Source organism: Sorangium sp. So ce836 (genome assembly GCF_028553905.1).
GTDB classification, from domain to species: Bacteria; Myxococcota_A; Polyangia; order Polyangiales; family Polyangiaceae; genus Sorangium; species Sorangium cellulosum_D.
The window spans coordinates 11,381,037-11,438,545 of the sequence record NZ_CP102233.1 but is presented as its reverse complement, the minus strand read 5'-3'; the positions used below and the strand labels follow the sequence as shown (position 1 = coordinate 11,438,545).

Here is a 57,509-nt window from a genome sequence, read left to right as displayed (position 1 = left end):
CGGAGCTTCGCCGCGCTCAGCCCCGTGATCGTCGACGCGTTGCTCACGGAAGCCTCCGCTTGGCGAGGTAACCCCGCGGCGGAGCGGTCCGGACCTCTCCGACATACCGCGCCTCGCGAGGGTCGGCGGCGTCCGGCAGCACGAGTAGCTCCGGCTCGGACGGCGCATCGGTGCGGAGGTGCCGCGTCAGGCCCCAGGGGGCGTTGTGTCCAGCGTCCGGGCGCCGCCACGCGGGGTACCAGCCGGCGTCGAGGGCGGTCGGGATGTAGAGCGGTCGGCTCGGGGCGGCGCTCACGGCCATACGGATCCGATAGAGATGATTGCCGCTCTTCATCGTGCAGAGGCCGAGGCGGTCGCGGAGGTCGTCCGCATCTGCTCCCGTGTCTCTCGTGATCCACACGGAGACGCCGGCGCCGCTCGCGCTCTGGCCGATGGGTCGAGCCAGCGGGATGCGCGGCGGTGGCCGCGAGCGCTTCACGGCTCGGGACAGGTACTTGTATGCCTGGAGCGCCTTGAGCGTCACGTGGTGCCACCAGTCGCCCTGGATGGTGGGAGGACGAGGCGACGGAACGGCGAGCACCCTCGGCGCCACACGGGCAGCCTCCGCGAGCCGAGCGCGCGCGAGCCGGCTGGTCGAGCTGGTCAGCCTGGCGTGGAATGCGGCTCGCCCACTGCTCGGCACCCGGTCCTCCTCCATCAGGTTCAGGAGTACCGCACGCGCCTCCGTGTTGCCCGCCCGGAGCCTGGTCCTGAGCCGCTTGACGGCGGGTGCGTGGGCGGGTCGGGAGAGTCCAGCAGCGACATCGGGAGGAGCCTAACACAAGGCCCGAGGAGGCCGAGCTTCGTCGCGTAGACCTACCTCGCCGCGTGAGCGGCGCCGGACGGCCGATCCTCGCGTTCGGTCGGATGTCGAGGACACGACCAGCCGCCGCCCCCGCCGCCCTCTCACCCCGGCTCGTACCGCTCCGATCCCCTCGGCGCGAGGCGCACCAGCCAGATGTTCCTGTACCGCACCGGATCTCCGTGATCCTGGAGCCGCAGCGGCCCCGGCGCGCCCTCGTCCTCGTCGCCCGCGCCCTGCGTGGGGCCCCGGAGCGCCACGTTGTTGTGGATGACCACCCCGTTGTGGAGCAGCGTGAGCCGCGCCGGCTCGACGACCTCCCCGCCGCCTGCCACCCGGGCGGCGCGAAAGACGATATCGTACGACTGCCACTTGAGCGGGCCGGCACGCGTTCGACAGCGGCGCGAGCTGGCAATACACCGCGCCGCAGTCTCCCGTGCCAGGGACGGCGATCCCGTGCGAATCCAGCGCCTGGAGCTCGTAGCGACCTTGCACGAACACGGCGTGGCAGCCTCGCCTCGCGACGGTTGCTCCGCAGGCAGAGGCTGTGGAGCAGTCGACGCGCGGGCGCGCGTCGACCCGATATGCTATACGGCGTCACTGAAGATGAGCCGTGCCGTGTCAGGTCTTCCACCATCGCTAGCCATCCTCCTCTCGGCGTTCGCGCTCGCCGCGTGCACCGCGACCCCCGAGATCATCGGGAAAACCATCGACCTCTCCGGGACGGGCGGCGGCTCCTCCGGGACCGGCCTGGGCGGCGACTTTTCGCCGGCCGGCGGCGGCTCCTTCCCGGGCGCGTCCTCCTCGAGCGGCGGGCAAGCCGGCTGCGCGCCGCGGCTCGAAGGGGTGGTGCGCGACTTCAAGGCCCACGACACGCCCGGCGGGCACCCGGACTTCGAGCATTTCGAGGGCACGGGTTTACCGGGAATCGTCGAGCCCGTGCTCGGCCCTGACCAGAAGCCGGTGTACGCCCACGAGGGGGCCACGGAGTACACGACCGGGCCCGAGTACTTCGATCAATGGTTCCGGGACGTCCCGGAGGTCAACCGCTCGATCCGGTTCATCGTCCCCCTCGACGTGAGCGATGGCGAGTTTCGTCTCTTCTCCAGCAGGGAGTTCTTCCCCATCGACGGCGAAGGCTGGGGCAACCAGGACAGGGACCACAATTACGGGTTCACGTTCGAGCTCCACATGAATTTCAGGTACAGGGGCGGGGACGACTTCATCTTCGGCGGCGATGACGACATCTGGGTGTTCATCAACAACCAGCTGGTGATGGATCTGGGCGGGGTCCACGGCGCCATGTTCGACACCCTCGATCTCGACGCGATGGCCGAGGATCTCGGCCTCGAGCTCGGGGAGGACTACCCGCTCGACATCTTCTTCGCGGAGCGCCGCAGCGGCGGATCGACGTTCATGATCTCGACGCTCAAGTACACGAACTGCGAGCCGATCATCCTGTAGCGGCGGAGCCGCCCTCGATCGCACGGGTGGGGTCGGATGAGGGCGCGCGTCCGTGCTCCGGAGCGAGCGCCGCGCGTCAGTGCGCCGCCGTTCGTCTTTGCGGCCTCGCGTTCCACACGCGCGTCGCCAGCGCGAAGCCGACGAGGGCGACCGGGAGCATGGCGAGGGGCCATGGCATCCAGTTCCCTGGGTCCTTCGCCGCGTCGCCCGAGGGCAGGATGCTCCCGTAGAGGAACGATTGCGCCGCCGTGCCCAGGTAGACGAAGCCGTCGATGATGCCTGTCGCGACGCCGGCGTTCTTCTTTCCGCCGAAATCCATGCTCGCGGTCCCGGAGAGCATGCCGTGGACGCCGATCACGCACAGGGACATGAACACGACGGTCCACCCCGCGACGGGCAGGCTCAGCGTGAAGAGGACGACCGCCGCGCCGATCACGAGCCCTGCGTACAGCACCGACGCCACGGGGCCGCGGCGCGACTCGAACACATGGTCCGAGATGAAGCCGGCGAAGACGCCGCCCAGGATGCCGGCGATGCAGAGGAGCACGCCCCAGTGCGTCGACACGAAGCCCTTGAGGCCGGTCTTGTCGGCGAAGATGAGGTACCACTTCATGACGGCGTTGCGGAGGAAGCCGCTGCAGAACTCGATGGCGACGATGATCCAGATGACCCTTTGCGAGAACATGCGCCGCGCGACCTCGATCGCGCCCATGCGCTCGCCGGTGTCGCCCGAGGACGCGTCGGCCGTGTCGAAGTCCTGGAAGCCCGCCTGGCCCGGCGTGTCGCGGATGAGGAAGAAGTCGAGCACGAGGAAGCCGAGCAGCAGCAGGGCGGGGACGTAGAAGACCCACGGCATCGGCAGGTATCTGGCGATGAACCGGCTCCAGTCGTAGGCGAAGTAGAGCCCCAGCGAGATGAGGATGCCGAAGACGCCGCCGAGCATCCCGCGCTCGCGGACGTGGAACCAGGGCGCGTTCACCTTGACGATGGATACGGCGCCGAAGCTCTGGAAGTACATGTTGCCGGCGAAGAGCGCGGTCATCGCGGTGATGGCCGCGTCGTGGCCGAGCTGTCCATCCTGGGCGAGGCGGACGGCGCCCCCCATGAGCAGGTTCATGAGCGCGGAGCCGCCTGCGGCGAGGAGGATGGTGGCGCGCCCGCCCCACCGATCGGTGAGCGGCCCGTTCAGCAGGAAGGCGACCCCGTAGACGGCCGAGCCCCAGCCGTCGATGTTCCCGAACTCCTGCTTGCTGACGAGCTGCATCGCGTCGAGCGCCGACGCGTTGGCGGAGAAGTTGTACCGCCCCATGTAGAGGAAGGCGTAGGTGAGCCCGAGCGGAAACCAGTTGAGGAGCCGCCGGCGCTTGAACTCCTCCGAGTGTCCGAGGTCGATCTTCGGCAGCCGCCGCATGACGACCGCGATGGCCGCGAGCAGCAGAAGGATCGGCAGCAGCTGATTGAGCCAAGCAGGCATGGATCGCCCTCCGGCCGCCGACGATAACGGCCCCCCGCACCAGCGGCTACGCCTTCGCGCCCGCCCGCTCGCTTCACCGAGAGCCGCCGCACGAACAGCCGTCGCTATCCAGCAAGCCGCCACTCTCCAGCAAGCCGCGGCGCAGCGCCTCCTTCGCGGCCTTGAGCCGCCGGAGGGGGCAGGGAGCGCGTGCGGCGCGCGTGGGGACGGGCCGATGTCTGAGCACGCGCCCTGGGCCTTACCCGCAGGGTAAGGCCCAGGGCGCGTGCGAGTCCGGCGGGGCCCCGCGCGCGCCGCACGCGCTCCCTGCCCCCTCCGGCGGCCCCTGCTGCTCGGATCCCGCTGCCGCCCGGATCACCCCCCGCGCCCGCGGAAAATCGCGTGCCGGAAGTAGTTGATCTGGCTCTTGGCGAACTCCTTGGCCGCGTCCAGCCGGTCCCCGTCGCGCGACGAGCTCCGGATCAGGAGCTCCCCGTTCTCGTAGAGCTCCCGCGTCTTGCTCCGCTGGAGCTTCCCGCTCGACGTCTTCGGCAGCACGCCTGCCCCGACCGCCACAACGTCGTCGACCGTGAGCCCTATCGCCTGCTGCACCACGCGGCGCACCTCGCCCTTGAGCGATTGCTTCTCCTGCTCGTCCGACGCCGTCGTCTCGAACACGATGACCACCCGCTCGCGGTCGTTGTGCGGCTTCATCGTCCCGAACGCGATCACGTTCCCCTTCCGGACCCCGGCGACGCGGCTCGCCTCCCACTCGAGATCCTGCGGGTAGTAGTTGCGCCCGTTGACGATGATGACCTCCTTCGAGCGCCCACAGATATAGACCTTGCCCTCCGCGAGGTACCCGAGATCGCCCGTCCGCAGCCAGCCGCCCGCGAACGCCTCCTTCGTCAGGTCCGGGTCGTTGAAGTACCCGGGCATCACGCTCGGCCCCCGCAGCCGCAGCTCGCCGACCTCGCGGTCGCCGAGCGGGCGCGCGCTCTCCGCGTCGTCCGACGCAAACACCGCGATCTCGTGCCCCTCGAACGCCGAGCCGCACTGCACGAGCGACGACGCCCCGTCGCTGTCGGCCGGCACGGGCACCGCCTTGCCCTCCTTCCACAGCGTCTCGCCGTCCACCGCGTCGGTCTGCAGCCCGGTCCCGAGCGCGCTGAACGACACCGCCAGCGTGCTCTCGGCCATGCCATACGAGCAGACGAACGCCTTCTCGTCGAACCCGACCGGCGCGAACTTCTCGGCGAACGCGCGCAGGTTGTCCGCCCGGATCGGCTCGGCGCCGCAGCCGGCGACCCGCCACGTCGACAGGTCGAGCCCCGCCATCTCCTGCTCCCGGATCCGCTTCACGCAGAGCGCGTAGGCGAAATTCGGCCCGAACGACACGTTGCCCCGGTGGCGCGTGATCGTCTCCAGCCAGCGCACCGGCCGCTTCAGGAACAGGAGCGGGGGCAGGAACGTCACCGTGTTCACGTGGTAGAGCGGCGCGATCACGAAGCCGATGAGCCCCATGTCGTGGTAGAGCGGCAGCCACGACACGCCGGTGTCCACCGACTCGCGCACCGCCAGGCCGAGCTCCACGATCGCCCGCACGTTCGCGGCCAGGTTCGCGTGCGTGAGCACCACGCCCTTCGGCCGCGACGTCGAGCCGCTCGTGAACTGCAGGAAGCACACGTCGTCGAGCTCGACCTTCACCGGCTTGAGCTCCTCGCGCGAGCCCCGGATGCCCTCCACCGCCACGATCTGCTGGAGCTCCGGCGCCTGCGCCTGGATCGTGCCGAGCATGCGCTTGATCTCGCCGCTCGTGAGCAGGACCTTGGCCCCGCTCTTCGCGACGATGTGCAGCGTGTTCTCGAGGTAGCCGGTGAGCTTGCCGAGGCCCGTCGGCGGGTAGATGGGCACCGGGACGACGCCCGCGCGGATCGCGCCCAGGAAGGCGAAAATGAAGTCGGCGTTGTCCGGCAGGATCAACGCGACACGATCGCCCTTCTGGAGCCCGAGCGCCTGGAGCGCGCCGCCGAGGCGCGCGCTCGCCCGCTCGATGCCGCCATGCGTGAAGAACGGCTCGTTTTCGCTCGACTCCTCGATGAAGCGATAGCCCGTCTTCGTGCTCGCCGCTGCGTCCTCGATCGCCTGTGCGACCGTCCGCGCTTTCCAAACAGCCGTCATCCCGAGAGCCTTCCTTCGTTCTTGAGCCTGAGCTCGATGGCCTTGACGACGTCGGCGACCGTGTCGACCTCGCGCAACATGTCGTCGGGGATCGAGAGGTCGAACTTATCCTCCATGTCCGCGACGATCTCCATCACCCCGAGCGAGTCGAGGCTGAGATCGGCGACGAGATGGCTCGACTCCTCGATCTTCACCTCGCCGGCCGTGTGTCCCTCCAGGAGCTGGATGATCTCTGCCCGCAACGTCTCCCGTGTCCACGTCATCATACGGTCCTACCCCAACTGCGGCGTGGCGAGGAGGGGCTTGCTCGGCCGCGGGCGCCCGCGCCCCCTGAACGGACGATCGCTCCGTGCATCAGGGACGGGCGGCGTCGATGATCTCTCGCAGCCGATTGAGCCCCTCGAGCGCCCGCGCGCCATACCACATGAGGTCCTTGCCATCGCATCGGATCACGCGGCCGCGGCGCGCGGCGGGGATGTCGAGGGAGCGAAATATTTCCGCGTCGGCGTCGGTGAAGGCGTGCGGCTCGTCGGGCAGCAGCACGAGCTCCGGGGCGCGGGCGACGACCTCGTCGAGGGTGACGCGGGGGTAGCGGTCGTCGCGGCCCTGGACGCGCTCGGGCGGGAGCGGCGGCGCCTTGCCCAGGTCGGCCGCGAGCGGGTAGCGCCGGGGCCGATCCGCGAAGACGTTCTGCGCGCCGGCGAGGCTGAGCATGTCGGAGATGAAGGTGTCGCCGTGCACGGTCATCAGCGGGTCCATCCAGATCGGGACGAAGGCGCGGAGCGGCGGGCGCTCGCCGCGCAGCGCCTCGGCCGCGGCGTGGGCGCGGTAGGCGGCCGCGACCTGCTCGCGCGCGGCGGGCGGCGGCTCCAGCGGGGCCGGGGCGCCGCCCTCCGGGGGCGCGGCCGGCGCGGCCTTCGCGCCGTGCCCGAGCAGGCGCGCCAGCCGGGCGAGGTGCGCCACGCCGTCGGCGACCCGCCTCGGGAACGAGACGAGCACGCGCAGGCCCGCCGCGTCGAGGCGCTCGATGTCGCGCCTGCTGTTCTCCTCCTGGTTCGCGACGACGACGTCGGGCTCGAGCGCGACGATGCGATCGACGTCGGCGTCCTTCGTGCCGCCGACGAGCTCGATGCCCTCGACGTCCCCCGCGGGCGCGACGCAGTAGCGGGTGCGGCCGACGAGGCGGCCCTGGGCGCCGAGCCGGACGAGCGAGTAGGTGTCGCTCGGCACGAGCGAGACGATGCGGCGCGGAGGGGTGCGCCACTCGTGCCGGCGCCCCCGGTCGTCGACGATGCGGATGAACGATCCGGCAAATGGCTGTCCCCAGCCTGCGCTGAACGTCATGCGCCGGATGTAGCCCGCCGCCGCGCGCGCTGCACGCGATCGGCGCCGCGCGCCGCGCGCTGCGCCGGGGGCGCGGGCGGGGGCGTCAGGGCGGCGGTGCTGGACGAAAAATCCACAGAGATCCGATAGTTACCGCCTCGCGCCGGCCCTCTGGGCCCGCGGGGCGGCGCCCGGGCATCCGGGCGGCGCGCGCTTAGTTGGCCCGTCCGCGCGAAGTCTGCGAGGAGGGGTCGTGCAGATCGATCGCCTCGATGTGCGTCGCGGAGGCACGCTCCCGTACCCGCCTTCCGGCCTGCCGCCGCTCGCCGGCGGCGCCGGCCGCGAGGAGCGCCCGCTGCGCCGGGCGGCGTCCCGCGGCGGGCGGCCGTTGCCGTGCCGGATCGGCCGCTACACCCTGTTCGACCACATCGGCCAGGGAGGGATGGCCGATCTCTACCTGGCGCGGGTGCGCACCGATCTCGGCGCCGCGCGCCTCGTCGCCATCAAGGAGGTCGCGCCGAAGTTCGCGCACGATCCGCGCTTCGTGGAGATGCTCGCGAGCGAGGCCAGGCTCGCCGCGGGGCTGCGCCACGCGTCCATCGTGCAGGTCGAGGACCTCGGCCGCGAGGACGGCGCGCTGTACATCGCGATGGAGTACGTCGAGGGGTTCGACCTGCGCGAGCTGCTCCGCCGCTGCGCGCGCCAGAAGGTGAAGCTCCCGGTCGCGTTCTCGCTCCTGATCATCGCCGAGGCGCTGCAGGCGCTCGCCTACGCGCACCGGAAGGGCGTCGTGCACCGCGACGTCTCGCCGTCGAACGTGCTCCTGAGCTTCGAGGGCGAGATCAAGCTCTGCGACTTCGGCATCGCCCGCGCGCACGAGCGCTGCGGCGGGACGCTGGACGAGGCGCTGCAGGGCAAGGCCGGCTACATGAGCCCGGAGCAGGCCCGCGGCGAGGCGCTCGACGCGCGCTCCGACCTCTTCGCGGCGGGCATCCTGCTGTGGGAGCTGCTCGCCGGCCGGCGGATGTACAGCGCGGGCCCCGGGGCGGCGCTCTCCAAGGACGAGGCGCGCGTCGAGCTGCTCGAGCTCGCGCGGCGCGCGGAGATCCCGCCGCTCGCGGAGCGCGGGCTCCCCGACGAGGCGGCGCTCCACGCGATCGTGGCGCGGGCGCTCGCCGAGTCGCCCGAGGATCGCTACCCGAGCGCGGCGGCGATGCTGCGGGACGTCGCCGCCTACGCGGCGGCGGCCGAGCTGACGGCGAGCCCGCTGCGCTTCGGGGCGTGGCTGCGCGACAACTTCGGCATGGAGATGGTCGCGGCCCGCCGGGCGCGCGAGCGCGCGGTGCGCGCGCTGGAGCTCGGTCCGCCCGCGGTGATCGAGCCGGTCGCGACGGCGGCCGCCACGCCGCGCGCGATGGATGCCGGCGCGGCGCTCGCGCGGGATGTGGCGACGCCCGCGGCGAGGCACGAGGCGGCGGCGGGGGAGGCGGTGGTGCCCGAGGCGAGCGAGGCGGCGCCCGCGGCGAGGGAGGCCGCCATGCAGCTCGCCTGGGCGGCCGGCGCGCAGGGCGGGGCGCTCGCCGTGCGGGCCGCGGTCGAGCCGCCGTCGCCCTGGGGCAAGCCGCAGCGTCCGCTCGCTCCCCCGGAGCGGCAGGGGCTCGCGCCGCTGCTCCTGCACTGCGCGCTGCTGTTCGCCCTCGCCGCGCTCTGCATCGCGGCCTGCTACCTCGCGGCGCGATAGCTCCGCGGCCCGCCAGCCCGCTGGAGCGGCGCACCGGCGGCGCCCGTCGCCGCTCCGTCAACCGACCTCGGCGATCGGCGCCTCGGGCACGGGCACCTGCGTCTCCGGCCTCCGCTCGCACGCGTCCTGGCTGACGCCGACGCCGTAGCGGTAGATGAGCTCTCCCCCCAGCCAGCCGCTCGCGCCCGCGAGGCCGAACCCCGCGGTCGACAGCGCGATCCCGAGGGGCCGCAGCCCGCTCGCGCGCGAGGCGAGCGAGGCGCCGTACACGCCAGCGATCGCCAGGTTCATGGCGCCGTGGACGAACCCGATCCGCTTCGCCGGGCCGAGCGTGGTGCTCCAGTCGGCGAGCCCCGCGAAGGCGGCCACGAGCGCCCCGCCGAGGCCGATGGCCGTGCTCGCGTCCGCTCCCCGATGGAGCCGCCGCCCGCGGCGACCGATGCTCGCAAGGTCGAGCACGAGCCCGCAGGACCACGCGCCGATGGGGATGGTCACCAGCACCGGATGCAGCGGGTGCCCGAGGAACTTGCCGTGGAGCACCTTCGCGACCACGGGCGCTCGCCTCAGGACGGACTGGATGCCGCGCTGAAGCGGGTCGGCGATCCGGTCGATCCAGTCCTGCCCCTCGATTCCTTCCAAGACCGCGGTTCCGATCATGTTCCCCCCTCGCAGGCGCCTCATCGCGCACATTTCCAGCGCATGGCGCCCGCCCCGCCGACCGTCCAGCGGTGAACCCCCTGACCCGGACGCCGAGCAATCGGCGGACCCCACCGGAGCGGCTCGGGCGTTCCCACCCCCTCGCGCGGTGCCTGCCGGCGCGATGCGCGGGCACGCCGGCGCAATTCGCTTCTGCAACGGTGCATCGCTGAAATTTCAGATTCGAAATCCAGGAGTGCCTCATCTGGAACGAAATCCGTTCAGATCGCGAACAGCAGAGATGGCACGGACGGTGCTCTATGTCCGGGCAGCGCTGCCGGCGCGGCCTTCCCCCCCCCCGAGGCCCCGGCGGCGCTTTTTTTTGCCCGCTTTGCGGGACTGCACGGGCGCACCGTGCGCGCCCGTGCCGTGCATTCCTCGTCCTGAGCGGCGTTCTCTGGTATCTCGCCCGTGCCGCGCCGCGCGCGGCCTCCCGGAGCGATGCCCCTCCTCGCCGACGTCGCGGTGCCCGTCCCGCTCTCGCAGGCCTTCACCTACGAGGTGCCGGCCGCGCTCGCCGGCGAGGTGCGGCCGGGGGCGCGCGTGCTCTGCGAGTTCCACCGGCGCAAGCTGCTCGGCGTCGTGCTCGCCGTCAGCGAGCGCAGCGCGGCCATCGACCCGTCCAAGATCAAGCCGCTCGCGGCGCTCGTCGACGCGCGCCCGGCGCTGCCGGCGGAGCTGCTCTCGTTCCTGCAGGAGCTCGCCGCGTACTACTTCGCGCCGATCGGGGAGGTGCTCCGCCTCGCGCTGCCGGCGATCGAGCGCGAGCAGGTGCGGGCGCTCAAGGCGCAGGGCGAGCTCGGCGGGGTCCTCGATCTCGGCCGGGCCAAGCAGGTGGGCGGCCGCAAGGTGGCGTACGCCAGCGCGACGGACGCGGTCGAGGAGCCGGGCACGCTCCGCGGGCAGGCCGCCGCGGTGCTCGCGCTGCTCCGGGCGAACGGCGAGCAGCCGGTCGCGCGGCTCGAGGAGCGCTACGGCAACGCGCGCAGCGCCCTGAAGAAGCTCGCCGAGCGCGGCCTCGTCGCCCTCGACGAGCGCGAGCCGCCGCGCGACCCGTTCTTCCGCCTCCCCGAGGAGCGCGACGTGCCCCCCGAGCTCAACCCGGCGCAGGCCGAGGCCGCGGCGCGGATCGACGCGGCGCTCGCGGCGCTGTCCGCGCCCGGAAGAGCGGCGCCGTCCGCGCCCGGAGGAGCGGAGGCGCGCGGGGCCGCCCCGCGTGAGCCGCGGCCCGCCGGGCCGAGCGCGTTCCTCCTCTTCGGCGTGACCGGCTCGGGCAAGACCGAGGTGTACCTGCGCGCCATCAAGAGCTGCCTCGATCGCGGCCGCGGCGCGCTCGTGATGGTGCCGGAGATCGCCCTCACCCCGCAGCTCGTCGCGCGCTTCCGCGCCCGCTTCGGCGACGAGCTCGCCGTGCTGCACAGCGGGCTGAGCGACGCCGACCGCCACGCGATGTGGGCGAGCCTCCACGGCGGCAAGGTGCGCGTCGCCATCGGGGCGCGCTCCGCCCTGTTCGCGCCGGTGCCGGATCTCGGCCTCATCCTCGTCGACGAGGAGCACGACGGCTCGTTCAAGCAGGAGGAGGGCGTGCGCTACCACGCGCGCGACATGGCGCTGCTCCGCGCCCACCGCGCCGGGGCGGTGTGCGTGCTCGGCTCCGCGACGCCCTCCATCGAGTCGGTCGCGCTGGTGCGCCGCGGCAAGCTCGTCGAGCTGCGCCTGCCGGAGCGCGCGCACCGCGAGGCCAGCCTCCCGGAGGTCACCCTGGTCGATCTCCGCCGCTTCGGCGCCGGCCCCTCGGGCGACCCGCTGATCTCGCTGCCGCTGCACCGCGCGCTCGAGCGGACGCTCGCGGCGAAGGAGCAGGCGATCCTGTTCCTGAACCGCCGCGGCTTCGCGCCGAGCGTCGTCTGCGGCTCGTGCGGGAACCTGACGACGTGCTCGGCGTGCTCGGTCGCGCTGACCTACCACCGCGGGCGGCGCCGCGACGCGCGCCCGCAGGCGCCGGCGGGCGCGCCGGCGCCGGGGCCGGCGGCGCCGCTCGACGAGCGGCCGCAGGGCGGGCTGCTGCGCTGCCATTACTGCGACTACGCGGGGCCGCTGCCGGAGCGCTGCGGGTCGTGCGGCTCGCGGACCCTGCTGCTCGAGGGCCTCGGCACCGAGCGGCTCGAGGCCACGATCGCCGCCTCGTTCCCGGAGGCGCGCGTGGCGCGCCTCGACCGCGACGTCGCGGGCAAGGACCGCTCGCAGGCGATCCTCGCGAGGATGCGCGAGGGCAAGATCGACATCCTGGTCGGCACGCAGATGGTCACGAAGGGCCACGATCTGCCCAACGTGACCCTGGTCGGCGTGGTGAACGCCGACGCCGCGCTGGGGCTGCCGGATTTCCGGGCGGCCGAGCGCGGCTTCCAGCTGCTCGTGCAGGTGGCCGGGCGCGCGGGGCGGCGCGACCGCCCGGGCCGGGTGCTCATCCAGACGCGCAACCCCGAGCACCCGGCGATCGCGTTCGCCGCAGCGCACGACGTGCCGGGCTTCCTCGATCGGGAGATCCGCGACCGCGAGGAGGTGGGCTACCCGCCGGCCACGCGCCTCGCGCTGATCCGGATCGACGCGGTCGACGAGGGCGTGGGCCGCGGCGCCGCGGCGAGGCTCGCGGCCCACGCGCGCACGTGTCCGGACGGGCTCGCGCGGCGCGTCGAGGTGCTCGGGCCGTCGGCGGCGCCGATCGCGCGCCTGCGCGGGCGGTACCGGTTCCGGGTGCTCCTCCGGGCGCGCGAGCGCGGGCCGCTCCGGGGAACGCTCGCGGCGCTCACCGGGCTGATGCGGGACGGGATCGACCGGAACGCGCGGGTGATCATCGACGTGGATCCGGTCGCGATGCTGTGACCGCCGCGCCCGCCGCGTGGCGCCGCCAGGCGACCGCGCCCGCCGCGCCCGCTGCGCGGCGCCGCCAGGCGACCGCGCCCGCCGCGCCCGCTGCGCGCTACCCCGGCGCGGCGAGCTCGGCGAGCTCGCCGCGGGACGCGCTCGAGAGCCGCTCGAACTCCGCGCCCAGCCAGTCGAGGAACGCCGCGTCCCACGACGGCCCTTCCGGCCGGGAGGCGATCGCCTCGGCGAGCTCGCGGTCCCAGCGGCCGTACACCTCGCGGAGGAGCGCGTGCGCCCGGCGGCTCGCGGCCGAGGCCGGGTCGGCGTGGTCGTCGACGCGCTCGGCGAAGGCGTCCTCGCAGAGGAAGTAGTTGCATGTCGCCGCCCGCCGCTCGGCGGGGATCGTGCAGCCGCGCGCGCCGTGATAGACGCATTTCGAGCGCCGCGGGGCCGTGGGGCCCTCCCGCTTGCGCACGCGCCGGAGCTCGAGCCCGCGGCTCGCGGGGAGCAGGTTGCCGGCGGCGATCTGCTCGAGCAGCCAGCCGCGGCCGGAGAGGGAGACGATGCGCCCGATGTCCGTCCAGTCGAGCTCGGGCGGGCTGACGCAGCACCCCGCGGGGCCTTGCGGGCACTGGCCGCACAGCGTCGAGTGCAGCCGGGTGTGCTCTCCTGATAGCTCCAGACGGATCATCGATGCCCTCGCCGTGCCCCGAGGGGCCGAGACGGGCGCTCGGGATAGCGCACCTCCGGGACCACGGCTCGCCAGGAATGACAGAAGCGCCCCGCGGTCGCAACGGACGCTGGCCGAGCGGCGATCCGGCGCGGCCCGAGGCGGGGCCGGGCCGCGGCCCGATGTGGACCCGCGCGTCGGGCGGCGACCCGGCGCGAATCCCCTCGAGCCGCGCGCGAGCCCGGCGCCAAGCTCACGTGCGCCGCGCGTCCGTCGTCGTCAACATGGTGTTCGAAAAGAGCGAGAACGCGCACTCCCGGGCGCTCGTGGAGGAGCTGAATCAGTTAAAGTAAGTAACGGCGCATCGACGCGCGCCGTCGCGGAGGGCGAGAGGCGGAGGGCGAGAGAAAGATGCGATCGTCCTTTTCTGGCCGCGGCGGGAGTTGATAGGCTGCGCCGGCCATGGGCGATGCGCTTCCCAAAGAGGTCGGTCGGGCCATTCGCGTGCTCCGGCTGCTGCACGGCCTCAGCTACGCCGAATTCGCCGAGAAGGCGCGCCTCTCTGCGACGTACCTGCGGCAGGTGGAGCGCGGGGAGCGCGATCTCGGGCTCGGCGCGCTGGCGCTCATCGCACAGGGGCTCAACTGCGATGCTCGGCTCCTCCTGCCGGGCGACGGGCGGAGCCCGGTCTCCGCCGTCGTCGCCGATCGCTTCGACCGCGCGCCCGAGGCGCTCCAGGAGGCGCTCCTCTTCCTGCTGATCGAGCCGGACGACTCGCCGAAGAAGCAGGCCATCCTCGCCCTCATCAACGATGATCCGGAGCGCGGGCGGCCGCGCTCCCGGCCGCGGCCCGAGGAGCGCGGCTCGCGCGGCTCCTCCCCCCCGTCGTCGAGCCGGAAGCCCGGGCGATGAGCCCATGCGCGGTCACGGCCGCGCGGACGAGATGAGGACGAGCATCGGCGGCGAGCGGGGCGCGAGCAGGCCGCTGCTCTGAAGGTCTATCCCGTCCATCGCCGCGAGCCGCTGCGCGGCCAGGAGCTGAAACGCCGCGAGGGCGCGCGTACGCCGCTTGTACGCCGTCGAGAGGGGGATTCCGGACTGGTTCGCGAAATCCGCCATCGGGACGCCCTCGATGTCGTGGGCCACGAGGACGGCGCCGAGCTCGGCGTCGAGCTCCCGGAGGATCGAGAGCGCAAACAGGCGATCGCACTCCGAGATGATCTGCTCCTCGGCCGACGGCTCCTCGAGCTCCGCGTCGAAGTCGTCCGGCAACGGCTCCTCCACGCGGCGCCGCGCGCGCTCTGCGTAGTGGGAGGCGGTGTGGACCGCGATCCGGTTGAGCCAGCGGTCGGGCGGGCCGCGCGCGGGGTCGTAGTTCGAGAAGCTCTCGTGCGCCGCGAGCATCACGTTCTGGGCGACGTCCCGGCGATCTCGGCGCGGCACCCCCAGGAGGCGCAGCCAGCGCCGTACGAGCACGATCGTTTTCTTGTTGAAGAGCCGCCAGTAAGCCCCTTCCCTGTCGTTCGGCGGCATTCCACCGTCGCTTCCGTGCCCTGTGCCCGGCATTGCGTAACGATCGTTATCACAAGAAACCAAACTTGCAAAACGCGACCGAAGCGATCCCAGGCAGAATTTCGCTCTTTCGGGTAGGCTTCAGGTAGGTTGATGTGGGTGGGGGTGGTTGCCGTGTCGAGGGCTCGCTCTCGTGCGTATTGCGCGGATACAGGCCGAATCGTTCGGAAATGCGTCGCTCGACGATGGTTTCCGAGATGTAACGATCGTTCATCGTCCGGCTCCGGCGGCGGGGACCGTGCGTCGCGCCGGCCGCGCTCGTTCAGCGGGCCGGCGGCGCGCGCTCTCGGTGGCCCAGCGCGGGCGCGGCCGGGCGCGGCGCCTTCGAAGCCGGCCGAGGCCCGCTTTCCTCGCTGGACGCCACGGCGCCGCGCCGGTAGACGGCGGGCTCGATGCATTCGCTCCACCGAAGGATGCCGGCCCCGCGGCGGGCGCTCGCGCCCCGCTGGGGGCGTGTCGCGATCGCGCGCGCGGGCTCTGGCGAGGCGCCCATCCCCCATGTCGGCTGACGCGGAGGGGCCGGGGGCGGCGCGCCGCGGCGAGGCGGCGGGGGCAGGCGACGCGGGGGAGGCCCCGGCGCCGCGCCCGCGGGTCGCCTACTTCGGGCGGCCGGGGACGTTCAGCCACGAGGTGGCGTCGCGGCGCTTCGGCGCGAGCGCGGACCTCACGCCCCGGCGCACCATCTCGGAGGTGTTCGACGCCGTGGCCGGCGGCGCGGCGACCTACGGCATCGTGCCGATCGAGAACGCGGTGGGCGGCCCGATCTACGACACCGTAGATCAGCTGATCCGCCGCGAGGGCACGGGCGCGCCGCTCGTCGTGTGCGAGGAGCTCTCGCTGCACGTCACGCTGTCGCTGCTCGGCAGGCCGGGCGCGGCGCCGAAGCGCATCTATTCGCACTTCGTCCCGCTCAAGCACGTCGGCGACTGGCTGCGCGCGAACTACCCCGACGCGCAGATCCTCGAGGCGGAGAGCACCGCCGAGGCGGTCGAGCGCGCGGCGCAGGACGGCGAGGCCTGGGCGATCGGCAACAAGGGCGCGGCGGCGATCTACGGGCTCGAGATCCTCGTGCCGAAGCTCGGGGTGAAGGGCGAGAACATCACGCGCTTCTTCATCGTCGGCAGGGCCGCCGAGCCGCCGCCCGAGGGCGGGCGGACGCTGCTCCTCTTCGGGCTCGACCACCGCCCCGGCGCGCTGGTGGCCGCGCTGTCCGCGCTCGGGAGACACCATATCAACCTCACGCGCATCGTCTCGCGCGCGCTGCCGGACAGCCCCGAGGAGTACCTCTTCCTGGTCGAGTGCGAGGGCAGCACCGAGGAGCCCGCGTTCAGGGACGCCCTCGCGCAGCTCGAGCAGCACGCGACGGGCGTGCGCTCGCTCGGCTCGTTCCGCGTCAGCCAGAAGTACGAATAGCCGAGTAGGCGCCCCCACCGGCGGGCGGAACAACGCCGCTCCGAAGCTGGAAATATCCTCGCGCGGGGTGGCCTGCGTGACTCCTCTGCTCTTTTCGATGGCCAGTCGCGCCTCGCCTGCGACTAGAACGCTCGCCGCGAGCGATCTTGCGTTCATCGACAGGCGAGGTGACATGAATCTACGTTGGCAATGGCTCTTCGTGGTTGTGCCGGCGCTCATGGGTTCCCTGGAAGCGTGTGATTTGGGCCCATGGAGGCTGGCGCCGCCGGGCGACGGCGACGGCGACGGCGATCTGCGCGGCGGGGCGGGGCCGAAGCGGAACCCCGCCGGCGCGCGCTGCAGCTGTGATGCGGATTGCGACGGCGACGCGGCCGTCTGCATGCTCGGCATCTGCATGCAGCGCGCGGAGGGGCCGTGCGCGGCGCCGAACAGCGAGGCGGGCTGCGCGCCCGGCTCGCGCTGCTTCGACACGGATATCCTGACGGACACGGGGGTGTGTTATCCCGTGTACGATCCCGAGACCTGCGAGGGCGTGGAGAACCGTCACGGCCTCTGCTCGCCTCGGCGCGGCGACGGGTGCAACGCGGCCTGCGGCGCGGCGTGCGCGGAGGACACGGTGGGCCCCGGGCGCGTGGGCGCGGCCTGCGACGCGGACGAGGCGTGCTCGCTGCCCGGCGCGACCTGCTACCGCGACGCGGACCCGGCGGCGCCGAACGGCTGGGTCGAGGGGTACTGCCTCGCGTTCGACTGCGAGAGCGACGACCAGTGCGGGCCGGAGGCGGGCTGCTTCCCTGCGGCCGAGGACGGCGCGCCCGTGTGCATGAACACCTGCGGCAGCGATCTCGACTGCCGGCCGGGTTACGTGTGCCACGTCATCGACGAGGCGCACGGGTCCGCGTGCTTCGCCGGCTGCGACGCCGCCGCGACCTGCCCGGATGGCGCGACCTGTCTCGGAGAGCTCTGCGTATCGGACGAGATCGCGTGCTCGCCGGACGTCCCGTCCGGCTGGTGTCCGAGAGGCAGCCATTGCGACGACGGCGTGTGCCGCAAGGACGCCTTCGCGTGCGAGTCCGAGGGCGACGCGCTGGAGCCCAACGACGACGCGGGATCGGCGGTGAGCGCGCCCGTGGGCGTCACGAAGGAGCTCACCCTGTGCGAGGGGGACGAGGACTGGTTCAGGATCGTGGTGCCGGAGCGGACCATCGTCCGCGTGGGCATCCGGTTCCGTCACGCGGCGGGGGACATCGATCTCGTGGCGTACGACGGCGAGGGCCGCCTGCTCGGCTCGCGCTACGGCGAGCAGTACCCGTACTCGTACCGAGATCAGGAGACGAACACCGAGTTCTACGGGTTCTACTCGGAGCGAGGCGGCGCCGAGTACCTCGTCCGCGTCGTCGGCTACGACGGGGGGCAGAACGCCTATGATCTCGACGTGACCTCGTATCCTTATGTCGACGGCCCGAGCTGCGTGGGCGCCGGCTTCTCGTTCGACGAGTGCGCCGGCTTCGGCGACGGCGGCAGCGGGCTCTTGCCGTTCCCGTTCCCGGATCCGGACGACTCGGTCGTCGGCGGCGGTTACGTCTGGGAGACCTTCAGCAACTACCGCTTCGCGCGGCGCGAGCTCATCATGCTCGTCCGCGACGCGCTCTCCGAGACGCTGCGGGCGTTCCCTGGCACGGCGCCGCTCTCGCTGATCGACGTCTGCCAGATGAACGGCGTCACGCCCGGATACGACGTCGACGACCCGCGCCACCCCGAGTCGACGCACGACCAGGGGGGCAACATCGACATCGCGTATTTCCAGACGGACGGGTCGAACGACGGGCAGATCATCTGCGGGGACGGGTCGAAGCACGAGGACGGGTACTGCTCGTCGGCGGCGAAGCGGAAGCACATCGTCGATCTCGAGCGGGAGGCGTTCTTCATGGCCAGGCTGTTCCGCTCGGCGCGCACGCGCGTCATCGGGGTGGACAAGATCATCGCGCCGTTCCTCTCGAAGACCGCCGAGAAGCTGAACGCCCTTCCGGCCAGCGACCCGAGGAAAATCACCGACGGCGAGCTCGCGAGCTTCTCGGACCGGATGGCGTACGGCGATGGGTGGCCGTATCACCATCATCACATCCACCTCAGCATGAACTGGTGGCCGAGGCGGGTCGCGGGCGACGGTGGTCAGGCGGGCGCGTCGTTCGCGGCGTCCCCTGCCATCCACCGCTCGCCCGAGCTCGCGGGCGAGCAGCGGATGGCGTGGCCTCCGCGCCCCGGCGCGATGAAGCGGTGAGCCGTTAGCTAAGGAGAACGACCACAGAAGCACAGAAGAGAGAGGAAATATCTTGTCCTATCTTCCTCTGTGCCCTCTGTGCCTCTGTCGTTCAGTCCCCTCTTCTCTCCCCCTGTCTCGCCGCTGACGAACGGCTCGTTCGTCGGCGGCGAGGCTCCCGCTCAGGGCACGACCGTGATCCGGTCGAGCGCGGGCGGCGCGACGGGCGAGCGCGCCGCGAAGTAGTCCCGCAGGGCGTCCAGATCGAGGGCGCCGCCGAGGCGATCGGCGCCGTCGTTGAGCACGGTGAAGCCGTCGCCGCCGGTGGCCAGGAAGCTGTTCACCGTCACGCGGTAGGTCCGCGCCGCCTCGATCGGGACGCCGCTCATCCGGATCGAGGCGATGTCGACCTTCGAGCCGATGGGCGCGCTCTGGCTGTACGTGTACGTGAAGCCGTCCGACACCTGGAGGATCAGGCTCCGCGGCGTGCCGGTCGAGTCCACCCGGAACTGCTGCTCCAGCAGCTGGTCGATCTGCTCGCCCGTGAGGGTCATCACGACCAGGCTGTTGCCGAAGGGCTGCACGCTGAAGATCTCACCGAACGTGACCACCCCGTCCGTGGGCTCGGTTGGCGAGGCCGCGTAGGTCAGGTCGGCGCGGACGCCGCCCGGGTTCATCAGCGCGACCTCGGCCCCGCCTTTGCTCGCCTCGCGCGTGGCGGCGAGCTGGGCGTCGGCGATGATCGCGCCCATCGCGAACAGCCCCGAGCCCGTGGCCGGGACCGCGCGGTCGAGCGTCGCGGTGATCGTGCCGACCTGCACGTTGGCGAGCGGCGCCGAGAGGTCCTTGTAGCGCGTCACCAGGGCCTCCACGGCCGCGTCGGGCGTGTCGCGCGTCACGACGACGTTGTTCGCCGTCTTCGCCGTCACCTCGCCCGTGGTCCTGCTGATCTCCAGATCGATGTCGGTCACCAGCCGCCCGAACGACGCCGCGCTCGTCACGATCTTGTCGCCGAGGAGGCAGTTGTACGCCTGGTGCGTGTGCCCGGTGACGAGCACATCCACGGCGGGGTCGACGTTCGTGGCGATCTCGATGATCGGGCCGGAGATGTCGGGGCACTCATTGAAGTGGCCTGTCGGGAGCCCCCCCTCGTGGAGCACCACCACGATCGCCTCGATGCCCTGCGCCTGGAGCTCCGGGACGATGTCGTTCACCGTGTCGACCTCGTCCATGAACGACAGCCCCGCGACGCCGACCGGCGTCACGATCGACGGGGTGCCCTCGAGCGTCATGCCGATGAAGGCGATCTTCACGCCGTCGAACTCGCGGATGTCGTAACGCGGGAAGAGCGTCTTGCCGGTCGTCGTGTCCACGACGACGTTGGCGGCGAGGAACTGGAAGCTCGCGCCGGCGAAGAACGAGCCGTCGGCGCAGCCGTCGACTGGGCTGCACCCGCCATGCTGCATCCGGAGGAGCTCCGCGGTGCCCTTGTCGAACTCGTGGTTGCCGACGCCGTTGATGTCGAGGCCGAGGAGGTTCATGGCCTCGATGGTGGGCTCGTCGTGGAACAGCGCTGACACGAGCGGGCTCGCGCCGATCAGATCGCCGGCCGAGACCACCACGGTGTTCGGGTTGGTGGCGCGGAGCGCGGCGACGCGCGACGCGAAGTAGGCGGCGCCGCCCGCGTTCACCTGCGTTTCGTCGGGCAAGGTGATCCTGCCGCTGCTACCCGAGGGGGGCTCCAGGTTGCCGTGGAAGTCGTTGAAGGCGAGGATTTGCACGCTCACGGTGTCGCCGCCGCTGGTGCCGCCTGCGCCGCCGGTGCCGCCGCCCTGCCCGCCGGTGCCGCCGCCCTGCCCGCCGGTGCCGGCGGCACCGCCGGTCCCTGAACCACCGCCGCCCGAGCCGGTACCCGTGGCGCTGCCGGTGCTGCCGGTGCTGCCGGTGCTGCCGGTGCTGCCGGACGCCTCGCTGGGGCCGATTGGCTCGTCGTCACCGCAGCCCGTGCCGGCGATCGGAGGCACGCACAGCAGGGCGCCAAGGAGCGTGACCCGCCACGCCCGCGCGCATCTCCCCAGGGCTCCGGAAGCACCGCTCGCTCTCATCTCCGCTCCTCCACTCCGCCGCGCTCGCCGCACCAGGCTCTCATATGCTGGGTTCGCGTGGAAACAGCCGTGTGAACACACCGCGGCGCGTTCATGGCTGGCCGCGGCCACGGCTCCAGAACGCGACGACGTCCTCCGGCCGCTCGCGCTCCCGCAGGACCCGAATGTCGCCGCCGTCGACGCCGAGCACCGCCGGAATGCCGCGGCTGCAGTGGCGAGACCACATGCTCAACGTGTACGCGCCCGTGTCGCAGATGAGCACGAGATCCCCGGGCGACAGGTCCGGCAGCGGGAGGTCGCGGGCCAGCACATCGCCGCCGAAGCACAGCGGCCCCCCGAGGATGCACGGCGAGAGCGGCCCCTCCTTCGGCGCGGCGTCGGGGTCGAGCGCCACGAAGTCGTGGTGCCAGTCGTCCGGGTGATAGGCGCGGCGCAGCAAGAAATCGGCCCCGAGGTGCAGGATCGCGGTGCGCCCGGCCGAGTCCTTCTTCACGTACTCCACGCGCGAGACGGCGAAGCCGCAGCCCGCCTGGACCCAGCGCCCGAGCTCGGTGATCAGCGTGGTCCCGCCCTCGAAGAGCGTCGGCACCTCGCGGCGCAGCGCGGCCGCGTAGTCCTCCAGCGCGGGCGGGCGGTCCGTGCTCCGGTAGGCGACCGGCAGCCCGCCGCCGATATCCATGACCGAGGCGGCGTCCGACCCCCGCGCGCGCCGGATCTCCTGGCGCAGCGCCTCGACGCGGCGGATCCCGTCGATCAGCTGCGCCTGCGCGCACCCCTGCGAGCCGACGTGCACGTGCAGCCCGGCGAGCCACGGATACCGCGCGAAGGCGGCGCGCACCGCGTCGGCCTGCTCGAGGGGGACCCCGAACCTGGAGCGCCGGTCCGCCACGCTGGTGATGGCGATGCTGGACGCCCCGACCTGCGGGTTGATGCGCAGCCCGATGCGGCCGGCCGCCCCCTCGGGCCGGACGAGCGCGTCGATGCGCTCCAGCTCGTCGAGGTTGTCGGCGTTGAGCCGCACGCCCAAGCGGAGGGCCTCCGCGATCTCGGCGCGCGTCTTGGCGGGGGAGTCGTAGACGATGCGGCCGGGCGGGCAGCCGGCGGCGAGCGCGAGCCTCACCTCCTCGAGCGAGGCCGCCTCGAGCCCCGCGCCGCAGTCGACCGCCGCGCGCAGGACCTCCACGAGCGGGTTCGCCTTGATCGCCACCGCGTGGAGGGCGCCCGGCGGGAACGCCGCGCCGATCCGCCCGATCCGCGCCCGCATGCGCCCGAGGTCGTGGAACAGGACCGCAGGCTCCACATCCATCCCGCGGCGCCGCGCCTCGCGGAACGCGCGCGCCATGCTCGCTGGCTCCAGCCGATCCGTGTCGCTCATCGGACCTCCCTACCGCAGTCTGCCAGCCGGGAGAGCGATTGTCCGCCCCGCGCGACGCCCCGCGGCGCCGCGCGCGTGCGGCGAACAGGAGGGTTGCCTTGTTTCCAGGATGTCACGAGACGCCCGGCACACAGGGCCCGGGCGCCTCCCGGGCAGATCAAGGGAGATCCCGAGTCGGCCTCGGGCGGCGGCGCACCGCCCCGAGCACCGCCGGGGGCCCGTGCGCTCAGGCGCGGCCGACGACGATGTTGAGAATGCCGGTGACCAGGCCGGGGATGTACTGCATCCTCGGCATGGCCGGGCTGTCCGACGGCGGGTGGAGGCTGGACGCCGGGATGTTCGTCGAGCGCCCCGCGTACGCCGGCTCTGCCTGGTACACCTGCCGGCTGAACTCGGCATCGAAATGGAGCTGCGTGGTGATCAGCCGGGTCGTCTGGCCGTTGATGCGAGCGACCAGGTGAACGTGGACGGGGCGCCTCCCGTCCCATCCGGGCCAGATCGACGTGAAGCCCACGATCCCGTTGCGGTCGGTGAGCTGGACGCCGCGGCAGAAGCGGTCCAGGTGCTCCGGCGCGCGCTCGAGCGCTCCCGTGTCCGGCGTGGAGGGATCCTGGTTGTTGAAGCCGCTGTAACGGCCGTCCGCGTCGCAGTGCCAGATGTACACCTCGGCGTCGGGGATCGGCTCGCCGTCGTTCCGGCCGTCGAGCAGGCGGAGATAGAGCCGGAGCTCGCAGCCGCGGTGACCGTCGCGGAGATCGCTGCGGAAAAGGTTGATGTCGTTCGGAATCTCGCTGTCGTCGATGAAGAACGGCCCCTCGATGTCGGTGGCGGTCAGGTTGCAGCGCGCGCCGTTCTCGAAGATCCAAGGATCGATCGCGTCGACACCCCCTGCGCCCACGCCGCCGACGCCCGCGCCGCCGCCTCCGGTGCCCGCGCCGCCGCCTCCGGTGCCCGCGCTGCTGGTGCTCGCGCTGCTGGCGCCCGCGCCTCCGGTGCCCGCGCTGCTGGTGCTCGCGTCGCTGGTGCTCGCGCGGCCCATGCCGGTGCCTCCGCGGCCGGCGCCTCCGCGGCCGAAGCCCGCGTCGTTGGACACTTCGTCGCCCCACGACACGATCACGGGCGAGGTGACGGCGAGCGCCCCGAGCTTCATGAGGACCTGCCACCGATCGACGACCTCACCAGGACGATCACGAGTCACGGTATCTTTCTTGTCGCGCATAAGATAATCTCCTTGGATAAGTCGGTGACCTGCTAGGGAGCGCTGGTGGGCATCGGGGCCGGCGCCTCCGCGGGTGGTGCGGAGGCGAGGGGGATCTCGGCGCTTGCCGCTCGCGTGGCCGATTCAGAGAGCGCGGGGGCGCCTCCCCGACCGAGCTTCCCTTGCCTTTCAGCGCGGAGATCGCTCGAGCCAACGAAGACACGTTGTTCGTCTGGAGAGATTTCGAAAGGCTCGCGGCGCACGCACCACTTCGGGCGAGGGCGCCCAGGCGCGGGGGCATCGGTCTTGTTCTCGTCGAGAACAGCCGTGCCGCGCTCTAGGTCGGAGTCACGGCGATCTGCATCTGGGCGACCACGACGTCCCCTTCCATCCACGCCTTGGCACGAAGACCGCTGTTGCCCGGCTCGTCGGCCTTGATGGCGCCTGCGTACGCCGTCGCCAGATTGCCGGTGGTGCGCGCCTTGTACGGCTCGTACTTGGTATGAACGGAGTCGGTGAAGGCGGGATCGAAGTAGAACTGCGTCGTGAAAATGTGGTCTCCACCCTGGTAAGTGACGCGACCCTTCGACGTCGAGCCCTTCTTGAAGCAGACGAAGTGGATGTGGACATCGCGGCCGTTGTACCAGCCGGGGAAGATGCTTCGGAACGAGACGACACCGTTTGCGTCGGTGGTCTGCACGCCGCGACAGAAGCGTTCAGTGGTGTCGAGGTTGTTCTGACTCGGCCTGCCCGCGTACGGCGCGTCGGGGTTCTGCTCGTTGGCAGAGCCCCTGGCCCCGAAGCCGCTGTAGAACCCCTGTCCGTCCGTGTGCCAGATGTAGACGTCCACGTCCGGCACGCCCACGCCCTTGCCATCACAGTCGGGCTTGCTCAGGTCGAGCACGCGCAGGTGGAGATGCATCTCCACGCCGGGCGCGGCGCTCTCGTTGTAGCGACCACGAATGTCCTGTCGGACCAGGGAGATGTCGTCGTTCTTTTCGAGCTCGTGAATGAAGAAGGGGCCCTGACCGGCGCCGTCCGTCTTGTTCTGCGCCCTGCACATCGGCACGTCGTCGAACGGCGGCGGGATGAGGCTGTCGCCGCCGCCGCCGCCTCCCATGCCCCCCACGCCCGTGTCGCTGCCGCCCTCGCCTGCGCCGCCCGCGCCCCCGGTGCCCACGCTCGTGCTCGCGTCGGCGCTGCTCGCGCTGGTGGTGCTCGCGCTGGTGGTGCTCGCGCCGCTCCCGCCGGTGCCCCCGGAGCCTCCGGCGCCTCCGCCGCCTCCGGTCTCCGAGCCGGCCGACCCCTCATCCCCGCACGCGCCGAGCACGGGCACGGTGATGGCGAACGCGCCGAGCTTGATGAGCACCTGCCGCCGGTCGACCCCGCCGAGCAGATCACGAGCCGCGGGTTCTTTTTTTTCGCTCATACAGAAGTCTCCTTGACCTAAGTTATGTCCTGACCGTGGATCGCTCTCGTCGAGCTGGCGCGACGCGCAGAGGAGCGCCGTCTCCAAGGCGTTGAACCGCCAATGGGAATACCGTTGCGCTATTTTGTTGTCAATTAGAACTATTTCTTTTTGAGCGACGGCGACGCGAGAGTTGAATTTGCGCTGGTGCTCAGGTCGATTCGAATCGACGGTCGACCGGCGGGATCGGGCCGAGCGCCCGCGGGTGTTCTGCTCGGCCTGTCGAGCGCTGCCCGGTCCTTGCCGGCCGGTACGGCGCGTGTCTCGTCTATGGCGCCGACCAAGAGAGGGTCGGCGGGCTGGCGCTCTCGTCCCATTGTTCCGTCGCCACGTCCTTTCCGAGCAGGAACTTCTCTGCGAAGCCGAGGATCGCGTTCGCCTCGCGGGTGGTCATCACGCCATGGCTGTGGTCGTCGGTGACCCAGCCGATGTGATCCTCGATGCCAAGAGCCGTGAAGACCTCTCTTGCGGCCCAGATCGCCTGGTAGGGGCCGCCGTTTCTGTTGTTGTTCCAGCCGTCGGACTTCCCCTCCTGCACGATGATCGGACGGGGCGCGACGAGGGCCACGATCGAGTGAGCGTCGAACGGGAGCGTCGTTGTCTTGCCGCTGAACGAGGCCCCGAAGCCGTCGCCGAACCACTGCGGGGCCTCGCCGTTGATCTGGCTGAGCGTCTGCACGTCGGATTTGCCCTCGGCCGCTCGCCAGCTGCCGACGCCGCCGGCGCCCGACCCGGCGGGGACCGTGAGGGCGACGCGCTCGTCGAACGCACCGGCGACGAGCGCTGCCTTCCCGTAGCGGGAGTATCCGGTCACCGCGATCTTCGTCGGATCGATCCTGGCGTCGGGGGTCTTCTCGAGCGCGTCGATGACGCGGTGGGTCGCCCAGCCCCACGCCATCAGCGCGCCGGTCGTGGAGTCGCTGCCATAGAGGTCGTAAAACTTCCCCTTGCGCGGAGGCTTCGCGTCCGCGGCGATCCCGTTCGGGTCAATCGTGATGTACCCGATCCCCTTGTCGTTGACCGCCGAGGCCGTCAGTCCGGGCATCAGCGAGGAGATGACGATGAACGCGGGGAAAGGGCCGCTGCCGTTCGGGAGGGAGACGGTCGCATCGAAGGAGATCGATTTCCCTCCGTGCTCGACTTTCACCGTCAGCCTGTCGCCGTTCAGCGTCCCTGTGACGTTCTCGGGGGACGGCGGATAGGGGCCGTATTGGAAATGCTGGATAAGCTGGCTGAGCTCGGCGCGGCGGCATCGCCAGTCCGCTGCGCTGGCCATTCGTGTGCCATCGAGGAACGTGAACGGGTCTGGGTGCTCCGCGATGGGGGGCAGGGAGGAGACCTCGGGAACGACCGGAGCGGTGCAGGAAGGCTCGCTGCCGCCGGCGCCGGCGGATGCCGTGGTCGTCCCGCCGCCGCTCGTGGCGGCGGCGGAGGTGGCCGCACCGCCGCCTGCGGTGGCCGAGGAGCTGCCGGTGATCGTGGAGGCGTCAGCGCCGCCCGTCCCGCCGAGGCCGCCGCCAGCGTCATCTGCCCCCCCTGCGTCGTCGCCGCCGCAGCCCGCGAGGAGCAGCACGGCAGCCGTGACGAAGAAGTGCAATATGCTGGTACGCACCCGAGTCTCCCGTGTGACTCAGACGAATTCCCGGAGGGGGCGGGTGTGATCACGCGGGGCTCGAGGCGGAGCCGGATAGGCCGCCTCCCGGACCGATCCGTGGTGCCCCCAACCGGCCTGGCTCCCACGTCGGCGTGGAGGGTAGGCCCGAGAGGCCTAGTGCGTCGCGTCGCGCGGCGTGGGGAGGACCGATGTCCGAGGCCCGAGCAGGGGGAGGGCAGGCCCGAGGAGGCCGAGCGCATCGCGCGGCGCGGGGAGGCCGACGTCCGAGGCCCGAGCGGTGGGCAGCTCGGAGCTCGGCGGAGCTCCCGCGACCTGCGAGAGCATGGGTGGCGCCACACTCGGACCATGGCGACGCGTTGTGTCATGACGCGACGCAGACCGACGGGCCCGCGAGGCGGGTAGAAGGATGGGATGACGGCTGCCAGCGGGCGCGCCCGGGACGCCCTGGTGTCGGAAACGTGACGACCGCTTTTGCTTTTGCTGTTTCTGTTGTACCTAGGCGCCCCGAGAGCCCCTGCAGAGGCCCCGTAATGATCCGCATCCTTCTCATCGACGACTCCGCCGCGATGCGAGCGCACATGCGGGCCGCGCTCGAGCGGGCGCCCGAGCTCGGGCAGGCGGCGGAGGTCGCGGAGACGGCGAGCGGGTTCGAGGCCCTCCGGCTGATGCACCGCGGCGCGTACGACGCCGTGATCATCGACATCAACCTGCCGGACATCGATGGGCTGGAGCTCATCCGGTTCATCCGGCAGAGCCGGCACCACCGCGACGTCGCCCTCGTCGTCGTCTCCGCCCTGTCGTCGGCGCGCGAGCGCGAGCGCGCCTTCCGCCTCGGCGCTCACGCGTTCGTCGCCAAGCCGTTCTCTCCGGAGACCCTCGCGTCCGCCGTCCGGCGGGGGGTCGCGTCGAGCCAGCTGCGCCTGCGCGTCGCCACGTAGCCGGGCGCGGCCTCCCCGCGCCGAGGCTTCCGGCGCGCCGCCCCGAGCTGGTAGGGTGCGCCGCCATGACGCTCCGCCCCTTCTTCCGCCGCCTGGCCGCGCCGCTCGCGCTGCTCGCGGCGACCGCCTGCTCTGCCTCGCCTCCCCCGCCTCCCGCCGAGCCGCCGCCCGGCGCCGCCGCCCCGGCGCCCGCGCCCTCCGGCGCCGCGGACAGCCCGACCGGGCTGCTCTCGGAGGAGGACTTCAAGGCGCTCCACCAGCTCCGGTCGGACAAGGCCCCGCCCGCGCGCGGGCAGACGGTCGACGTGGCCGGGACGAAGGCGTACCTGAGCCTGCCGAAGGACGCGAAGCCGCCGATCCCCGGCCTCGTGGTCATCCACGAGTGGTGGGGCCTCAACGAGCACATCAAGCACTGGACCGACCGCCTCGCGGAGGACGGGTACGCCGCCCTCGCCGTGGACATGTACGGCGGCAAGGTCGCGACCACGCCCGACGACGCGATGGCGGCGATGAAGGCCGTCGACGAGGCGAAGGGCCTCGAGGTCGTGCGCGCCGCGCACCGCTTCCTCTCGAGCGACGCGCGCATCGCGGCGCCGCGCACCGGATCGATCGGGTGGTGCTTCGGCGGCGCCTGGTCGCTCAAGCTCGCCCTGAACGAGCCGGAGCTCGACGCCGCCGTCCTCTACTACGGCCGGCTCGTGACCGACCCCGCGCAGCTCAAGGCGATCAAGGCGCCGGTGCTCGGGGTCTTCGGCAACCAGGACAAAGGCATCCCGCCCGAGGTCGTCAACGAGTTCGACAAGGCGCTCCACGACGCGGGCGTCGAGCACCAGGTGCTCCGGTATGACGCCGACCACGCCTTCGCGAACCCCTCGGGAGAGCGGTACGACACCAAGGCCGCGGCGGACGCCTGGGAGAAGGTGCGGCAGTTCCTGGCCGCGAAGCTGAAGGGCGGCTAGCCCTCCGAGGGCGTCGCCGTCGGCGGCTACGCTCCAAACACCACCGAGCGGCGGCGGCAGCGCGCTCAACGAGCCTTCAGCCGCTCGATCTCCGCGCGCGCCTGCTCGAGCTGCCGCTCCGCTTCCCCGCGCAGGCGCTGCTCCTGCTCGCGCAGGCGCCGCTCTCGGTCGAGCTCGGCCGCGAGCTCCTCGGCCAGGTGTTGCGCTTCTTCCTGGCGAGCGATGACCTGATCGAGCATGCCGCCGAGGCGCGCGATCATCTCGTCGGCATCCTCGAGGGGGGCGTTGCCCGCAAAGAAGCGGAGACGGGAGCCGTCGAGCAGCAGATCGAGGCCGAGCACCTCGGAGGCGAACCGGCCAGACTGGGGCACGATCCGCTGGTACACGCGCGGACGGGAGGGGTCGCCCTCCTGGGCCGCCGGCAGCCTGTAGGCGTGCAGGCGCAGGCGGGAGCGATCGAAGAGGAAGTACTCGCGGACGCCGAGCCGGGCGTAGCGCTCGACGTTGTCCTCATGATCCTTGGTGCGATTGCCGGCCACGTGGACCTCGAGCACGAAGTCGAGGCCCTTGCCCTCCACATCGACGACCCACCTCATGCGCTCGTGGGGCTCCACGTCGAGGACGGCGAGCACGTCGGGCGCGAAGCGCGGCTCGCCGGGGTAGAAGACGGCGAGCTCGGACGAGAGGTAGATCTTGCGGCCAATCCTGCGGAAGAAGCCGTCGAGGGCGTCCAGCGCGTCGCGCTTGGCCTTGCGGTGCGCGTCTCCCTCGGGCGGCATGAGATCGAGCGGGACGTCGGCGGGGAGCATGTCCACGACGCGGGCGCGCTCGGCCGGGGTCATGCGAGACCACTGCTCGCTCGTCGGTGCGCGCGGATCTGCTGCATCGAAGACGTAGCTGGTGGTGGGGAGCGCCTGAGCCACGAGCGAAGTCTACTCGATGCAACAGCCCTCCGCGAGGCTCCCGGAGCCGCTTCCGCCGCGAGAGGAGCGCGTTACGTGCAGGCGTCCTCCGTCATTCGATTCCAGGAGCGGTCGCCCGTCATTCCGTCACCGGAGCTCGCGCAGCGCCGCGATGAGCTCCGACAGCGACGTCGCGTCGCTCCGATCGAGCGCCAGCGAGCCCTCGGCGAGCGCCTCGGCGAGCGCGCGCGAGCCCCCGGCCTCCGGCGCGGCGGCGGCGACGGCCGACTCGGCCCGCGCGATCTCCGTCACGAGCGCGCCGAGCGCCGCCGGGTCGATCGCCGCGGCCCTCGCCGCCGCGGAGAGCGCGCCCGCGGCGCTCTCGACCTGCTCCACCGACGCGCGCGTCGAGGCGTGGAGCTCCGACAGGCGCAGCCGCTCGAGCAGCGCCCCGTACGCGGACTCCATCGCGGCGAGCTCGCCGAGCGCGACGGACGCCGGGCCCTCCGCCGCGCCCGAGCCGGCCCCGTTGCCTGCGGCGCCCGCCGCGCGCCGCCCCGCGATCGCCGCGACCTCGGCGCGCGCCGCCCGCACCTCGCCCAGGAACGCCTCGATCGACGCCGCCGCCTGCGCGATCGCGCCCGCGCCCAGGGTCGCGAGCGCCTGCATGGCCTCGCGCGGCCGCCGCCGCAGGAGCCGGCGGAGCGGCGCGTTGCAGGCGATCCGCAGCGCCGCGGCCTCCGCGGCGGCGAGCACCCGCCGGCCCATCGACACCCTGGTCGCGGCCTCGTCGCACGCCCGCGCGAGGTCCTCGGCGAGCGCGCTCGCCTCCTCCGCCTGCTCCGCCCGCGGCCCGTCCTCTGCGCCGCGCTCGCCCCCGTCGCCGCCGCGCGCCGCGTCGCGCCTCGCCTCGAGCGCGGCGCGCGCGTCCTCCAGCCCCGCGATCGCGGCGCGCAGCCGCTCCACGGCGGCGTCGGCCGCCGCCGTCTCGGCGGCGAGGTCGTCGCCCTCGATGTAGGCGCGCTGGCTCGCCGCGAGCAGCCGGCGCCGCTCGTCGCCCGCCCGCAGCGCCGCGGCCCTCCGCCGGGCCCGCGCCGCCCCGAGCGCCGCCGCGCCGGCCGCGCCGAACGTCCACGCGCACGCCGCGGTCGCCCCGAGCGCCGCCGCCGCGGCGATCCCCACCGCGGCCGTCGACACGGCCGCGCCCGCGCCGGCGCCCACGCGCAGCCCGATCATCCCGGCCGCCAGCGCGCAGGCCGAAACGCCGGTGCCGATCGCGCGCGCCCCGCGCCGCGGGGGCGCGGCCGCGAGCGCGGTCACGCCGATGTAGGCCACCGACCCGAGCGCCACGACCAGCAGGACGAGCGACAGCGGCGAGGTCAGCGTGACGAGCAGCCAGCCGAGCAGCGAGACGTCGATCATGGCAGCGCGCCGCTCGCCAGCACCACCTCCCGCTCCCGCGCGCCGATCGACCCCGGCGCGCTCGCGACCCGGAACGCCGCCCCGTCCCACACGATCGTCGTCACCACGAAGCGCACGTCCCTGCCCGGCGGATCGCTGCGGAACCGCACGCGCCACTCGAGGCGCGCGAGCTCGGACGCGGGCAGCTGCACCGCCGCGAGCCCGACCGCCGGCGCGAAGAGGCCGTCGCCGAGCGCCGCGTCCACCTGGCCGTCGCGGGCCGCCAGGGCGAGCTCCGCCGCGTAGTCCTCCCAGAGGACGACGCGCAGCGCCCCCGGGCCGCTGAAGAGCTGCAGCTCCTTCAGCTTGCGGGCGAGGCTCTCGGCCTCGGCGCCCGCCGCGGGGGCCGCGGCGCCGCCCTCGGCGAGCAGCCGGCCGATGCGCGCCGCCGACAGGAGCCGCGCCCACGCGCGCGGATCGTCGGCCCCCGGCGTGCCCTCCGCGGCGGCGACCTTGCGCTGGATGCGGAGCGCCTCGTCGATGCGCCCGCTCCCCGCGGCCGCCGCGGCGAGCCGCAGCCAGCCCCGGGGCTCGGCCGGCGCGAGGTCCGTGAGCGTCGTGTACTGGCGGTACGCGGCCGCGTACCAGCCGTGCCGGAGGTAGACGTCGCCGAGCAGCTCGCGCGACGCGGGGCTCGTCGGATCGAACTCGACCACCTCCGAGTAGGTGCGGAGCGCGTCCGACGCGAAGCCGCTCGCGGCGAGCACGTCGCCGAGCTCCAGCGCCAGCGCCGGGCTCATGAAGCCGCGGTCGCGCAGCCTCCGCCCGTAGGCGAGCGCCTCGTCCTTCCGGCCCGCCTCGGCGAGCAGGCGTACCCGCCGGATCTCCCCCTCCGGGTCGTCAGGCCGCTCGGTGAGCGCCTGCCGCAGCAGCGCGAGCCGGTCCTCGACCGCCGGCAGCGCGGCGAGCCGCTCGTCGAGGAGCGCCCAGCTCGCCTTCGGATCGGCGCCCCCGAAGAGCGTGCGCCGCACCGCCGCGGAGATCGCGGGATCCACGCTCCGCCGGAGGAGCGCGTGCGCGATGAACCGCTGCGCCTCGGGCTCGCCGGCGAAGCGCGCGAGCAGCGCCTCGGCGCCGCCCTCGGTCGACACCTTCGCCTGGAGGAGCGAGAGCAGCGCGGCCTTCGAGCGCCAGTCCGGCAGCTCGCAGGTCGAGAGCGCGCCCTCGTAGCGCGCGATGAGCTGCTCGGCCGCCGTGGCGCGGGCGAGGCGCTTCGACCAGACGACGATGCGCTCGGCGAGCGGCCGCCGCGCGGTGTCGCTGCACGGCGCCATCGCGACCGGCGGGGGCTTGGGCATCCCGATCGGACGTGGCCTCGGCGCGATCGCCGGCGCCGGCCTGGCCGCGGCGCCCGGCGGCGCGGCGCCCGCGGCCGGGACGACCGGCCCGCCGCCGCCGCGCGGCGGGGCGCTCGACTTGTTCGCGCCGGCCAGGCGGAGCGCCATCGGCTCGCTGGCCGCCTGGGGCCTCGCGGACGTGGGCCGCGCGTGGGCGATGGTCGTGCGGCTCGCCGCGACCTCCTGCGCCAGGGGCTCGGGCGGCAGCGCCGCCTCGTCCGCGGGCGCTGCGGCCGTGGGGGGCGGGGCCGGCAGCGGAGCTGCGGGCGAGGCGAGGTCCGCCCTCGGGGCTTCGTCCCGCCGCGCCGCGGTCTCTGCCATCGCCGGCGGCGGCGCCATCATCGGCGCCGCCGCCGCCTTCTGCGCGTAGCCGCCCTCTTTCCCCGGGCTCTCCTCGTAGCTCGGCTCGCTCCTCGCGCACCCGAAGGCGACCCCCGCGGCGGGCGGCGCGAGCAGCGCCGCGAGCTCGCGCTCCCGCTCGGGCGTGAGCGCCGTCAGCCGCTCGCCCCGGAGCGGCGAGCGCCGCCGCTGGATCCCCTGGTTCAGGTACGCCTGCTCGCTCTCGAGCGCCAGCGTGCTCGTGAACGGCGTGATCAGCCCGTAATCGAGCCCGAGCTCGACCACCTTGCCCCGGTGCGCCTCGATGTCGTCGCCGTCCGCGAGCAGCCGCCGCATCTTCTCGGCCGCCCAGAAGCGCGGCACCAGCGCCGCCGCGACCCCCCGGTCGATCTCGATCGGGTGCTCGCGGGCGTACTCCTTGCCGGCGAGCCGCCCCTTCACGACCGCCTTCGCGGGCAGCGCGTGGTGCGTGCGCGCGAGCAGCACGACCTCCTCGCCGCGCGACACCTTGCCGCTCGCGGTGAGCATCGGCTCGTCGAGCCCGGCGCCGAGGTCGATCGAGAGGTCGGTGATGGTCGGCGTCTTGATCGCGCCGGCGAGGCGCAGCACCTCGGACGTCGAGCCCTCGACCTCGTCGATCCGGAACGCCTGTCCGCCCCCGGCGCGCGCGAGCTCGCGGAGCAGCGCGTGGTTCGCGTTCTCGCCGACGCCGACGGTGAAGAAGCGCGCGCGCGAGTCCGTGAGCGAGCGGCGCAGCCGCTCGGCGAGGCGCGCGCCGGTCACCTCGCCGCTCGTCGCGAGCCCGTCGCCGATGTAGATGACGGCCGGCTGCTCCTTGCCGTGCACGCGCCCGAGCGCCGACTCGAACAGCGCGCCGAGGTCGGTCGCGCCCCCGGTCGCGTGCTCGGCCAGCCGCGTGAGCGCCGCGGAGATCTCCTTGTCCGACGCCTCGGCCAGCCCCTCCTTCGGGTGCAGGACCGCGGGGGCCGAGTCGAGCGCGATCAGCGCGAACCGGTCCGACGGCGACATCGTCCGCAGGATCGCCTCGGCCGCGGCCGCCTTCTGCTGCCGCGCCGTCTCGTCGGCCGACGCCGACGTGTCCACCACGACGACAAGGTCGGCGGGGAGCTCCTTGAGCTCGGCCCAGTCCACGTCGGGCACGTACCGCGCCATCACGTAGTCGGCGCGGTCCTCGCCCGCGGCGAAGCGCGACACGCGCAGCGGCGACGGCTTCGCCTCGACGGCGGCCTCGAGCTGGAAGTCCGCGCGCGGCTCGTAGCCGCTCCGCCGCATGCTCACCCGCCGCCCGCCGTCCTCGATCACCGCGTCGGCGAGGGTCGCGATCTGCATGCCCTGGCCGGCCTGGCCGAGGTCGACCGACAGGGAGAGCTCGCCGATCTGGACCGGCTCGCTCGAGCGCATCGGGTACACGTAGGTGAGCTTCCCGGCCGGCGCGCTCAGCATCTCCACGTAGCGCAGCACCACGCGCCGCGAGCCGCTCGCGGGCACCGGGAAGATGCGGGCGCGGTAGCTGCGCCCGTCGACCCACTCGAGCAGCGCCGGCTCGTGGCCGCTCTGCACGGCGGCCTGGTACCGCTGGGCCGCCTCCTTCCGCTCGATGACCTCTCCCTCGACGAGCACGCCGTTCGTCTCGACCGCGAACGAGCTCACGAACGCCCGTTCGGGCACGGTGAACCAGTACCAGCCCTCGACCTGTCGCCCGCCCGGGTTCGAGAAGGTCTGGTCCACCTCGGTCTCGGCGATGCCGTCGCGCACGACCGCGCGCACGGCCTGCCGGCTGATCTCGAGCGTGCGCGCCTGCGCCCCGGGGGCGCCCTGCAGGTCGACGCCGTAGATCCGGCCGGAGCCGCTGCCCTCGCCCGCGAGGGGCCGGTGGTCGCCCATGCCGCCGGTCCAGTCGTCCCAGTAGGCGATCGGCGCGACCTTGGGCGCGGCGCCGCCGGCGACGGTGGCCTGTTCGCCGGCGTGCACCTCGATGCGCCCGCCGGGGGCGGTGACCACGGCGAGCCCGCGGGCCACGTACACGCTCACGGCGTCGCCGGCGCGCTTCATCGACAGGCCGGCGTCGGACGCCGTGACCCGGACCTCCCCGAGCGCGTGCGAAAGCTCGCCGCGCCCCTCGGGCGGCGCGTCGAGCCACACCTCGCCCTGGGCGACCGAAAGCCCCTCGGCGCCGAGCGCCACCTCCGAGTCCGCGCGGAGGAACACCGCGGAGCCGTCGGCGAGCCGCACGAGCGCCCGCGCGCCCTTTCCGGTCGCGAGCTCGGCCCCGACCGGGAGGGGGACGCCGGACACCACCGTCGACCTCCGGTCGTCCTGCTCCAGCGTGACCTCTCCCGAGGAGAGCTCGAGCCGGGCCCCGATGGCGCCGGCCCTCACGGGCGCCTTCTCCTGGGTCAGGACGAGCGCGGTCACGCTCGCGGCGAGCACGAGCGCGCCGGCCGCGAGCCGGAAGCGCAGGCCGCGCCTCTTTCGTGCCAGCTCGATGCTCGCCTCTGGCGCGCCATGTTCTGCCGGCGTCGCGGCCGGCTCCCTCTGTTCATGCGACGACATCCGAGACCTCCTCGCCGCGGTGGCCCTCGCCCCCGGAGCCAAGCGCGGGGCCGCATGCAGACGTCCCGTGCCCCGCCGCGATCTACCGAAGCGATCGCGTCGGTCATCGTAACGGGAAACGGCGCAGGAAGCGTAGCCTCCTCCCGGAGCCTGGCGGCGCGCGGAGGGCCCGCGGGCGGAGGCCTGCTGCGGGGACGGGAGGGGAGCGGCCAGGGGCACCTGCAGAAGAGCAGAAGAAGAGAGTTTAACGCAAAGGCGCAAAGGCGCAAAGGCGCAAGGGAGAGAGAAGAAGAGAGGAATGATAATTTTTTTTTCTTCTTGCGCCTTCGCCTTTGCGCCTTTGCGCCTTTGCGTTGATTCTCTCTCTCGCTCTCCTCCCGCCGCTCGGTGCTTCAGGTCACCTCCTGCCCCCCGGATCAGGGCTAGCGAGCTCTTTCAGCCGGCCCCGGCCCGGTCCATACCATGATGGAACAGGCCACCTGGGCCGGGCGAACGTCCGAGCAACGCCGAACGTTGGTTTCTGGGAATCCATCCATCCTAGGAGGGGGCGATGACAGGACTGCTTCCGGGAATCCGGAGGTTCATCGGCTACGTGTCCCTTGTCTCCCGGCGGCGGGGGCTGCGCAGGGCGCCCGATTTGCCGGGCGCGAGCTTCCGCGCAGCGGTGGTCAGGACGGTGGATGGGGACACGCTCCACGTGCGGGACGAGCGGGGCGCGACGTATCCGATCCGCATGCTCTCGATCGACACGCCGGAGACGCACTTCCTCGGCGCCTCCCAGGGCCATTGGGCCGAAGCGGCGGCGGCGCGGCTCGCCGAGCTGCTCCCCGAAGGCGCCGAGGTCGAGATCCAGACCGATGAACAGCCGTTCGACGCGTACGGGCGCGTGCTCGCCTATGTGCTGTCACGAGGTCGGCTCATCAACCGCCTGCTCCTCGAGGAGGGCCTGGCGGTGACGTACACCGTCGCCCCGAACCTGCGCCACGCGCGGGATTTCTCGGAGGCCGCGCGGCGCAGCTTCACCGAGCGACGCGGCATGTTCAGCGATCCCGACCTCCTCCTCCCGTACGAGTTCCGGTGGAGCATGAGAGGTCAGTCGAGCGCGAAGCTCGTCGGCAGCCTGTCCCGAGGCGAGGTGTTCGATCTGTCGGAGCGCGAGCGCGTGCCGTGCTGGGATCGGGTGTTCTTCTTCGACGCCCGGGACGTCCGAGCTCCCTTCGTGCGCATCGCGACCGACGGGCGCGCGCGTGGCGGTTGATCGAGGACGTCCTCCACGTATGAGCTGCCCCTCTGTCCAGATCGTCTCAACGTGAGCGAGCCACCATGCCACGCCCTGTGGCAAAATGTCTCGTCCTGCGGGGCTCCTGCGCGCGACGACCCGCGCACCTGCTGAACCCGGGGTGCGGCGATCTCCGGCGGCTCGACGGAGGGACGGCTGCCGATCCACACGGGGAGGGAGAGGTTTCCCTCACCCGACGCCGCGCTCCGCTCCTGATCGGGATCCACGCGCATGGCGGACACGGCCTTGGCACAGGAGTCGCCTACGGGCGGAATTGCTCATGCGCCTGGCCTGCGAGCCCGGCGAGCCGCCATCTCATGTGAGCCGGACGGGAGCTCGGCGCGTCGCAGAGCGGGGCGCCCGGTCGGTCGTCCCCTGTCGACGTATTCCTTGCGAAGGAGCGCTTCTATGCCTGTGAAGAGAATGGATATCTCGTGCCTTGTCGCGTGCACCGCGGCGCTCTCGCTCGGCCTCGTGAATTGCGGCTCGGCGCCGGGCGCGCGGCCCGAAGACCCGACCGGCCCGCGGGACGCGCCCCCCGCGACGGCCGGGACGGTCGCGCCTGCGGGCCCGCGGGCGCCCATGAACGCGGATCCACCGCCTGGCCCGGAGACGCCGCGCACGAGCTACCTGCCGGTGGAGGACAAGGAGCCGTTCGCGGCCGTGGTCGCCCGCATGAAGGCCGACAAGCCCGCCGTGGCGAAGCGCCATCAGGCCCTGCTCGAAGAGCGGTACGACCTCTCGAACCGCGCCGCGCAGGGGGTCACCATGTCGCGCGGAAAGCCCGTCCAGGCCGGCGTGCGCGTGAAGCTCCCGAAGGGGACGACGTGGGAGACGCTGGCCGCGCTCTCGCCCGACGCCATCCGGGAGCAGGGGCTCTGGCCGCGGGGCTTCCTGCCGCTGCCGCACGCGAACCACCCGGAAGGCGGCATGGTCTTCCCGAAGTTCCACATCGACGAGCTGAAGCGCCAGACGGGGCGCGACCTCACGCGCTTCGATCTCGACTTCGACCTGCCGGATCACATCGTCTCCGAGTTCCCGGCGCCCATCTATCTCACCACGCGGCCCGACCTCGGCGACGTCTCCAAGGGGCAGCTCGTCACGATCGACAACTTCTACGAGCTCTTCAACGGCATCCTGACGCCGAAGCAGCTCGAGGGGCTCCGGCTCCTCGTCACGCCGTTCCCGCAGATGCAGTTCAACGCGACCGCGGACCGGCGCTCGGAGAAGGCGAGCCTCGGCGTCGCCTGCTTCGACTGCCACGCGAACGGGCACACGAACAACGCATTTCACCTCGTGGGCGACACGAGGCCGCAGGAGTTCCGGCACCGGGTCGACACCCCCACCTTGCGCGGGGTGAACATCCAGCGCCTCTTCGGCTCGCAGCGCGCGCTCAAGACCGTCGAGGACTTCACCGAGTTCGAGCAGCGGGGCGCGTACTTCGACGGCGACATCGTCATCGCCGTCAAGAAGGGGATCAACATCCTGGACCGCGGGCACCAGGTCCACGCGATGGCCGAGTTCCAGGAGATCCTCGACTTCCCCCCTGCGCCGAAGCTCGGCGTGGACGGCCGCCTCGACCCCGCGAAGGCCACGCCGGAGGAGCTCCGCGGCGAGCAGGTCTTCCACGGCAAGGGTCGGTGCGGGACGTGCCATGTGGCGCCGTACTACACCGACAACCTGATGCACAACCTGCGGGCTGAGCGCTTCTTCAAGCCCGAGCTCATCAACGGCCGGATGGCCACCGCCGACGGCCCCATCAAGACGTTCCCGCTGCGCGGCATCAAGGACAGCCCGCCCTATCTGCACGACGGGCGCCTGCTCACGCTGGAGGACACCGTGGAGTTCTTCAACCTCGTGCTCGGCACGAAGCTGACGGCCCAGGAGAAGGCCGATCTCACGGCGTTCCTGCGGGTTCTCTAGCCCGGTCCCTGCCTGCTCAGCAGCGCGACGTCCTGCCTCGTCCTCCTGCGCGCGCGATCTCAGCTCGGGCTCGGCGGGTGATCCGATCCGCCGGTGCGGCCGCTCGGCAGTGGCCTTCCTGCGTATCGCCGCCCATCGATCGAAATTTGCTTGAGCCGAGGCGGTCTGCGCGGGTCGGCCTCGGGGCGGGCGCGACGCCGCCTCGCTCGGCTGGCCCGGCGCGGGCAGCACCTGGCGCTCGTAGAAGCGCAGAACCCCCGACTGGTCCGGCCCGAACACCAGGCCGTGCCTGCGCTTCGATCGTCCCGAGCGCCCCTTGCCATGCTGCTGCGCGGCGCCAGATCGAGCGCGACTCCGAGAGATAGCCTCCGCACCGAGGCCACGACGCGGGGGCGCCAGGATCTGGCCGAACACGGAAATCAACCGATGCCCCTCGAGCGTTATCGACGCACACCGCGTGGTGTTCCTCTCGCCCCGCGCGGCCGTTCGTGAAGCCGCGCGGGCGAGCCTCCCCATCCCGCTCCGGCGCGCAGGCCGAGCGTGCGATCGTCACCGGCATTTCGCCTGCAACGCGGCCGCTAGAGGCTGCCAGTTCCTGCCAGAGCTCGTCGGAGGGTTCGTATGCTGTTCCACGATCGATTCGATGCAGGCGCGCGGCTCGACGACGGCCTCGCGACGGGCGCGATCTTGCGTGCGGCGGTGGCTGCGCTCCGGAAGCTTCGGCAGGAACAAATCTGGGCACGCGGCCCCTCGCGCCTGCTTCGCACGTTGATCGCGCTTCTGTGGCCGCTCTGCTCCTGTAGCCGCGCTGGAGGTGTCCCCATGACGCTCTCGCTACGATCTCCCTACTTCCACGATGGCGGCGAGATCCCGATCAAGTACACCTGCGAGGGCGACGACGTGCCGCCCGCGCTCGCATGGTCGGGGGTCCCCGCCGGAACGAGGAGCCTCGCGCTCATCGTCGACGACCCCGACGCGCCCGATCCGCGCGCACCCAAGGCGACGTGGGTCCACTGGGTGCTCTACGACATCCCGCCAGACGCCGGCGGCCTGCCCGAGGGCGCGCGCAAGGTCGATCTACCGGCGGGCACGCGCGAGGGGCGGAACGACTGGAAGCGCACCGGCTATGGTGGCCCGTGTCCGCCGATCGGCCGGCACCGCTACTTCTTCAAACTGTATGGGCTTGACACGGTGCTGCCCCAGCGCGATGGGCTCGCGAAGGCGGAGCTCGAGAGGGCGATGGAGGGCCACATCCTCGCGCGCGCCGAGCTCGTGGGGACGTACCAGAAGAGGGGCACGTAGGAAACCGACTCGTGACATTGACCCTTCTTTGAGGGTCGAGGAGCGATCGAGCAGCGCGAACTACCGCGCGGCGCCCTGAGCGCGGCCGCCGTCGCCGCGTCGATGGTCTGCTCTCTGCGCCTCCTCGGCGCCTCCTTCACATGCGCTGCGACCATACGCGCCGTGACGCCGCGCTCCTGAGCTTGCCCGCCCTGACGGCCCGCCTCTTAAAGTGGGTGAACAGGAGAGGGAGGCTCTCGAGGACGTCGACCCGATCCGCGATCATCAGCAGGATCCAGTGCGGAAGCTTGTGATCCGGGACCTCGTAGGCCAGGCGACGCAGGACGCCGCTCGCTCCTCTCGGCGGCAAGGCCGTGCTGAACACCGGCGTCGGCCGGGCGAGCCCTGGGTGCCTGAGCACCCGGCCCTCGACCGGCTGCCGCTCGGGCTCTATCCAGTGCGCCCACGAGAGGAGGTGCGGCGGCGCCTCCCTCGGGACGCCGGGCCTGTCCTCCGGGCACAGATCGACCCCCCAGTACGGCAGCTCCTTCGGCTGCATGAGCACGGCTTCCATGGTCGCCTCCTCCTCGGTGACAGCGCTCATTTGGCGCCCGACGGGATGAGCACGCATTTGATGATCCCGTCGGTCCTCGCCGCGAACAGGCGGTACATCTCCGCGGCCGCCTCCAGCGGGACGCGGTGGGTGATGAGCGCCCTCGGGTCGATGTTCCCCTTGCGGACGTGCTGGGCCAGGCGAGGCATGTACCGCTTCACGTCGCACTGCCCGGCCTTGATCGTCAGGCCCTTGTTCACGACCGCGCCCACGTCGACGAGGTTCCACGGCGGCCCGTAGACGCCGATGATGGAGACCCGCCCGCCGCGGCGGACCGACTGGATCGCCCAGTTGAGCGCGACCGGCGAGCCGGCCTCGAGCATGAGCGTCTTGCCCAGCAGGCCGTGCAGCGCCGAGCCGCTCGCCTCGAGGCCGACCGCATCGATGCAGACGTCCGGCCCGCGACCGTCGGTCATGTCCCGGAGGACGGACACGACGTCGGGGACCTTGGTGAAGTCGAGCGTCTCTGCCTGGTTGTACCGGCGCGCGAACTCGAGGCGGTAGCCGACCGAATCGACGGCGATGACGCGGCGGGCGCCGAGGAGCCAGGAGCACCGCTGGGCCACGAGGCCGACGGGCCCGCAGCCGAAGACGGCCACCGTGTCCGCGGGGGTGATGTCGCCCATCTCCGCGGCCTGGTACCCCGTGGGGATGATATCCGAGAGGAAGAGCGCGTCCTCGTCCGAGAGGTCGTCGGGGATCTTCATGGGGCCGACGTCGGCGAAGGGGACGCGGACGCGCTCGGCCTGGCCGCCCTGGTAGCCGCCGGTGGTGTGGGAATAACCGAACATCCCGCCGGCGATCGTGGTGAGCGGGTTCGTGTTCTCGCAGGCGGAGGTGCGCTCTCGCTGGCAGAAGAAGCAGGTCCCGCAGGCGATGTTGAACGGCACCACGACGCGGTCGCCGCGCTGGAGGGTCTGCACGGATGGCCCGACCTCCTCCACGACGCCGGTGAACTCATGGCCGAAGATGGTGCCGACGCGCGTGTCGGCGATGTAGCCGTGATAGAGATGCAGATCAGAGCCGCAGATCGCGGCGCGGCTCACGCGGAGGACCACGTCGTTCGGATGTTGAATCCGAGGCTCCGGGTTTTCCTCGACGCGGACGCATCTCGGCCCATGGTACGTGACCGCCAGCATTCGCAGTACCTCCCGCCTGCTCGATGGGCGAAGCAAGGAGCGAACCCGGCGCGCGCGCTCGCGAGTGCAACCGGCGTAGACATCGGCCCTCCGCGGTTCGCCGGGCGGCGCCGAGGGAGAGCGGCTGTCCATCGTTTGCGGGAGCGCCGGCGCGCGGGCCGTTCTCCGTGGTCTCCTCAACGGCGTTCCGAACCCCGTCCGCCGGGTTCCCCACCGAGGGCGCGCGCCTCAGGGGCGCTGCCGTCTCGGCTTCGCGGGCGCGCGCTGGTCGAGCTGCTTCACCAGGGTCTTCGGCGCCTTGAGGCGCCACGCGCGCTCGAGCCGCATGCGGCACTCGGGCGCGCGCAGCGCGGAGAGCCGCGCCAGGACCGCCGGATAGCCGCGGTAGTGGTCGGTGATGAAGTAGATGTGCGGCTGCGTCTCGATCAGGAATTCCTGCTCGTCCACGCTCTCGAGTGGGAAGACGACGGACTGGCCGTCCTCCTTGAGGCGCACGAACGCCTTGCCGCGGACCTTGAGCGCGGGCGTGCGGAACCAGATGTCCTCCACCGCGTCGGGCAGCGCGAGGCCGAGCTTGCAGAGCTGCTCCCAGTTCATGGCTCGTCGAGGTCGCTCACGTCGGGCTGCCCGCCTTCCCGCCGCGGCGGGTGGCGCGTCACCACCTGCCACCGCGGCTCCAGAAGGGAACACGAGCGGCCGTCGAGAGTCCAGATCGATGGGCGGCCCCGGCGTGCTCGCGGCGCGCGCCCGCCGCGTGCGCCGTGCCAGGGGCCGCGCGAAGCGCGCTGCCGGGGCCGCGCCCTCTCGACGCGCCCAGGCGCGCCCCACGTATCGCAGATTCGCACATCGATTGGCCAATTCGCGCTATGGAATGTGTGAATGTGATCTGGCACCCCCGCGCGGGGGGGCCCAAGCTGCGCCGCGCGAGGTGCTCGGATGTACGGGGGACTGCGGCTTTCTTGGCGGGGTGCGCTGATGTTGAGCGCTGCGCTCCTCGGGGGCTCCGACGGCGCCGGCAGCGGTACGGACAGCCGCTCAGGCGCGCTCGGCGGCCAGAGCGGCGGCGTGCTCGGGCCGTGCACGGCGCGCTCGGAGATCATCGGCGTGGAGGACGCCTCCCGGCTCGGCTTCTCGGCGAACGACGTGGTCTCCGCCATCTCCGGCGCGCGCTCCGCCACGCTCACGTGGGCGGAGGGCGGCAGCACGACAGTGACGGTCTCTGCCGGCGCGCCGCTCGCCGCGCGCTTCGTCCGCTTCACGAGGTCAGCGGTCGAGGCCACTGCGGGGGGCGCTGGGCCGCCCGACGACCCGGTAGACCTCAGGGCGACGGGCTGCCCCGGCGGCGATCCGTTGCTGGAGATCGACGTCCCGCTGCGCTTCTCGACGGAGGACGGCGCCTTTGCCGACTCGTTCCCGGTCACGCTCAGGGCCGTGCGTCGCGACGCCGTCGCGTACATCCACGTGATCCATCCCTCTCACATCCAGGGTTCCTACCGGATCAGCGGGGTCGACCCCGCGGAGGTCGATGACGTGCGGCTCGTCCTCTTCGGCACGATCCGCAGCAGGATGATCACCGGAAAGCTGCAAGGGTTGGCCCCAGCCAACCCGAACGGGACCGGAGAGGGCCCGGACACGCACGGGCGAAGGCTCGACGTCGCGGAGTTCTGATCGCGGCGGATCAGGCCGCCTCGTCCCCGCGGAGGCCGTATGCCGCCATCTTGCGCTTGAGCGTGTTCCTGTCGATGGCGAGCGCGCGCGCAGCGCGCGAGATGTTGCCCTGATGCACCCTGAGCGCGCGCCCGATCGCCGCGCGCTCGGCCGACGCCACCGCCTCCGCGAGCGGCGCGACCTCCTCGCCCCCGGCCTCCCCCGCCGGCCCCCGCGCGACCCCGCCCGCGCCGCCCGCCGGCCCCGCGGCCGCGGCGGTGATCTCCGGCGCGAGGTCGCCGACGTCGACCGTGTGATCGCAGAACACCCCCCACCGGTGCACCTCGGCGCGCAGCTCGCGCACGTTGCCGGGCCAGGCGTGCTGGTACAGGCACCGGAGCGCCTCGCGCGTCACCTCGAGCCCGCGCCCCTTGCGCCGTGTCCGCACCTCGTCGAGGAACGCGTCGACGAGCATCTCGATATCCCCTCCGCGGGCGCGGAGCGGCGGAACGTCGATGATCGCGCCGCGGAGCCGGTAATAGAGATCCTCGCGGAACGTCCCTTGTTCGACCATCTTCGCCAGGTCGCGGTGCGTGGCCGCCACGACGCGCACGTCGATCTCGATCCGGGCCTCGCCGCCCACCCGGCGCAGCGTCCCGTCCTGGAGCACGCGCAGCAGCGAGGCCTGCACCCGCGGCGACAGCTCGCCGATCTCGTCGAGGAACAGCGTGCCGCCGTGCGCCTGCTCGAACACGCCGCGCCGCCGCCCCGCGGCCCCGGTGAAGGCGCCCGCCTCGTGGCCGAACAGCTCGCTCGCGAGCACCCCCTCGGCGAAGACGCCGCAGTTCTCCGCGACGAACGGGCCCCGGCCGCGCGGGCTGTGCTCGTGGATCGCCCTGGCCGCGAGCTCCTTGCCGGTCCCCGTCTCGCCGAGGATCAGCGCCGGCACGTCGGTCGCGGCGACCCGGGCGATCCGGGCGCGGAGGGCGCGCATCGGCTCGCTCTCGCCGACGAGCACCGCGTCGCGCGTGCGCGCCTCGGCCCGCAGGCGCACGACCTCCTCGCGCAGCGCGCGGATCTCGGGGAAGCCCTCGATGTCCAGCCGAACCTCGCGCACCGGCCGCGGGTGCGGGTGCGGCACGAACGCCGCCGGGATCACCTGGAGCATGCGCGCGGGCAGGATCCCCGCCTGGACCAGGATTACCCAGAGCGTCTGCGCCTGCGGCGTGCCCGCCGAGAGCAGGACGTCCGTCGCCCACGCCGCCTGCGGAAAGGCGCGCTTGAGCTGCGCCGAGAGCTTGCCGAGCGCGCGGAACAGCTTCGCGTGGTCCGACGGATCGTCGACGTCGACCACGCGGAGCTCGACCCGCGCGGCGCGCGCCCGCGCCCGCTCGACGAGGGCCCGCGACGGCGCCTCGCCGGCCGGGATGGTGAGGATCACGATCGCGTCGTAGCGGCTCTCCTCCTGGTCGAGGAGCCGCAGCACCGGCCCGCGATCGCCCTCCGCCCGGCGGCCGTGGTGCGCCGGCGCCGGCCCGAGCGTGCCCGCGTCCGACCAGGTGAGGAGGAGGCGATTCACCGGTGCACCGTACACCAGCAATGGTGCACCGTGCACCATGTTGTCTGGTGCATCGTGCACCAGGTTGAAGCGTTCTGCCGGCGTCCCGGCGGATCGCGCGCTGGCACGGGAGCCGCAAGGATCCGCCGTGTTCCCCCGCGCGGCCCGCACCGGGCTCGCGTCCGCCACGGAGATCTCATGAAAGCGCCCGCCGACAGCGTCGTTCTTCCCGCCCACGCCCGCCTGGTCGCCCGCGACGACGTCTGGCTCGAGGGCAACGCCGTCCAGCAGCTCGCGCGCGTCGCCGCGCTGCCCGGCTGCGTCCGCGCCGTGGGCATGCCGGACCTGCACGCGGGGCGGGGCATCCCGATCGGCGCGGCGTTCGCCTTCGCGGATCGCGTCGTCCCGCAGCTCATCGGCGGGGACGCCGGGTGCGGCGTGCGGCTCGTCGCGACGTCGATCGGCCGCGTGTCGGCGGACGTCCTCGAGCGGCGCGCCCGGCAGGCGATGGAGGATGATCCGCTGGCCGGCTGCGACCCGGCGGCCGTGTTCGAGCAGGTCTGGCGGCGCGGGGCGCGCGGCCTCGCCGAGGTCGACGGCGTGCCCGAGGCCCTCGCGCAGCTCGCGGCGGCGGAGCCCGAGGACGGCCTGCGCCCGAGCGGCGACGCCTCGCCATACCGCGCGGGCTACGAGGGGGCGCTCGGCTCGGTCGGCGGCGGGAACCACTTCCTCGAGATCGCCCGCGTCGGCGCGCCGCGGGACGCTGCGGCGGCGGCGGCGCTCGGCCTCTCCGCCGGGGATCTCGTCGTCCTGGCCCACTCCGGCTCGCGCGGGCTCGGCGGCGCGCTCGGGCAGCGCTGGGGCGACGCGGTGCTCGAGGGCGACGCCGCCGAGCCGTACCTCGGCGAGCTCGCCGGCGCGTGCCGCTTCGCGCGGGCGAACCGGTTCCTGCTCGCCTACCGGATGCTGCGCGCGCTCGGAGCCGCGCGGGCGTCGAAGATCGCGGGCGGGCTCGACCTCACCCACAATGACGTCGCGCGCGAGACCGTGGGCGGCGCGCCGGCGTGGGTGCACCGGAAGGGGGCCGCGCCGGCGCGGGGCAGCGACTTCACCGTGGTGCTCGGGTCGCGCGGCGCGCCGTCGTGGGTGATGCGCTCGAGCGACGCGGAGGCCGGGCTGCGCTCCGTCGCGCACGGCGCGGGCCGCAAGATGGGGCGCAGCGAGGCGCGCGAGAAGATCGCGGCGAGGTACCGGCGGCGCGAGCTCGCCCGCACCGAGCTCGGCGGCCGCGTGGTGTGCGACGATCCGGCGCTGCTGCTCGAGGAGCACCCGGACGCGTACAAGCCGATCGGGCCGGTGATCGAGAGCCTCGTGGAGGCCGGCCTGGCGACGGCGGTCGCGCCGCTCGTCCCGGTGATCACGGTGAAGCGATGAGCCGGTCGTGGGTGCAGATCAGCGCGGGGCGGGGGCCGGTCGAGGTGCGGCGGTTCGTGGCGCGGCTGGCCGAGCGGATGGAGGCGCTCTGCCGGGAGCGCGGGCTCGCGGTGGTCGACGTGACGGTGCACGGCGACGAGGGCGCGCCGGGCTCGGTCGAGATCCTGGTGGAGGGCGACGCGCGGCGCTGCCTCGAGGGCGAGGTCGGGACGCACGCGCTGATCGAGAAGAGCGCGGACCGGGGGCGGGCGGCGCGCAAGCGGTGGTTCGCGGGGGTGGCGATCCACCCCGCCGGGGCGGACGCGGGCGCCGGGGCGGGGGAGGGGGCGGGCGTGGATCCGCGGGAGATCGAGATCTCGGCCTGCCTGGCGGGAGGGCCGGGGGGGCAGCACGTGAACAGGACGCGGTCGGCGGTGCGGGTCCACCACCGGCCGAGCGGGATCACGGTGCGCGTCGACGACGAGCGCTCGCAGCGCGCGAACGTCCGGCGCGGGGTGGCGCGCATCGCCGAGCGGCTCGCCGAGCGCGCCGCCCGGCGCGTCGCGGAGGCGGAGGCCGCGCGCTGGAGCGAGCACGACCGGATCGTCCGGGGAGAGCCGGTGAGGACGTACCGGGTGGGGCGGAAGAGCGCGCTCGAGGTGGCGGAAACGGGGGAGGCGCGGTGAGGGGGAGGCGCACCCGCCACGTCGGATCGTCGACCAGGTTCACCAGCATCGCGTGAGCATCGGAAAACGGGCCGAGCTCCCGGGGCTTCCGCGCGCCGCGTTCACGCAGGTGCTCGGCGAACGTGGCGCGCCGGCCGTCGACTAGCCGGTCGAGGCATTGAAGCGGAATGTCGCGCCCTGTCCACCGTTCCGCCACCCGCAAGACGGGCGAACCCTTCGGAATACCATTGAGCCGATCATGCGCTCCACGCCATGGATCTTGTGGTAGCTTGGGCGACAATATGAACGAAATTCTAAGAAAATTCAGCGTTTGCGGAATTTCGCTGTCGCTCCTCTCACTCGCCGTGGACGCGGCTGCCGCCTCGGCCAAGGTAGCGCTCATCCATTCCAATCCGGCCCTCGGCGAGGTCACCCAGAACGTCGCCGCGCTCGGCGCCCTCGTCGAGGAAGCGTTCCAGAACGGCGCCGATATCGTGGTGACCCCCGAGCTCGCCACCACGGGCTTCTCCATCACCCGGCAGGATGTGGTGGACAGCCTCGGGTTCACCTCTCCGTACCCCGAGCTGGACGGCATCCGCGACCTCGCCATCGCGTACCAGGGTTACGTCGCTGTCGGCATCGCCGAGGTGACCCCCTCGGACGCGGTATACAACAGCGTGGTGGCCTTCGGTCCGGATGGATTCATCGAGACGCAGCAGAAGCGGGGTCTCTCCGGCTGGCACGACGCTGGCGACGTCCCCTTCGACGTCATCACGACGCCGTACGGGGACATCGGGATGCTCATCTGCTCCGACTCCTATCTTCCGGACTGGATGCGTATCATCGCCCTGGAGGGCGCGGATATCGTCCTGCTGCCGTCCAACTGGTGGGGCCGCGACGGGCAGGAGGAGATCTGGCAGACGCGCGCCCGGGAGAACGGCGTCTGGTTCCTCGCAGCGAACCGGTGGGGGAGCGAGGTCGACGAGCGCTTCGGCTCTCCCTTCACCTACTACATGAACGACGCCCCGTCCGCCGCGATCAGCCCGGATGGGAACATCAAGCTCATCTACCGGACGGAGGACGACCCGCTACCTCCCGCCGACACGATCCTTTACCAGACCGTGGTCGTTCCCGACGGGCGGATCGGGAACGCGAGCAACCCGGCCTACCCGGTCAGCTACCGGGAGCCGAGCGCGTACGGCGCGATCGCGAATTCGTACTACCGGCGCGACCTCGGCTACGAGCCGGCGCCTGGCCTGCCCCCCGCAGGGCCTGTACGCGTGGCCGCGATGGCCTACAAGCCAGCGCTCTCCCCGGCGCACAACCTCACGACCATCAACCAGCTCTGGTCCACGCGGAGCCAGGACGCCGACGTGCTCGTCCTGCCGGGGCTAGGAGCTAGCGTCCTGCCCGTGAACGCCTCCAACTCGGGATGGTACTCGGCGTCCCCTTGGTCTGCGCTCCAGACCTTCGTCGAGCAGAACGCGCTCTCCCTGCTGGTCACGACGGTGATCGAGTACGAGCCCGGTGACACGTTGCACGAGTCCCTGCTGCTCGTCCGTCCGGGCGTACCGCCCTCGCTGCACGCCCAGATCCATGACGCCCCCTTCCTCGAGAACGGCAGCGGGGCCGAGCCGGTGTTGATCGATCTTCCCAGCGCCCGCGTCGGCGTGCTCACCGGGCAGGACGCCCTGTTCCCCGAGACCGGGACGCACCTCGCCAAGGCAGGAGCTGACATCTTGCTCATCACCTCGACCTCGGGCTCGCTCGCACCGAACGACCCGCTGAGCCTCATCGGCTACCACTGGGACGTCGACGCGCTCCGCCGCATGTGGAGGACCCGGACCAACGAGGTGGTGCATCTGGCGGCCTCTGATTGGACGGGTAATGGTATCATCGTCGAGAATGGCGGTGGCTATATCAGCAACTTGGAAGACGTCGGCGCCGGGGGCCGGCTCAAGATCATGAACCTGGACACGAGCACGGTACGTTACAAGTTTCTGAACAGTTACTATCCGTTCGATCTCGCGGTCCTCCTCGACGACTGAGCCCTCGCTAGGGGCCGCTCGATGGCCGCCGCTGCACGCCCTTTCGGGGGCGCAGCGCCATAGCTGCCCGGACGTCCCCTGCCGAAGGGGCCTCCCGCCCCCCGCGGGATGGGGTATAGTCCGCAGCATGGTCAACCCCCCGACGCGCGAGGCACACCACGGCCGGGAGAGACGGAGCTCCACCCGCGCCTTGATGGTCCTTGGCACGGCGTCGAACGTGGGAAAGTCTTTGCTGGTCGTGGCGCTGGGGCGCTGGCTGCGCCGCCGCGGCGTCAATGTGGCGCCCTTCAAGGCGCAGAATATCGCTCTCAACTCCTACGTGACGCCGGATGGCGCCGAGATCGGCTGGGCTCAAGCGCAGCAGGCGTTCGCGGCCGGAGTCACCCCTCACGCCGACATGAATCCGGTGCTGCTCAAGCCGGGAGCCGACGCCTCGGTGCAGGTCGTGGTGCGCGGCAAGGTGTCGCCGGAGGTCGGTAGGCTGCCGTCTGATCGACGGCACAGCGCCTTGCGCTCCATCATCCTCGAGAGTTACCGTCGGTGCTCGACGCGCCACGACGTCGTCTTGATCGAAGGGTCCGGCAGCGCGGCGGAGGTGAACCTCAAAGCGCGGGACGTCTCGAACCTCTGGATGGCCAGGGCCGTGGGCGCGCCGTGCCTGCTGGTGGCCGACATCGATCGCGGCGGCGTCTTCGCGTCGATCCTCGGCACGCTCTCGCTGCTCACCCCCTCGGAGCGGCGCCTCATCGCGGGGTTCGTCATCAACAAGTTCCACGGCGATCCCCTGCTCTTCGCCGAAGGCGTGAGCTTCCTGGAAAAGCGCAGCGGAAAGCCCTGCCTCGGCGTGATTCCTCACCTGCCGGACATCTGCCTGAAGGCCGAAGACAGCGTGGCGCTCGGCGACGAGCCGCCCGCCGCGGGCGCGGGCGGCAGCGAGGCGCTGACCATCGGCGTCGTGCAGCTCCCCCACATGGCCAACCACACGGATTTCGACCCCCTGACGCGGGAGCCGGGCGTGCGGCTCGTTTACGTGACACGCCCGGAGCAGGTGGCGGGCCTGGACCTGCTCATCCTCCCCGGCAGCAAGTCCACCGTCGCGGACCTGGACTGGCTGCGCCAGCGCGGGCTGGCGGACGCCCTCGCGCGGCACGGCGCGCGCGGCGGTCGCATCTTCGGGATCTGCGGCGGCATGCAGATGCTGGGGCAAAGCATCGACGATCCTCACAAGGTCGAGGACAAGGCCGGCGTGGCTGTCGAAGGACTCGGGCTGCTCCCCGTGCGGACGATCATGAACGCTCACAAGACGACGACCCAGGCGACCGCCGTGCTCGTCGATCCGCGGCCGGGGGTGGGACAGCTCGTGGGTTACGAGATCCACATGGGCTGGACCGAACGCACCGACCCTCGCTGCAGGCCGCTGCTGCACCTGAGGCGGGCCGGCGGCGGAGAGGCCATCCTGGACGGAGCGCAGACGGAGGATGGCCGCGTCTTCGGGACCTACCTGCACGGCCTGCTCGACAACGACGCGTTCCGCCTGCACCTCCTGAACACCCTGCGGGGAGAGCACGGCTGGCCGGCGCTGCCGGGCGTGCGCTCCTATCTTTCAGGCGGTTACGATGCCGAGATCGACCGCTGGACAGGCCACGTCATGCGGCACCTGGACGAGACGTATCTCTCCAGGATGCTGCTGGTCGGCGATGAGCCGCCGGGCATGCAGCGGGGGGGCCAAGCTTGACGTTTCGACGCCACAGGGACATGCTCGCTCCGCACGTCGCGGAGGGGCCAACGTTGCCGAGGTCGAGCGGCAGAGCCGGGGCCACGAAGGAAGCGGCACAGCGCCCTGCCTGCCGCCCGGTCCGCCGTGGCTTCGTGCTCGGGGCTCTCTCCTCGGCGCTGCTCGCGTGGGCGTGCGACCGGCGCCCGCCTCAGGAGAGCGCCAGCGCTCTTCGCATCATCTCGCTCTCCCCTGCCATCACGGAGACGCTCTTCGCCATAGGCGCGGGCGGGGGCGTCATGGGCGTGAGCGATTTCTGCGACTACCCCGCCGACGCGCAACGCCGGCCGAAGGCAGGCACGGCGCTGACCCCGAACGTCGAGGCGATCGCGAGGCTGCGCCCGACCCTCATCATCAGCCAGCGCACCCAGAGCTCGCGCGTGGAGGAGCTCAGAGCGATTGCGCGTGCCGAGCTGCTGCCCTGGCAGACCCTCTCGGAGGTGGTCAGCAGCACGCGAGAGCTCGGCCGGCTGACGTCGCGTGAATCGGCCGCGGAGGCGCTGGCCGGCACGCTCGAGGAGCGGCTCTCCCGGCGGCCGCCGGAGGGCGCCCCACGCGTGCTCATGGTGCTCGGCTCGACCTCCGGGAAGATGAGCGAGATCTTGTTTTTCCGGCGCAACGCGCTCCACGGCGCGGTGCTCGAGGCGGCCGGCGGCCGCAACGCGGTCGCAGAGGATATCTTCCGAGCTCCCAACCTGTCGCTGGAGCGGGTCATCGCGCTGGATCCGGAGGTGGTGCTCATCCTCGTCGACGTCGACCGGCTCGAGGAGAGCGTGGAAGCTCGCTATCTCGCCGACTGGAAGGCGCTGCCGATCGCCGCGGCCAAGCGGGGTGCCATCCGTGTCATCCACGGCGCTGACGTCAAGTCGACCGGGCCGCGCATACTGGGGCTCCTTGACAAGGTCGCCGCGGCCATCCACGATGCGAAGGCACAGCCCCGATGACAGTCCTCGAGTTCGACCATGTCACGGTCCAGGTGGGTGCGCACAGGCTGCTCGACGACGTCACGCTGCGCCTCATCGAGTCCGAGTTCGTCGCGGTCGTGGGCCCCAACGGCGCCGGGAAGACGACGCTGATACGCGTGGCGCTCGGGGTCATCCGGCCCTCGTCGGGCCGTGTCCTCGTCGATGGCGAGCCGCTCTCCGCGCTCTCCGGGAGGGGGCGCGCGGCCAAGCTCGGATGGTTGCCGCAGCGCGGGGTGATCCTCGAGCCGATTCCCGCCGTGGACTTCGTCGCCGCAGCTCGGTTTCGTTTCCGGGAGAGCCGGGGGCGTTCGCTCACCGCGGCGCAGGAGGCGCTGGCCTCGGTGGGCGCGGCGACCCTCGCGGGCCGCCTCATCACCGATATCTCTGGCGGCGAGCTGCAGCGCGTCCTCGTCGCGGCGCTCCTCGCCCAGGAGACGCCGCTCGTGTTGCTGGACGAGCCAGCGAACCACCTCGATCCGGCGCAGCAGTTCGAGCTCTACGGGCAGCTCGTGCGCCTCTGGCGCTCTGGCCAGAGCGTTCTCTGCGTCACCCACGACGTGAACGCGCTCGCGTACTCGGTCCATCACGGCGAGGTCAACCGACTGAACGTGGTGGGGATGAAGAACGGACGCATCGAGTTTGTGACCAGCTACGGAGCGGCGGATTTCGGGGCCTTGCTCGGCGCCCTGTTCGGCGTCCGGATGCGGGCGGTCGACGTGGGGGGCCGACGATTGTTCGTGGTCGAGCCGCCCGACGCAGCGTCGCTCGCATGAGCCCCCGCGCCCGTCTCGGGACGAGGATAGGCGCGCTCGTGATCGGCGCCGTGCTGATCATCGGCGCCTCACCGTTCGTGGGCCCTCCGCTGGTCGAGGGCAGCGCTGAATTCATCTTCTGGCAGCTCCGGGTGCCGCGCGTGTTGATGGCGGTCCTGGTCGGGGGGACGCTCTCGCTGGTCGGTGCGACCTATCAGGTGATCTTCTTCAACCCGCTGGCCACGCCCAGCACCGTCGGGACGACGGCGGGGGCGACGTTCGGCGCCCTGATCTCCATTGTGTTCGGGGTCCGCAGCATGATCTGGGGGGAGCTGCCGGTCCTCACCCTGTCCGCCTTCCTCGGGGCGCTGGGGGTGAGCGCAGCGGTGACGTTCGTCGCGCTGAGCAAGCGGGCGCGCAACAACGACATCATCCTCGCCGGCATCGCCAGCTCTCTCGCCGTCGGCTCCGCGTCGTCGGCCATCCAGTTTACCGCCGATGAGACCGCCATGCTCGCCGCTGTGCGGTGGTCGCTCGGGTACCTGCCGCAGGTGGGCTACCGCGGTATCGTCCTCCTGCTGCCGATCGCCGCGATCACGGCGCTGGGCTTGATTGGCCTGTCGCGCTCCCTCGACGTCCTCGCGACGGGCGAGGAGCTCGCGCATAGCCGGGGTATGAACGTCCCGCTGGTGCGCGCGATCGCGATCGGCTGCGGGGCGCTCGGCGTCGCCGGCTGCGTCGCCTGGTGCGGCCCGATCGCCTTTGTCGAGCTGATGGTGCCCCACTTCGTCCGGCTCACGCTCGGGAGCCATCGGCGCGTGCTGTTGCCGATGTCCCTGGTCGTGGGCGGCGCATTTCTGGCGCTGTGCGACACGATCGCGCGAACGGTGATCCCGGGCGCCGAGCTGCCGGTCGGGGTCATCACCGCCGCGCTCGGCGCGCCGACCCTGGTGTACCTGATCGCGCGACAGTATCATTAAAATAATATAGGCCGAACGGATTGCTGTGTCGATCGGAATGATTGATACCGGGCAGGTATTGCCTTAGGGTGATCATCTCGACGGCCTCGATCCTCCTGGAGCGACGTGTTCACCATGGCGATCAGGAACTCCGCTAGCATTCTCGTCCTCGGTACATCGTCCCTGGTCGGGAAGACGCTGGTCACGCTGGCCCTTTGCCGCTGGCTCAGCGGTCAGGGCAAGTCCGTGGCCCCGTTCAAGCCCATGTCGATGTCGTCTGGGCATGGCTCTTATCGCACGGCTTCAGGCGGGGAGATCCACGTCCACCAGGCGCACCAGGCCGTTGCCGCGAACCTTGAGCCCCACGTCGACATGAACCCCGTGATGTTCAAGGCGGTGGGGAACAAGCTCGAAATCGTCGTCTGCGGAGCACCGTCCCCGGGGCTGACCGAGATCCCGGCCTCGCATCGGTACAACTCACTCCGCGCCGTCATCGCCAAGAGCCACCGCCGGCTCGCCGACCGGTTCGATCACATCGTCATCGAGGGCTGCGGAAGCCCCGTCGAGCTAAACATCAAAGAGCGCGATATGTCGAATTGCTGGGTCGCAGAGACCTTCGACGCGCGATGCCTGCTCGTAGGGAGCGCGGAGCAGACCGGCGTGTTCGCCTCCATCATCGGGACGCTATCGCTTCTCACAGAGAGCGAGCGATCCCGGGTCGCCGGGTTCATCATCAACAAGTTTCATGGGGATCCGAGCGAGTTCGCCGACGGCGTCCGCATCCTTGAGGACAAGACCGGGATCCCCTGCATGGGCGTCATCCCCTTCCTGTCCGGCATCACCGTGGTCGGCCAGGAGGGCGAGGCAGCGTCGGCGCCGGAGACCATCCTGTCGGGCGAAGGCTTCATGGAGGAGCTGGATCGCTGCGCAGATCACATCATCAAACACCTGAATCTCTGGCTCCTGGAGGAGCGCTTCCTCGCCAAGCTCCCTTCGGCACAACTCTCGGATCCTGGGCCCTTGAGCAACCCCGCGATCCAGTGAGGAGGCGTCCTCAATCGAGGTGATCGGTAGGATGCTCTGGGTGCCGCCGAGATCATTTCTCGCGATCTGGTTCGGCCAGCTCCTGTCAACTCTCGGGACCGGCATCAGCAGCTTCGCGTTTACCGTCTGGGTCTGGAACAGGACGCAGCACGCTGCGTCCATCGCCACCCTAGAGCTTTGTTCCTTCGGCATCGTCATCCTGGTCAGCCCGCTCGCTGGCGTGCTCGTCGATCGCCTCGACCGGCGGTGGGCGATGGCGGTGGCCGACCTAGGGGTCGGTGCGGTGACGGTCGGGGTCCTGTGCATCAACAAGACCATCGGGCTGGAGCCATGGCACCTCTACGTGGCCAAGCTGCTGACCGGCGCGTTCGTCGCCTTCCAAACCCCGGCCTATCTGGGAGCGGTGACCGTCCTCCTGTCCAAGGAGTCCTATGCGCGCGCCAGCGGCATGATGTCGCTGTCGCTGTCGCTCTCGGGCTTGCTCTCCCCGGTGGCAGCATCGCTGCTATACCGCCACATTGGCCTCGATGGCGTCCTCCTGCTGGACGCGGCCAGCTTTGCGATCGCCATCGTCCTCCTGTTCTTCGTTCGTGTCCCCGAGCGCGCGCTGGCTACCGAGCCCAGGGACTGCCCCCGGCTCGTCGAGGAGGCGATCTACGGTTTCCGGACAGTCTTTGGCAGCAAGAGCCTCGTCGGGCTGCTGTACGTCCTCGCGGCGAACAACTTCCTGAGCATGTTCGGGATTCTGCTGCCGCCCTTGGTCCTCGCCCGGACGGGAGGTCACGATGCAGCCCTGGCGTCGGTCATGGTCGCAGGCGCGGCTGGAGGCGTCGCCGGAGGCATCGCCATGAGCTTGTGGGGAGGGCCGCGAAAGCGCATCCAGGGGGTGCTCGCGATGATCTTCCTCAACGGCCTCTTCGGTCAGGTGCTGCTCGGCCTCGGCCGCACGCCTGTGACCTGGGGAGTGGCATCCTTCCTGACGTCCTTCTTTTTCCCGATCCTGTACGGGTGCAACCAGGCAATCTGGCAGTCAAAGATCCATCCCGACGCCCAGGGGCGAGTCTTCGCCGCCCGGCGCATCGTCGTCGACGCGATGGTCCCCGTCGCCATGCTCATCGCCGGTCCCCTCGCGGATGATGTGCTGGAGCCGGCGCTATCTCCCGGGGGGGCCTGGGTCCCGTTCCTCTCCTGGCTCGTCGGCTCGGGCCCGGGCTCTGGAATGAGCCTCATCTTCATCGTGGCGGGCCTGGCCACCATGGGGCTCGCTGCGGCCGCGTACAAGATTGGCTCGATCCGAGAGATCGACTCTCTCCTCCCCGACTCCAGCGATTCTGCTTGCGCGCGGGACGACGTCCTGTCAAGACGCGGCGCGCAGCGACCAGAATGAAATCCACCCTGACCGAGCAGCTTTCGCGCAACGGGTATGTCGACCCCGTTCCGCTCTTCGACCATACCGAGGCCGACCACTATCGACGGAGCTTCCTCGGTTCGCTGGGCGAAAGCGGAGGTCGTCCCGACCCCCACGCGCTTTCGGGGTACCACCTCAGGTATCGATGGGCGTACGAGCTCGCCACGACGCCGGCGCTCCTCGACTGCGTAGAGTCCGTGCTGGGACCGGATCTGGTGCTGTGGGCGAGCCACGTCTGGTACAAGCCGCCGCAATCGGAGGACATCGTCCCCTGGCACTGCGACGCCGTTTATTGGCCCGTCTTGGACCGCGACATCAACTTGACGGCCTGGATCGCGCTGAGCGCCTGTCATCGCGGCAACGGCGGCCTGCGAGTGATCCCCGGCTCGCATCGGACGCTGCCCCACGACTCCCATATACCGGACATCGACAGCTCCAGCTTCCCGATCGTCGAGCTGGAGATGGCTCCCGGACAGGCGACGTTCTTCTCTGGGTATCTCTATCACGGCTCGGAGAGAAATATGAGCACTAGTCCGCGCATCGCCTACGCGCTGCGGTTCACGACGCCGGAGGTTCGGTTCGAGCGCGCGGCGGTGGAGTCGAGCTTCAGCTACCTGAGGACCATCGTTGTCCGAGGAGCCGATCGCTACCACCACAATGACTTCATGAGGACGCCTCCCCCTTTCTAGCCCATGGAATATCGCCCTCTCGGCCCCACGGCCATCAGCGTCAGCCGCCTCTGCCTGGGGACGGTGAACTTCGGGCTGCACACCTCTGAGGGTGACGCATTTCCGCTGTTGGACAGGGCGATCGACTGCGGGATCAACTTCGTCGACACGGCCGAAGTCTACAGCGAGGGGCGAGCGGAGAGCATCATCGGAGACTGGCTGGCGCTCGGGCAAGGCCGACGAAGCAGGATCGTGTTGGCGACGAAGGTCTTCCGGGGGGCGGACGAGCCGCGCCTCTCGGCGCGTCACATCTTGGAGGCGTGCGAGCAGAGCCTCCGGCGACTGAGAACGGACCGTATCGACCTCTACCAGGTCCACCATGTCGACCGGGCCTGTCCGTGGGAAGAGCTATGGCAGGCCATGGATCAGCTGGTGAGGCAAGGGAAGGTCTTGCACGTCGGGAGCAGCAACTTCGCGGCATGGGACATAGCATCGGCCAATAACCTCAGCCGACAGCGCCAGTGGCCTGGATTCGTCTCGGAACAGAGTGTCTACAACCTCCGTAGGCGGATGATCGAGCTCGAGGTCATCCCCTGCTGTCGGGCCCTCGGCATGGCGCTGCTGGCGTATAGCCCGCTGGGCGGCGGGTTGCTCGGCGGGGGACTGACGAGCCCTGCGCCGGGGCGCCGCGCGGATAGCTGGGTCCAGCGCATAGCGGAGCAGCATCGAGAGCAGCTCAGCGCGTTCGAGGGCCTATGTCAGGAGGCTGGGCATCGCACCGCCGACGTCGCGCTCGCCTGGGTTCTGCGCAACACGGCCGTCACGGCGGCGATCATTGGGCCCCGAACCGTCGAGCAACTGGTGCAGAACGTAGGCGCGATGGATATGGCTCTCAGTGAGGAGGTTGTGACGAGGCTAGAGCAGATCTGGCCCGGCCCCGGTGGCGAGGCCCCGCAGGCATATGCCTGGTGAGCCCTTCTCCATCGCGCCGCCTCCCGCAGGGCCGCCGCGGGCGCTTCTGGCGCTTCTCTAGAAACGCCCTAGGTAGCGAGGTGGAAGACCGATGGCGGTGTCCACGACGGTCTGGCTAGGCTGGCCGAGCGCCCCCTGGGCGCTAACCGGGAACCGGTGAACCACGCCGCCGCTGGTCTCGGCGTCGGCGATGAAACAAGCCGAGCATTCCGCGACGCACTGCGTCGCGCCGATCGTGAACGGCGAGAGCTTCGACCGGAGCAGCTCTCGTCGTTCTCCGTTCACCAGGTTCAATGCACTGGCGGTGTCGTCGGTGCCGGGCTGATCTCCCTCGGGGAAGCTCCCGAGGGTCGTGAAGACCAGCGTCTCAGCGCCCGCGTAAGAGATCCAGGTGCCGAGCGCGCCCCCTCCCAGCTGCTCGGCGGACCAACGCTCGCGCTCCACCAGGGAATCCCCGCGGCTCAGGACGACCAACGCCGATTCGGAGAGCACCGACGCGCTCCCCACAAAGGTGCCGGTGCACGCGACGGCGATGTCCTCTTGGTCCGGGGAGAGCGCGAGGGCACCGCAGCCGTGTAGCCCATCGAGCGTTTTGACGTCCAGGATCGTGTCGGTGTCCGTATCGATCGTGACGAGCCTCGATTCGGCCGAGCT

Annotated in this window: 46 protein-coding genes (1 of these 46 only partly in view); 24 read left to right on the top strand and 22 right to left on the bottom strand. The window is 71.6% G+C overall.

Annotated elements, in window-relative coordinates; genetic code table 11:
- Positions 1–43 precede the first annotated feature (43 nt).
- On the bottom strand, positions 44–592 hold the full coding sequence (locus tag NQZ70_RS41710; protein WP_129579191.1) for a hypothetical protein: 549 nt from the start codon (positions 590–592) through the stop codon (positions 44–46).
- A 353-nt stretch (positions 593–945) separates the two neighbouring features.
- The gene (locus tag NQZ70_RS41705; protein WP_237244533.1) at positions 946–1,176 is read right to left on the bottom strand and encodes a DUF1080 domain-containing protein; all 231 of its coding nucleotides are present in this window, start codon (positions 1,174–1,176) and stop codon (positions 946–948) included.
- Positions 1,177–1,459: 283 nt separating this feature from the next.
- Between NQZ70_RS41705 and NQZ70_RS41700 the strand changes: the two genes are divergently transcribed.
- The gene (locus NQZ70_RS41700; RefSeq protein WP_129579190.1) at positions 1,460–2,305 is read left to right on the top strand and encodes a fibro-slime domain-containing protein; all 846 of its coding nucleotides are present in this window, start codon (positions 1,460–1,462) and stop codon (positions 2,303–2,305) included.
- Between the two features lie 76 nt (positions 2,306–2,381).
- Here the strand turns inward: NQZ70_RS41700 and NQZ70_RS41695 are convergent, their stop codons facing one another.
- From NQZ70_RS41695 to NQZ70_RS41680, 4 genes are all read right to left on the bottom strand, one after another.
- Positions 2,382–3,779, bottom strand: coding sequence for an MFS transporter (locus tag NQZ70_RS41695; protein WP_129579189.1), 1,398 nt, complete (start codon positions 3,777–3,779; stop codon positions 2,382–2,384).
- 354 nt (positions 3,780–4,133) lie between these two features.
- The gene (locus tag NQZ70_RS41690; RefSeq protein ID WP_129579188.1) at positions 4,134–5,939 is read right to left on the bottom strand and encodes a fatty acyl-AMP ligase; all 1,806 of its coding nucleotides are present in this window, start codon (positions 5,937–5,939) and stop codon (positions 4,134–4,136) included.
- Positions 5,936–6,202 (bottom strand): acyl carrier protein, encoded by a 267-nt coding sequence (locus NQZ70_RS41685; RefSeq protein ID WP_012239660.1) that lies wholly within the window; start codon positions 6,200–6,202, stop codon positions 5,936–5,938. Before NQZ70_RS41685 ends, NQZ70_RS41690 begins: the two co-directional genes overlap by 4 nt.
- Before the next feature lie 91 nt (positions 6,203–6,293).
- Complete coding sequence (locus NQZ70_RS41680; RefSeq protein WP_129579186.1) at positions 6,294–7,283, bottom strand: helical backbone metal receptor; 990 nt, start codon at positions 7,281–7,283, stop codon at positions 6,294–6,296.
- A 232-nt stretch (positions 7,284–7,515) separates the two neighbouring features.
- Here NQZ70_RS41680 and NQZ70_RS41675 point away from each other — a divergent pair, with 232 nt between their 5' ends.
- Positions 7,516–9,003, top strand: coding sequence for a serine/threonine-protein kinase (locus NQZ70_RS41675; RefSeq protein ID WP_129579185.1), 1,488 nt, complete (start codon positions 7,516–7,518; stop codon positions 9,001–9,003).
- 57 nt (positions 9,004–9,060) lie between these two features.
- Here NQZ70_RS41675 and NQZ70_RS41670 read toward each other — a convergent pair whose 3' ends face one another.
- Positions 9,061–9,660 (bottom strand): DUF2231 domain-containing protein, encoded by a 600-nt coding sequence (locus NQZ70_RS41670; RefSeq protein ID WP_129579184.1) that lies wholly within the window; start codon positions 9,658–9,660, stop codon positions 9,061–9,063.
- Positions 9,661–10,140: 480 nt separating this feature from the next.
- Between NQZ70_RS41670 and priA the strand changes: the two genes are divergently transcribed.
- The gene (gene priA / locus NQZ70_RS41665) at positions 10,141–12,582 is read left to right on the top strand and encodes a primosomal protein N' (protein WP_129579183.1); all 2,442 of its coding nucleotides are present in this window, start codon (positions 10,141–10,143) and stop codon (positions 12,580–12,582) included.
- A 97-nt stretch (positions 12,583–12,679) separates the two neighbouring features.
- Here priA and NQZ70_RS41660 read toward each other — a convergent pair whose 3' ends face one another.
- On the bottom strand, positions 12,680–13,255 hold the full coding sequence (locus NQZ70_RS41660; RefSeq protein WP_129579182.1) for a hypothetical protein: 576 nt from the start codon (positions 13,253–13,255) through the stop codon (positions 12,680–12,682).
- A gap of 441 nt (positions 13,256–13,696) precedes the next feature.
- On the opposite strand from NQZ70_RS41660, the gene NQZ70_RS41655 reads away from it, so the two are divergent.
- Complete coding sequence (locus NQZ70_RS41655; protein WP_061622109.1) at positions 13,697–14,146, top strand: helix-turn-helix domain-containing protein; 450 nt, start codon at positions 13,697–13,699, stop codon at positions 14,144–14,146.
- Positions 14,147–14,158: 12 nt separating this feature from the next.
- Here the strand turns inward: NQZ70_RS41655 and NQZ70_RS41650 are convergent, their stop codons facing one another.
- A complete protein-coding gene (locus NQZ70_RS41650) occupies positions 14,159–14,800 on the bottom strand; it encodes an RNA polymerase sigma factor (protein WP_237244532.1) in 642 nt (213 codons plus the stop codon).
- Positions 14,801–15,304: 504 nt separating this feature from the next.
- On the opposite strand from NQZ70_RS41650, the gene NQZ70_RS41645 reads away from it, so the two are divergent.
- A complete protein-coding gene (locus tag NQZ70_RS41645; RefSeq protein ID WP_129579179.1) occupies positions 15,305–16,219 on the top strand; it encodes a prephenate dehydratase domain-containing protein in 915 nt (304 codons plus the stop codon).
- Between the two features lie 172 nt (positions 16,220–16,391).
- Positions 16,392–18,497, top strand: coding sequence for a hypothetical protein (locus NQZ70_RS41640; RefSeq protein WP_129579178.1), 2,106 nt, complete (start codon positions 16,392–16,394; stop codon positions 18,495–18,497).
- 161 nt (positions 18,498–18,658) lie between these two features.
- Here the strand turns inward: NQZ70_RS41640 and NQZ70_RS41635 are convergent, their stop codons facing one another.
- The 5 genes from NQZ70_RS41635 to NQZ70_RS41615 all read right to left on the bottom strand — a co-directional run bounded on the left by NQZ70_RS41635 (position 18,659) and on the right by NQZ70_RS41615 (position 26,234).
- Complete coding sequence (locus tag NQZ70_RS41635) at positions 18,659–20,581, bottom strand: bifunctional UDP-sugar hydrolase/5'-nucleotidase (RefSeq protein ID WP_129579177.1); 1,923 nt, start codon at positions 20,579–20,581, stop codon at positions 18,659–18,661.
- A gap of 91 nt (positions 20,582–20,672) precedes the next feature.
- Positions 20,673–21,956, bottom strand: a complete 1,284-nt coding sequence (locus tag NQZ70_RS41630; RefSeq protein ID WP_129579176.1) for a diaminopimelate decarboxylase — start codon at positions 21,954–21,956, stop codon at positions 20,673–20,675.
- Positions 21,957–22,182: 226 nt separating this feature from the next.
- Complete coding sequence (locus NQZ70_RS41625) at positions 22,183–23,154, bottom strand: protocatechuate 3,4-dioxygenase (RefSeq protein ID WP_237244531.1); 972 nt, start codon at positions 23,152–23,154, stop codon at positions 22,183–22,185.
- Positions 23,155–23,491: 337 nt separating this feature from the next.
- Positions 23,492–24,583 (bottom strand): hypothetical protein, encoded by a 1,092-nt coding sequence (locus NQZ70_RS41620; RefSeq protein WP_129579175.1) that lies wholly within the window; start codon positions 24,581–24,583, stop codon positions 23,492–23,494.
- A 307-nt stretch (positions 24,584–24,890) separates the two neighbouring features.
- Positions 24,891–26,234, bottom strand: coding sequence for a dockerin-like protein (locus NQZ70_RS41615; RefSeq protein WP_129579174.1), 1,344 nt, complete (start codon positions 26,232–26,234; stop codon positions 24,891–24,893).
- Positions 26,235–26,767: 533 nt separating this feature from the next.
- On the opposite strand from NQZ70_RS41615, the gene NQZ70_RS41610 reads away from it, so the two are divergent.
- Positions 26,768–27,175, top strand: coding sequence for a response regulator (locus tag NQZ70_RS41610; protein WP_165374426.1), 408 nt, complete (start codon positions 26,768–26,770; stop codon positions 27,173–27,175).
- A 65-nt stretch (positions 27,176–27,240) separates the two neighbouring features.
- Positions 27,241–28,134 carry a dienelactone hydrolase family protein gene (locus NQZ70_RS41605; RefSeq protein WP_129579172.1) on the top strand — a complete coding sequence of 298 codons (894 nt, stop codon included), beginning with the start codon at positions 27,241–27,243 and terminating at the stop codon, positions 28,132–28,134.
- 65 nt (positions 28,135–28,199) lie between these two features.
- On the opposite strand, the gene NQZ70_RS41600 is transcribed toward NQZ70_RS41605, so the two are convergent.
- From NQZ70_RS41600 to NQZ70_RS41590, 3 genes are all read right to left on the bottom strand, one after another.
- On the bottom strand, positions 28,200–29,057 hold the full coding sequence (locus tag NQZ70_RS41600) for a Uma2 family endonuclease (protein ID WP_129579171.1): 858 nt from the start codon (positions 29,055–29,057) through the stop codon (positions 28,200–28,202).
- Positions 29,058–29,183: 126 nt separating this feature from the next.
- The gene (locus tag NQZ70_RS41595; RefSeq protein WP_165374425.1) at positions 29,184–30,458 is read right to left on the bottom strand and encodes a hypothetical protein; all 1,275 of its coding nucleotides are present in this window, start codon (positions 30,456–30,458) and stop codon (positions 29,184–29,186) included.
- Positions 30,455–34,747 carry a VIT domain-containing protein gene (locus NQZ70_RS41590; RefSeq protein WP_129579170.1) on the bottom strand — a complete coding sequence of 1,431 codons (4,293 nt, stop codon included), beginning with the start codon at positions 34,745–34,747 and terminating at the stop codon, positions 30,455–30,457. Before NQZ70_RS41590 ends, NQZ70_RS41595 begins: the two co-directional genes overlap by 4 nt.
- Positions 34,748–35,297: 550 nt before the next feature.
- Between NQZ70_RS41590 and NQZ70_RS41585 the strand changes: the two genes are divergently transcribed.
- The 3 genes from NQZ70_RS41585 (at position 35,298) to NQZ70_RS41575 (ending at position 39,251) form a co-directional block, all read left to right on the top strand.
- Positions 35,298–36,005: a thermonuclease family protein gene (locus tag NQZ70_RS41585; protein ID WP_237244530.1), complete on the top strand. Its 708-nt coding sequence runs from the start codon at positions 35,298–35,300 to the stop codon at positions 36,003–36,005.
- Between the two features lie 603 nt (positions 36,006–36,608).
- Complete coding sequence (locus NQZ70_RS41580; RefSeq protein WP_408022449.1) at positions 36,609–37,949, top strand: cytochrome B6; 1,341 nt, start codon at positions 36,609–36,611, stop codon at positions 37,947–37,949.
- Between the two features lie 822 nt (positions 37,950–38,771).
- Positions 38,772–39,251: a YbhB/YbcL family Raf kinase inhibitor-like protein gene (locus tag NQZ70_RS41575; protein WP_129579169.1), complete on the top strand. Its 480-nt coding sequence runs from the start codon at positions 38,772–38,774 to the stop codon at positions 39,249–39,251.
- Between the two features lie 136 nt (positions 39,252–39,387).
- On the opposite strand, the gene NQZ70_RS41570 is transcribed toward NQZ70_RS41575, so the two are convergent.
- The 3 genes from NQZ70_RS41570 to NQZ70_RS41560 form a co-directional block, all read right to left on the bottom strand.
- Complete coding sequence (locus tag NQZ70_RS41570) at positions 39,388–39,804, bottom strand: hypothetical protein (RefSeq protein ID WP_237244528.1); 417 nt, start codon at positions 39,802–39,804, stop codon at positions 39,388–39,390.
- Positions 39,805–39,830: 26 nt separating this feature from the next.
- On the bottom strand, positions 39,831–40,982 hold the full coding sequence (locus NQZ70_RS41565) for a zinc-dependent alcohol dehydrogenase (RefSeq protein ID WP_129579167.1): 1,152 nt from the start codon (positions 40,980–40,982) through the stop codon (positions 39,831–39,833).
- Positions 40,983–41,210: 228 nt separating this feature from the next.
- Positions 41,211–41,579, bottom strand: a complete 369-nt coding sequence (locus NQZ70_RS41560; protein WP_129579166.1) for an MmcQ/YjbR family DNA-binding protein — start codon at positions 41,577–41,579, stop codon at positions 41,211–41,213.
- Positions 41,580–41,957: 378 nt separating this feature from the next.
- Here NQZ70_RS41560 and NQZ70_RS41555 point away from each other — a divergent pair, with 378 nt between their 5' ends.
- Complete coding sequence (locus tag NQZ70_RS41555) at positions 41,958–42,650, top strand: hypothetical protein (RefSeq protein WP_129579165.1); 693 nt, start codon at positions 41,958–41,960, stop codon at positions 42,648–42,650.
- Between the two features lie 10 nt (positions 42,651–42,660).
- On the opposite strand, the gene NQZ70_RS41550 is transcribed toward NQZ70_RS41555, so the two are convergent.
- Complete coding sequence (locus tag NQZ70_RS41550) at positions 42,661–44,208, bottom strand: sigma-54-dependent Fis family transcriptional regulator (RefSeq protein WP_129579164.1); 1,548 nt, start codon at positions 44,206–44,208, stop codon at positions 42,661–42,663.
- A gap of 177 nt (positions 44,209–44,385) precedes the next feature.
- On the opposite strand from NQZ70_RS41550, the gene NQZ70_RS41545 reads away from it, so the two are divergent.
- From NQZ70_RS41545 to NQZ70_RS41490, 12 genes are all read left to right on the top strand, one after another.
- Positions 44,386–45,621, top strand: coding sequence for an RtcB family protein (locus tag NQZ70_RS41545; RefSeq protein WP_129579163.1), 1,236 nt, complete (start codon positions 44,386–44,388; stop codon positions 45,619–45,621).
- The gene (locus NQZ70_RS41540) at positions 45,618–46,286 is read left to right on the top strand and encodes a peptide chain release factor-like protein (protein WP_129579162.1); all 669 of its coding nucleotides are present in this window, start codon (positions 45,618–45,620) and stop codon (positions 46,284–46,286) included. The genes NQZ70_RS41545 and NQZ70_RS41540 overlap by 4 nt, the downstream gene beginning before the upstream one ends.
- 52 nt (positions 46,287–46,338) lie before the next feature.
- On the top strand, positions 46,339–46,431 hold the full coding sequence (locus NQZ70_RS41535) for a UPF0175 family protein (protein ID WP_237244527.1): 93 nt from the start codon (positions 46,339–46,341) through the stop codon (positions 46,429–46,431).
- Positions 46,432–46,567: 136 nt separating this feature from the next.
- Entirely contained in the window at positions 46,568–48,313 is a 1,746-nt protein-coding gene (locus NQZ70_RS41530) for a nitrilase-related carbon-nitrogen hydrolase (protein WP_207217616.1), read from the top strand.
- A 127-nt stretch (positions 48,314–48,440) separates the two neighbouring features.
- On the top strand, positions 48,441–50,048 hold the full coding sequence (locus NQZ70_RS41525; RefSeq protein ID WP_129579160.1) for a cobyric acid synthase: 1,608 nt from the start codon (positions 48,441–48,443) through the stop codon (positions 50,046–50,048).
- A 134-nt stretch (positions 50,049–50,182) separates the two neighbouring features.
- Complete coding sequence (locus NQZ70_RS41520) at positions 50,183–51,031, top strand: ABC transporter substrate-binding protein (protein WP_165374422.1); 849 nt, start codon at positions 50,183–50,185, stop codon at positions 51,029–51,031.
- The gene (locus NQZ70_RS41515; protein ID WP_129579158.1) at positions 51,028–51,825 is read left to right on the top strand and encodes an ABC transporter ATP-binding protein; all 798 of its coding nucleotides are present in this window, start codon (positions 51,028–51,030) and stop codon (positions 51,823–51,825) included. Before NQZ70_RS41520 ends, NQZ70_RS41515 begins: the two co-directional genes overlap by 4 nt.
- A 38-nt stretch (positions 51,826–51,863) precedes the next feature.
- Positions 51,864–52,784 (top strand): iron ABC transporter permease, encoded by a 921-nt coding sequence (locus tag NQZ70_RS41510; RefSeq protein ID WP_237244526.1) that lies wholly within the window; start codon positions 51,864–51,866, stop codon positions 52,782–52,784.
- A gap of 114 nt (positions 52,785–52,898) precedes the next feature.
- A complete protein-coding gene (locus NQZ70_RS41505; RefSeq protein ID WP_129579156.1) occupies positions 52,899–53,807 on the top strand; it encodes an AAA family ATPase in 909 nt (302 codons plus the stop codon).
- Between the two features lie 31 nt (positions 53,808–53,838).
- Entirely contained in the window at positions 53,839–55,194 is a 1,356-nt protein-coding gene (locus NQZ70_RS41500; RefSeq protein WP_129579155.1) for an MFS transporter, read from the top strand.
- A complete protein-coding gene (locus NQZ70_RS41495; RefSeq protein WP_129579154.1) occupies positions 55,191–55,904 on the top strand; it encodes a phytanoyl-CoA dioxygenase family protein in 714 nt (237 codons plus the stop codon). Before NQZ70_RS41500 ends, NQZ70_RS41495 begins: the two co-directional genes overlap by 4 nt.
- A gap of 3 nt (positions 55,905–55,907) precedes the next feature.
- Positions 55,908–56,855 (top strand): aldo/keto reductase, encoded by a 948-nt coding sequence (locus tag NQZ70_RS41490; RefSeq protein ID WP_129579153.1) that lies wholly within the window; start codon positions 55,908–55,910, stop codon positions 56,853–56,855.
- A 57-nt stretch (positions 56,856–56,912) separates the two neighbouring features.
- Here the strand turns inward: NQZ70_RS41490 and NQZ70_RS41485 are convergent, their stop codons facing one another.
- Positions 56,913–57,509 carry the 3' portion of a hypothetical protein gene (locus NQZ70_RS41485; RefSeq protein WP_129579152.1) on the bottom strand. 663 nt of this gene lie beyond the right edge of the window, so only the last 597 of its 1,260 coding nucleotides appear in the window; its start codon lies off the right edge, out of view; the stop codon is at positions 56,913–56,915.

Excerpts from the sequence above, each read along its gene's own strand:
- NQZ70_RS41540 (WP_129579162.1), top strand. The coding sequence starts at position 45,618 with ATGAGCCGGTCGTGGGTGCAGATCAGCGCGGGGCGGGGGCCGGTCGAG.
- NQZ70_RS41620 (WP_129579175.1), bottom strand. The coding sequence starts at position 24,583 with ATGAGCGAAAAAAAAGAACCCGCGGCTCGTGATCTGCTCGGCGGGGTC.
- NQZ70_RS41555 (WP_129579165.1), top strand. The coding sequence starts at position 41,958 with ATGTTGAGCGCTGCGCTCCTCGGGGGCTCCGACGGCGCCGGCAGCGGT.
- NQZ70_RS41655 (WP_061622109.1), top strand. The coding sequence starts at position 13,697 with ATGGGCGATGCGCTTCCCAAAGAGGTCGGTCGGGCCATTCGCGTGCTC.
- NQZ70_RS41645 (WP_129579179.1), top strand. The coding sequence starts at position 15,305 with ATGTCGGCTGACGCGGAGGGGCCGGGGGCGGCGCGCCGCGGCGAGGCG.
- NQZ70_RS41505 (WP_129579156.1), top strand. The coding sequence starts at position 52,899 with ATGGCGATCAGGAACTCCGCTAGCATTCTCGTCCTCGGTACATCGTCC.
- NQZ70_RS41680 (WP_129579186.1), bottom strand. The coding sequence starts at position 7,283 with ATGACGTTCAGCGCAGGCTGGGGACAGCCATTTGCCGGATCGTTCATC.
- NQZ70_RS41545 (WP_129579163.1), top strand. The coding sequence starts at position 44,386 with ATGAAAGCGCCCGCCGACAGCGTCGTTCTTCCCGCCCACGCCCGCCTG.
- NQZ70_RS41500 (WP_129579155.1), top strand. The coding sequence starts at position 53,839 with ATGCTCTGGGTGCCGCCGAGATCATTTCTCGCGATCTGGTTCGGCCAG.
- NQZ70_RS41515 (WP_129579158.1), top strand. The coding sequence starts at position 51,028 with ATGACAGTCCTCGAGTTCGACCATGTCACGGTCCAGGTGGGTGCGCAC.
- NQZ70_RS41660 (WP_129579182.1), bottom strand. The coding sequence starts at position 13,255 with ATGATCCGTCTGGAGCTATCAGGAGAGCACACCCGGCTGCACTCGACG.
- NQZ70_RS41595 (WP_165374425.1), bottom strand. The coding sequence starts at position 30,458 with ATGATCGACGTCTCGCTGCTCGGCTGGCTGCTCGTCACGCTGACCTCG.
- NQZ70_RS41575 (WP_129579169.1), top strand. The coding sequence starts at position 38,772 with ATGACGCTCTCGCTACGATCTCCCTACTTCCACGATGGCGGCGAGATC.
- NQZ70_RS41490 (WP_129579153.1), top strand. The coding sequence starts at position 55,908 with ATGGAATATCGCCCTCTCGGCCCCACGGCCATCAGCGTCAGCCGCCTC.
- NQZ70_RS41630 (WP_129579176.1), bottom strand. The coding sequence starts at position 21,956 with ATGAGCGACACGGATCGGCTGGAGCCAGCGAGCATGGCGCGCGCGTTC.
- NQZ70_RS41695 (WP_129579189.1), bottom strand. The coding sequence starts at position 3,779 with ATGCCTGCTTGGCTCAATCAGCTGCTGCCGATCCTTCTGCTGCTCGCG.
- NQZ70_RS41530 (WP_207217616.1), top strand. The coding sequence starts at position 46,568 with ATGAACGAAATTCTAAGAAAATTCAGCGTTTGCGGAATTTCGCTGTCG.
- NQZ70_RS41560 (WP_129579166.1), bottom strand. The coding sequence starts at position 41,579 with ATGAACTGGGAGCAGCTCTGCAAGCTCGGCCTCGCGCTGCCCGACGCG.
- NQZ70_RS41690 (WP_129579188.1), bottom strand. The coding sequence starts at position 5,939 with ATGACGGCTGTTTGGAAAGCGCGGACGGTCGCACAGGCGATCGAGGAC.
- NQZ70_RS41570 (WP_237244528.1), bottom strand. The coding sequence starts at position 39,804 with ATGGAAGCCGTGCTCATGCAGCCGAAGGAGCTGCCGTACTGGGGGGTC.
- NQZ70_RS41670 (WP_129579184.1), bottom strand. The coding sequence starts at position 9,660 with ATGATCGGAACCGCGGTCTTGGAAGGAATCGAGGGGCAGGACTGGATC.
- NQZ70_RS41565 (WP_129579167.1), bottom strand. The coding sequence starts at position 40,982 with ATGCTGGCGGTCACGTACCATGGGCCGAGATGCGTCCGCGTCGAGGAA.
- NQZ70_RS41635 (WP_129579177.1), bottom strand. The coding sequence starts at position 20,581 with ATGAGAGCGAGCGGTGCTTCCGGAGCCCTGGGGAGATGCGCGCGGGCG.
- NQZ70_RS41640 (WP_129579178.1), top strand. The coding sequence starts at position 16,392 with ATGAATCTACGTTGGCAATGGCTCTTCGTGGTTGTGCCGGCGCTCATG.
- NQZ70_RS41590 (WP_129579170.1), bottom strand. The coding sequence starts at position 34,747 with ATGTCGTCGCATGAACAGAGGGAGCCGGCCGCGACGCCGGCAGAACAT.
- NQZ70_RS41685 (WP_012239660.1), bottom strand. The coding sequence starts at position 6,202 with ATGACGTGGACACGGGAGACGTTGCGGGCAGAGATCATCCAGCTCCTG.
- NQZ70_RS41610 (WP_165374426.1), top strand. The coding sequence starts at position 26,768 with ATGATCCGCATCCTTCTCATCGACGACTCCGCCGCGATGCGAGCGCAC.
- NQZ70_RS41580 (WP_408022449.1), top strand. The coding sequence starts at position 36,609 with ATGAACGCGGATCCACCGCCTGGCCCGGAGACGCCGCGCACGAGCTAC.
- NQZ70_RS41525 (WP_129579160.1), top strand. The coding sequence starts at position 48,441 with ATGGTCAACCCCCCGACGCGCGAGGCACACCACGGCCGGGAGAGACGG.
- NQZ70_RS41495 (WP_129579154.1), top strand. The coding sequence starts at position 55,191 with ATGAAATCCACCCTGACCGAGCAGCTTTCGCGCAACGGGTATGTCGAC.
- priA (WP_129579183.1), top strand. The coding sequence starts at position 10,141 with ATGCCCCTCCTCGCCGACGTCGCGGTGCCCGTCCCGCTCTCGCAGGCC.
- NQZ70_RS41585 (WP_237244530.1), top strand. The coding sequence starts at position 35,298 with ATGACAGGACTGCTTCCGGGAATCCGGAGGTTCATCGGCTACGTGTCC.
- NQZ70_RS41650 (WP_237244532.1), bottom strand. The coding sequence starts at position 14,800 with ATGCCGGGCACAGGGCACGGAAGCGACGGTGGAATGCCGCCGAACGAC.
- NQZ70_RS41605 (WP_129579172.1), top strand. The coding sequence starts at position 27,241 with ATGACGCTCCGCCCCTTCTTCCGCCGCCTGGCCGCGCCGCTCGCGCTG.